At 69.1% G+C, this 55573-nt stretch carries 59 protein-coding genes (2 of these 59 only partly in view); 42 read left to right on the top strand and 17 right to left on the bottom strand.

From position 1 onward, the window contains the following. Window positions 1-253, bottom strand: the beginning of a protein-coding gene (locus tag BJQ94_RS07020) for a hypothetical protein (RefSeq protein WP_265399893.1). Its footprint begins 1037 nt before the window's first position; only the first 253 of its 1290 coding nucleotides appear in the window; its start codon is at window positions 251-253; its stop codon lies beyond the left edge, outside the window. Window positions 254-465: 212 nt separating this feature from the next. Here BJQ94_RS07020 and BJQ94_RS07025 point away from each other — a divergent pair, with 212 nt between their 5' ends. From BJQ94_RS07025 to BJQ94_RS07035, 3 genes are all read left to right on the top strand, one after another. Then, the gene (locus BJQ94_RS07025; RefSeq protein ID WP_265399894.1) at window positions 466-1008 is read left to right on the top strand and encodes a PadR family transcriptional regulator; all 543 of its coding nucleotides are present in this window, start codon (window positions 466-468) and stop codon (window positions 1006-1008) included. A 3-nt stretch (window positions 1009-1011) separates the two neighbouring features. After that, window positions 1012-2718 carry an AarF/UbiB family protein gene (locus BJQ94_RS07030; RefSeq protein ID WP_265399895.1) on the top strand — a complete coding sequence of 569 codons (1707 nt, stop codon included), beginning with the start codon at window positions 1012-1014 and terminating at the stop codon, window positions 2716-2718. Between the two features lie 213 nt (window positions 2719-2931). Continuing rightward, window positions 2932-4179 carry an amidohydrolase gene (locus BJQ94_RS07035; protein ID WP_265399896.1) on the top strand — a complete coding sequence of 416 codons (1248 nt, stop codon included), beginning with the start codon at window positions 2932-2934 and terminating at the stop codon, window positions 4177-4179. Between the two features lie 24 nt (window positions 4180-4203). On the opposite strand, the gene BJQ94_RS07040 is transcribed toward BJQ94_RS07035, so the two are convergent. Continuing rightward, entirely contained in the window at window positions 4204-4929 is a 726-nt protein-coding gene (locus tag BJQ94_RS07040; RefSeq protein ID WP_265399897.1) for a DNA alkylation repair protein, read from the bottom strand. Between the two features lie 26 nt (window positions 4930-4955). Continuing rightward, window positions 4956-5882 (bottom strand): RNA polymerase sigma-70 factor, encoded by a 927-nt coding sequence (locus tag BJQ94_RS07045; protein WP_265399898.1) that lies wholly within the window; start codon window positions 5880-5882, stop codon window positions 4956-4958. 161 nt (window positions 5883-6043) lie between these two features. Between BJQ94_RS07045 and BJQ94_RS07050 the strand changes: the two genes are divergently transcribed. Beyond that, window positions 6044-7312: an FAD-dependent oxidoreductase gene (locus BJQ94_RS07050; RefSeq protein ID WP_265399899.1), complete on the top strand. Its 1269-nt coding sequence runs from the start codon at window positions 6044-6046 to the stop codon at window positions 7310-7312. Window positions 7313-7458: 146 nt separating this feature from the next. Here the strand turns inward: BJQ94_RS07050 and BJQ94_RS07055 are convergent, their stop codons facing one another. Then, window positions 7459-8328, bottom strand: a complete 870-nt coding sequence (locus tag BJQ94_RS07055; protein ID WP_265399900.1) for a helix-turn-helix domain-containing protein — start codon at window positions 8326-8328, stop codon at window positions 7459-7461. Between the two features lie 101 nt (window positions 8329-8429). On the opposite strand from BJQ94_RS07055, the gene BJQ94_RS07060 reads away from it, so the two are divergent. Beyond that, complete coding sequence (locus BJQ94_RS07060; protein WP_265399901.1) at window positions 8430-9176, top strand: SDR family NAD(P)-dependent oxidoreductase; 747 nt, start codon at window positions 8430-8432, stop codon at window positions 9174-9176. 13 nt (window positions 9177-9189) lie between these two features. On the opposite strand, the gene BJQ94_RS07065 is transcribed toward BJQ94_RS07060, so the two are convergent. Beyond that, complete coding sequence (locus BJQ94_RS07065) at window positions 9190-9567, bottom strand: hypothetical protein (RefSeq protein ID WP_265399902.1); 378 nt, start codon at window positions 9565-9567, stop codon at window positions 9190-9192. A 134-nt stretch (window positions 9568-9701) separates the two neighbouring features. Between BJQ94_RS07065 and BJQ94_RS07070 the strand changes: the two genes are divergently transcribed. From BJQ94_RS07070 to arfB, 5 genes are all read left to right on the top strand, one after another. Next, window positions 9702-10481: a DNA helicase gene (locus tag BJQ94_RS07070; protein WP_265399903.1), complete on the top strand. Its 780-nt coding sequence runs from the start codon at window positions 9702-9704 to the stop codon at window positions 10479-10481. A gap of 9 nt (window positions 10482-10490) precedes the next feature. After that, a complete protein-coding gene (locus BJQ94_RS07075) occupies window positions 10491-11198 on the top strand; it encodes a histidine phosphatase family protein (RefSeq protein ID WP_265399904.1) in 708 nt (235 codons plus the stop codon). Window positions 11199-11207: 9 nt separating this feature from the next. Further along, window positions 11208-11750, top strand: coding sequence for a DUF3090 domain-containing protein (locus tag BJQ94_RS07080; protein ID WP_265399905.1), 543 nt, complete (start codon window positions 11208-11210; stop codon window positions 11748-11750). A 2-nt stretch (window positions 11751-11752) separates the two neighbouring features. Beyond that, on the top strand, window positions 11753-12520 hold the full coding sequence (locus BJQ94_RS07085; protein WP_265399928.1) for an SCO1664 family protein: 768 nt from the start codon (window positions 11753-11755) through the stop codon (window positions 12518-12520). 68 nt (window positions 12521-12588) lie between these two features. After that, window positions 12589-13011, top strand: a complete 423-nt coding sequence (gene arfB, locus BJQ94_RS07090; RefSeq protein ID WP_265399906.1) for an alternative ribosome rescue aminoacyl-tRNA hydrolase ArfB — start codon at window positions 12589-12591, stop codon at window positions 13009-13011. Window positions 13012-13060: 49 nt separating this feature from the next. Here arfB and BJQ94_RS07095 read toward each other — a convergent pair whose 3' ends face one another. Continuing rightward, a complete protein-coding gene (locus tag BJQ94_RS07095) occupies window positions 13061-13750 on the bottom strand; it encodes an alpha/beta family hydrolase (RefSeq protein WP_265399907.1) in 690 nt (229 codons plus the stop codon). 35 nt (window positions 13751-13785) lie between these two features. On the opposite strand from BJQ94_RS07095, the gene BJQ94_RS07100 reads away from it, so the two are divergent. Both BJQ94_RS07100 and BJQ94_RS07105 read left to right on the top strand, forming a co-directional pair. Continuing rightward, window positions 13786-14391, top strand: coding sequence for a DUF1992 domain-containing protein (locus tag BJQ94_RS07100; RefSeq protein ID WP_265399908.1), 606 nt, complete (start codon window positions 13786-13788; stop codon window positions 14389-14391). 150 nt (window positions 14392-14541) lie between these two features. Beyond that, complete coding sequence (locus tag BJQ94_RS07105; protein ID WP_265399909.1) at window positions 14542-15048, top strand: hypothetical protein; 507 nt, start codon at window positions 14542-14544, stop codon at window positions 15046-15048. A 93-nt stretch (window positions 15049-15141) separates the two neighbouring features. On the opposite strand, the gene ppk2 is transcribed toward BJQ94_RS07105, so the two are convergent. Continuing rightward, window positions 15142-15951 (bottom strand): polyphosphate kinase 2, encoded by an 810-nt coding sequence (ppk2, locus tag BJQ94_RS07110; RefSeq protein ID WP_265399910.1) that lies wholly within the window; start codon window positions 15949-15951, stop codon window positions 15142-15144. A gap of 31 nt (window positions 15952-15982) precedes the next feature. Further along, entirely contained in the window at window positions 15983-16873 is an 891-nt protein-coding gene (locus BJQ94_RS07115; RefSeq protein WP_265399911.1) for a neutral zinc metallopeptidase, read from the bottom strand. 98 nt (window positions 16874-16971) lie between these two features. On the opposite strand from BJQ94_RS07115, the gene BJQ94_RS07120 reads away from it, so the two are divergent. After that, window positions 16972-17247, top strand: coding sequence for an FAD-linked oxidase C-terminal domain-containing protein (locus BJQ94_RS07120; protein WP_265399912.1), 276 nt, complete (start codon window positions 16972-16974; stop codon window positions 17245-17247). On the opposite strand, the gene BJQ94_RS07125 is transcribed toward BJQ94_RS07120, so the two are convergent. Next, window positions 17244-17729 carry a flavodoxin domain-containing protein gene (locus BJQ94_RS07125; RefSeq protein ID WP_265399913.1) on the bottom strand — a complete coding sequence of 162 codons (486 nt, stop codon included), beginning with the start codon at window positions 17727-17729 and terminating at the stop codon, window positions 17244-17246. The genes BJQ94_RS07120 and BJQ94_RS07125 overlap by 4 nt on opposite strands. Before the next feature lie 161 nt (window positions 17730-17890). Between BJQ94_RS07125 and BJQ94_RS07130 the strand changes: the two genes are divergently transcribed. Further along, the gene (locus BJQ94_RS07130; RefSeq protein ID WP_265399914.1) at window positions 17891-19153 is read left to right on the top strand and encodes an MFS transporter; all 1263 of its coding nucleotides are present in this window, start codon (window positions 17891-17893) and stop codon (window positions 19151-19153) included. A gap of 37 nt (window positions 19154-19190) precedes the next feature. On the opposite strand, the gene BJQ94_RS07135 is transcribed toward BJQ94_RS07130, so the two are convergent. Further along, window positions 19191-19895, bottom strand: a complete 705-nt coding sequence (locus BJQ94_RS07135; RefSeq protein WP_265399915.1) for a phosphatase PAP2 family protein — start codon at window positions 19893-19895, stop codon at window positions 19191-19193. A gap of 226 nt (window positions 19896-20121) precedes the next feature. Between BJQ94_RS07135 and BJQ94_RS07140 the strand changes: the two genes are divergently transcribed. The 3 genes from BJQ94_RS07140 (at window position 20122) to BJQ94_RS07150 (ending at window position 24044) form a co-directional block, all read left to right on the top strand. Further along, window positions 20122-20700 carry a GNAT family N-acetyltransferase gene (locus BJQ94_RS07140; protein ID WP_265399916.1) on the top strand — a complete coding sequence of 193 codons (579 nt, stop codon included), beginning with the start codon at window positions 20122-20124 and terminating at the stop codon, window positions 20698-20700. Window positions 20701-20784: 84 nt separating this feature from the next. Further along, on the top strand, window positions 20785-22920 hold the full coding sequence (locus BJQ94_RS07145; RefSeq protein ID WP_265399917.1) for an MMPL family transporter: 2136 nt from the start codon (window positions 20785-20787) through the stop codon (window positions 22918-22920). 92 nt (window positions 22921-23012) lie between these two features. Next, window positions 23013-24044, top strand: a complete 1032-nt coding sequence (locus BJQ94_RS07150; protein WP_265399918.1) for a Gfo/Idh/MocA family oxidoreductase — start codon at window positions 23013-23015, stop codon at window positions 24042-24044. A 31-nt stretch (window positions 24045-24075) separates the two neighbouring features. Here BJQ94_RS07150 and BJQ94_RS07155 read toward each other — a convergent pair whose 3' ends face one another. Next, window positions 24076-24669, bottom strand: coding sequence for a TetR/AcrR family transcriptional regulator (locus BJQ94_RS07155; RefSeq protein WP_265399919.1), 594 nt, complete (start codon window positions 24667-24669; stop codon window positions 24076-24078). 144 nt (window positions 24670-24813) lie between these two features. On the opposite strand from BJQ94_RS07155, the gene BJQ94_RS07160 reads away from it, so the two are divergent. The 6 genes from BJQ94_RS07160 (at window position 24814) to BJQ94_RS07185 (ending at window position 29911) form a co-directional block, all read left to right on the top strand. Then, window positions 24814-25296, top strand: a complete 483-nt coding sequence (locus tag BJQ94_RS07160) for a heme-degrading domain-containing protein (RefSeq protein ID WP_265399920.1) — start codon at window positions 24814-24816, stop codon at window positions 25294-25296. A 1-nt stretch (window position 25297) separates the two neighbouring features. Continuing rightward, a complete protein-coding gene (locus BJQ94_RS07165; RefSeq protein ID WP_265399921.1) occupies window positions 25298-26206 on the top strand; it encodes a biopolymer transporter Tol in 909 nt (302 codons plus the stop codon). 27 nt (window positions 26207-26233) lie between these two features. Beyond that, window positions 26234-27661 carry a glycoside hydrolase family 30 protein gene (locus BJQ94_RS07170; protein ID WP_265399922.1) on the top strand — a complete coding sequence of 476 codons (1428 nt, stop codon included), beginning with the start codon at window positions 26234-26236 and terminating at the stop codon, window positions 27659-27661. 105 nt (window positions 27662-27766) lie between these two features. Further along, window positions 27767-28342, top strand: coding sequence for a TIGR00645 family protein (locus BJQ94_RS07175; RefSeq protein ID WP_275875574.1), 576 nt, complete (start codon window positions 27767-27769; stop codon window positions 28340-28342). A gap of 140 nt (window positions 28343-28482) precedes the next feature. Continuing rightward, a complete protein-coding gene (locus tag BJQ94_RS07180) occupies window positions 28483-28893 on the top strand; it encodes a Rid family hydrolase (RefSeq protein ID WP_265398902.1) in 411 nt (136 codons plus the stop codon). Between the two features lie 25 nt (window positions 28894-28918). Beyond that, window positions 28919-29911 (top strand): pseudouridine synthase, encoded by a 993-nt coding sequence (locus tag BJQ94_RS07185; RefSeq protein WP_265398901.1) that lies wholly within the window; start codon window positions 28919-28921, stop codon window positions 29909-29911. Here the strand turns inward: BJQ94_RS07185 and BJQ94_RS07190 are convergent. Beyond that, window positions 29858-30361 carry a histidine phosphatase family protein gene (locus BJQ94_RS07190; protein ID WP_265398900.1) on the bottom strand — a complete coding sequence of 168 codons (504 nt, stop codon included), beginning with the start codon at window positions 30359-30361 and terminating at the stop codon, window positions 29858-29860. The two genes, BJQ94_RS07185 and BJQ94_RS07190, sit on opposite strands and share 54 nt — an antisense overlap. 44 nt (window positions 30362-30405) lie before the next feature. Beyond that, window positions 30406-32268 carry a glycoside hydrolase family 15 protein gene (locus tag BJQ94_RS07195; RefSeq protein ID WP_265398899.1) on the bottom strand — a complete coding sequence of 621 codons (1863 nt, stop codon included), beginning with the start codon at window positions 32266-32268 and terminating at the stop codon, window positions 30406-30408. Between the two features lie 154 nt (window positions 32269-32422). On the opposite strand from BJQ94_RS07195, the gene BJQ94_RS07200 reads away from it, so the two are divergent. The 6 genes from BJQ94_RS07200 to BJQ94_RS07225 all read left to right on the top strand — a co-directional run bounded on the left by BJQ94_RS07200 (window position 32423) and on the right by BJQ94_RS07225 (window position 36630). Continuing rightward, window positions 32423-32938, top strand: a complete 516-nt coding sequence (locus BJQ94_RS07200; RefSeq protein WP_265398898.1) for a DUF1269 domain-containing protein — start codon at window positions 32423-32425, stop codon at window positions 32936-32938. Between the two features lie 42 nt (window positions 32939-32980). Further along, window positions 32981-33670, top strand: coding sequence for a CoA pyrophosphatase (locus BJQ94_RS07205; RefSeq protein WP_265398897.1), 690 nt, complete (start codon window positions 32981-32983; stop codon window positions 33668-33670). 119 nt (window positions 33671-33789) lie between these two features. Then, window positions 33790-34611 (top strand): hypothetical protein, encoded by an 822-nt coding sequence (locus BJQ94_RS07210; protein WP_265398896.1) that lies wholly within the window; start codon window positions 33790-33792, stop codon window positions 34609-34611. A gap of 68 nt (window positions 34612-34679) precedes the next feature. Next, complete coding sequence (locus tag BJQ94_RS07215; RefSeq protein ID WP_265398895.1) at window positions 34680-35270, top strand: sigma-70 family RNA polymerase sigma factor; 591 nt, start codon at window positions 34680-34682, stop codon at window positions 35268-35270. After that, window positions 35270-35833 carry a hypothetical protein gene (locus BJQ94_RS07220; protein ID WP_265398894.1) on the top strand — a complete coding sequence of 188 codons (564 nt, stop codon included), beginning with the start codon at window positions 35270-35272 and terminating at the stop codon, window positions 35831-35833. The genes BJQ94_RS07215 and BJQ94_RS07220 overlap by 1 nt, the downstream gene beginning before the upstream one ends. Further along, window positions 35830-36630 carry a hypothetical protein gene (locus BJQ94_RS07225; RefSeq protein ID WP_265398893.1) on the top strand — a complete coding sequence of 267 codons (801 nt, stop codon included), beginning with the start codon at window positions 35830-35832 and terminating at the stop codon, window positions 36628-36630. The genes BJQ94_RS07220 and BJQ94_RS07225 overlap by 4 nt, the downstream gene beginning before the upstream one ends. A gap of 235 nt (window positions 36631-36865) precedes the next feature. On the opposite strand, the gene BJQ94_RS07230 is transcribed toward BJQ94_RS07225, so the two are convergent. From BJQ94_RS07230 to BJQ94_RS07240, 3 genes are all read right to left on the bottom strand, one after another. Next, window positions 36866-37888, bottom strand: a complete 1023-nt coding sequence (locus tag BJQ94_RS07230; RefSeq protein WP_265398495.1) for a TerC family protein — start codon at window positions 37886-37888, stop codon at window positions 36866-36868. A gap of 308 nt (window positions 37889-38196) precedes the next feature. Continuing rightward, window positions 38197-40050: a DEAD/DEAH box helicase gene (locus tag BJQ94_RS07235; RefSeq protein ID WP_265398494.1), complete on the bottom strand. Its 1854-nt coding sequence runs from the start codon at window positions 40048-40050 to the stop codon at window positions 38197-38199. Between the two features lie 64 nt (window positions 40051-40114). Next, window positions 40115-41254 carry a PLP-dependent transferase gene (locus tag BJQ94_RS07240; protein WP_265398493.1) on the bottom strand — a complete coding sequence of 380 codons (1140 nt, stop codon included), beginning with the start codon at window positions 41252-41254 and terminating at the stop codon, window positions 40115-40117. Between BJQ94_RS07240 and BJQ94_RS07245 the strand changes: the two genes are divergently transcribed. The 9 genes from BJQ94_RS07245 to BJQ94_RS07285 all read left to right on the top strand — a co-directional run bounded on the left by BJQ94_RS07245 (window position 41237) and on the right by BJQ94_RS07285 (window position 48358). Further along, on the top strand, window positions 41237-41455 hold the full coding sequence (locus tag BJQ94_RS07245; RefSeq protein WP_265398492.1) for a hypothetical protein: 219 nt from the start codon (window positions 41237-41239) through the stop codon (window positions 41453-41455). The two genes, BJQ94_RS07240 and BJQ94_RS07245, sit on opposite strands and share 18 nt — an antisense overlap. A 66-nt stretch (window positions 41456-41521) precedes the next feature. Beyond that, window positions 41522-41779: a DUF1272 domain-containing protein gene (locus tag BJQ94_RS07250; RefSeq protein ID WP_265398491.1), complete on the top strand. Its 258-nt coding sequence runs from the start codon at window positions 41522-41524 to the stop codon at window positions 41777-41779. Between the two features lie 79 nt (window positions 41780-41858). Next, complete coding sequence (locus BJQ94_RS07255; RefSeq protein WP_265398490.1) at window positions 41859-42659, top strand: slipin family protein; 801 nt, start codon at window positions 41859-41861, stop codon at window positions 42657-42659. An 85-nt stretch (window positions 42660-42744) separates the two neighbouring features. Continuing rightward, the gene (locus BJQ94_RS07260; protein WP_265398489.1) at window positions 42745-44433 is read left to right on the top strand and encodes a long-chain-fatty-acid--CoA ligase; all 1689 of its coding nucleotides are present in this window, start codon (window positions 42745-42747) and stop codon (window positions 44431-44433) included. A 183-nt stretch (window positions 44434-44616) separates the two neighbouring features. Further along, window positions 44617-45183 carry a PadR family transcriptional regulator gene (locus BJQ94_RS07265; RefSeq protein WP_265398488.1) on the top strand — a complete coding sequence of 189 codons (567 nt, stop codon included), beginning with the start codon at window positions 44617-44619 and terminating at the stop codon, window positions 45181-45183. Between the two features lie 52 nt (window positions 45184-45235). Further along, window positions 45236-45499, top strand: coding sequence for a hypothetical protein (locus BJQ94_RS07270; RefSeq protein WP_265398487.1), 264 nt, complete (start codon window positions 45236-45238; stop codon window positions 45497-45499). 337 nt (window positions 45500-45836) lie between these two features. Then, window positions 45837-46787, top strand: coding sequence for a hypothetical protein (locus BJQ94_RS07275; RefSeq protein WP_275875575.1), 951 nt, complete (start codon window positions 45837-45839; stop codon window positions 46785-46787). Window positions 46788-46857: 70 nt separating this feature from the next. Continuing rightward, a complete protein-coding gene (locus BJQ94_RS07280) occupies window positions 46858-47319 on the top strand; it encodes an isoprenylcysteine carboxylmethyltransferase family protein (RefSeq protein WP_265398485.1) in 462 nt (153 codons plus the stop codon). Between the two features lie 40 nt (window positions 47320-47359). Further along, entirely contained in the window at window positions 47360-48358 is a 999-nt protein-coding gene (locus BJQ94_RS07285; RefSeq protein ID WP_265398484.1) for an LLM class flavin-dependent oxidoreductase, read from the top strand. 91 nt (window positions 48359-48449) lie between these two features. On the opposite strand, the gene BJQ94_RS07290 is transcribed toward BJQ94_RS07285, so the two are convergent. After that, window positions 48450-49112: a histidine phosphatase family protein gene (locus BJQ94_RS07290; protein ID WP_265398483.1), complete on the bottom strand. Its 663-nt coding sequence runs from the start codon at window positions 49110-49112 to the stop codon at window positions 48450-48452. A gap of 293 nt (window positions 49113-49405) precedes the next feature. On the opposite strand from BJQ94_RS07290, the gene BJQ94_RS07295 reads away from it, so the two are divergent. The 4 genes from BJQ94_RS07295 to BJQ94_RS07310 form a co-directional block, all read left to right on the top strand. After that, a complete protein-coding gene (locus BJQ94_RS07295) occupies window positions 49406-52906 on the top strand; it encodes a lamin tail domain-containing protein (protein ID WP_275875576.1) in 3501 nt (1166 codons plus the stop codon). Between the two features lie 123 nt (window positions 52907-53029). After that, entirely contained in the window at window positions 53030-54673 is a 1644-nt protein-coding gene (locus BJQ94_RS07300; RefSeq protein WP_265398481.1) for an FAD-dependent oxidoreductase, read from the top strand. A 66-nt stretch (window positions 54674-54739) separates the two neighbouring features. Continuing rightward, window positions 54740-55321: a hypothetical protein gene (locus tag BJQ94_RS07305; RefSeq protein ID WP_265398480.1), complete on the top strand. Its 582-nt coding sequence runs from the start codon at window positions 54740-54742 to the stop codon at window positions 55319-55321. 73 nt (window positions 55322-55394) lie between these two features. Continuing rightward, a protein-coding gene (locus BJQ94_RS07310) for a DUF3375 domain-containing protein (protein WP_265398479.1) crosses the window boundary here: on the top strand, window positions 55395-55573 show its beginning. 1357 nt of this gene lie beyond the right edge of the window; the window shows 179 of its 1536 coding nt (coding positions 1-179); its start codon is at window positions 55395-55397; its stop codon lies off the right edge, out of view.

Genomic DNA, 55573 nt, shown 5'->3' on the forward strand with positions numbered 1-55573 from the left:
CGCTCATGCTGCCCAGCGCGCGAAGTTTGTCGGTCTTGGCGAAGGCCACCGACAGCGGGTTCTCGGCGATGTAAAAGTCGCCGTCCTTCTCCACCAGCTTGCTGGTCAGGTAGGGGTAGCGCAGCAGGGCCTTCTCCAGCGCCCTGCGCAGGAGGTCGCCGCGCACCTTCTGGGTCATACGCACGTCCAGGACGGTGCTGTTGAGGCCGCCGTCCCGATACAGATACGCCTGGCCTGACCGGATCTTCTTCATGGTGTTCCTCTCGTCGAGCGGCGAACCTGGGGGAGGGGCGACGGCTCGGGGTTGATCCCAGACTGCCCGCCCGACCCGGGCGGCGAATCGTGCAATCGGACGGCGGTTGACTACTGCGTTCGGACGACACAAGCAACCGGACAGCACCCTGTGATTTACCAGCCACCGCGTATATCGTTGAGTATCGTTAGCGAGTCATGGAGGAGATCATCATGGGCAATTCATTCCCATCCAGCGGGTTCGGCGGCGGCCACGCCGACGGCATGTGGCAGGCCATGGAGCAGTTGCGCTCGAAGTTCGAAAAGCGGGTGGGCACCCGCATGGGCCGCGGCGACGTGCGCCAGGCTGTCCTGGCGCTGCTCGCGGAGCAGCCGATGCACGGCTACCAGATCATCCACGAGATCGAGGAGCGCAGCGGCGGCACCTGGAAGCCCAGCGCCGGGTCGGTCTACCCGACCCTGCAGCTGCTGGCCGACGAGGGCCTGATCAGCGCCGAGGAGTCTAACGGACGCAAAACCTACTCGCTCACCGACGCGGGCCGCGAGGAGGTCGCCGGTTCCACCGGATCGGCGCCGTGGGCGCCCGACGGCGACGGCGAGGACACCAAGTTCACGGCGCTGCCGAAGGCCGGCATCGCGCTCGCGCAGGCCGCCGCGCAGGTGGGCCGCACCGGTTCGCCGGAGCAGATCCAGCAGGCAGTGGCAGCGATCGACGAGGCCCGTCGACGGATCTACACCATCCTCGCCCAGGACTGACGGGTGCCATCGGTTCGCCGGGACTCACCGAGCGTGAATCCCGGCGCTGGGGACGCCCGCGCGCGCTATCGCCGCATCCTGCGCTTTGCCGGCTGGAATCTGGCCGTCACGTGGTTCTACGAGCTGCTGCTGCCGCGCATCGGGCTCGCGAAGCTCGCGGAGCGCTCTCGGGCGAAACGCATGACCCGTTTTGCGCGGCGCTTCCATGTGCTCGCGGTAGACCTGGGCGGGCTGATGATCAAGGTCGGCCAGTTTCTGTCGTCCAGGCTCGACGTACTTCCGCCGGAGATCACCTCCGAGCTCGAGGGGTTGCAAGACGAGGTGCCGCCGGTTCCGTTCGAAGCGATCCGGGCGCTCGCGGAGGCCGAGCTGGGCATGCCACTGGAACGGGCGTACTCGTGGGTCGGTGAGTCGCCGGTGGCGGCGGCATCCCTCGGTCAGGCACATCGCGCCAGGCTCGCCCCGCTCGATGCCGCCGACACCGGGCTGACAGCTGTGGTGATCAAGGTGCAGCGGCCCGGCATCGACAAGATCGTCGATGTCGACCTGGCGGCCCTGCGCAAGGTGGGCGGCTGGCTCAGCCATGTGCGGCTGGTCTCCGATCGGGTGGATGCGCCGGCGTTGGTGGAGGAATTCGCGCAGACCAGTCTCGAGGAGATCGACTACCTGCACGAGGCCGCCAGTTCGGTGCGGTTCGCGGAGGAATTCGAGGGTGACGACCGGGTGAGCGTGCCCGCCGTGGTGTGGGAGCGTTCCACCCGGCGCGTGCTCACTCTCGAGGACGTGACGGCGATCAAGATCACCGACACGGATGCGCTGGCCGCGGCCGGGATCGACCCGGCGGAGGTGGCCCCGGTCTTCGCCGCGGTGATGTTCGATCAGCTGTTCAGCAGCGGTTTCTTCCACGCCGACCCGCACCCGGGCAACATCTTCGTGACCCCGGTGCCGAACGACCCGAGCAATCGTGGCTGGAAACTCACCTTCATCGACTTCGGGATGATGGGGGAGGTGCCCCCGACCACCCGGGCTGGTCTGCGCAAGATGCTCATCGCGGCCGCGTCGCGTGACGGCACCGGGATGGTCAACGCGGCCCGGGACCTGGGGGTGTTGCTGCCCTCGGCGGAAACCTCCGAGCTGGAGAAGGCGATGAAGCAGCTCTTCGCCCGGTTCGGCGGCATGGGCTTCGCCGAGCTGCGCGAGGTGGACCCGCGGGAGTTCCGCGACTTCGCCATTCAGTTCGGCGATGTGGTGCGAGCCCTGCCGTTCCAGCTGCCGGAGAACTTCCTGCTCATCATCCGGGCGATGTCCCTCACCTCCGGCGTGTGCAGTTCGCTGAATCCCGCGTTCAACCTCTGGGACTCCGTCGAGCCCTACGCGTCGCAACTGATCCGCGAGGAGGGCGGCAACGTGGTGCGGGACTTCGGCACCCAGGCACTCGAGAACGCCGGGATCGCCTGGGGCCTGCCCAAGCGGCTGGATGGGCTCGTCACCCGTTTCGAAGACGGCACCGTGGCCGTTGCGAGTCCCGGTCTCGAACGTCGGGTCGCCCGAGTGGAGCAGACGGTCGGACGCGTGGTGTCGGCCATCCTGTTCGGCGCCCTGCTCATCGCCGGTGCGGTGCTCCGTGCGGACGATGCGGTGCTCAGTGCGGTGCTCATGCTCGGCTCCATCCTCCCGCTGCTGCACGCGCTGTTTGCGGGGCGTAGATAGGGCGGAGTGGCGGCCCCGGGGAGGCCGTTGCCCACGGAGGCACGAACCCTGAACCTGATTGATGTCGGTGTCGAGCGGCGCTACGTTGAAGGCGAAATCCGCGACGAAACAAGCCGATGTCAGGCACCGCCACTCAGAACCCTGACGCCTGGGCCTGGGGCGCCGCTACAGGTCTCCTGAAGCTTTCGGGAGCGATATCAAGGAGGGATGCTCGTGAATACCCTGAAGGAAAATCTGACCGCCGATTCGGCCCTCGCAGCCTTCTACAAAGATCTGCACTCCCACCCCGAACTCGGATTCCAGGAACATCGCACTGCCGAGATCGTCGCGGAACGTCTGACCAGGCTCGGGTTCGATGTCACCACCGGCATCGGCGGCACCGGAGTGGCCGGGGTCCTGAAGAACGGCGCAGGTCCCACCGCACTGCTTCGTGCCGACATGGACGCGTTGCCGGTGCGGGAGGACACCGGGCTCGACTACGCCAGTACCGTGACGGCACCCAACGCGAGTGGCACGGTAGTCCCCGTGGCCCACGCCTGTGGGCACGACCTCCACACGACATGCCTGGTCGGTGCAGCCGAGGTCCTCTCATCCGACAGGTCGAACTGGTCGGGCACGCTGGTCGTGGTCTTCCAACCCGCCGAGGAACTCGGCGCGGGCGCTCAAGCCATGGTCGACGACGGACTCTACGAGAAGGTTCCCAAGCCCGACATCGTGCTGGGACAGCATGTGGCCCCGTTGCCGGCCGGCAAGATCGCAGCGCACGCCGGTGCCTCGTATGCGGGCTCGGACTCCTTGCGTGTTCGTCTCGTCGGTGCGGGCGCACACGGTTCGATGCCGCAGAACTCGATCGACCCTGTGGTGATGGCGGCGGCAACCGTGCTTCGCCTGCAGACCATCGTCTCGCGGGAGATTCCGAGCACCGACACTGCGGTGCTCACCGTCGGTTCGATCCACGCCGGCGATGCGGCCAATGTGATTCCCGGCGAGGCCGAGCTGCAGTTGAACATTCGAAGCTATACCAGCGCGGTGCGTCAACACATCCTCGACAGCGTCGACCGCATCGCCAAGGGCGAAGCGCAGACGGCAGGAGCCGCGGAAGAACCGACGATTACCGAGATCGAGCGGTTCCCCATCGTGGTGAACGATGCGGATGCGCTGGGGAAGACACTTCACGCCTTCGCCGAATGGCTCGGACCTGACCAGATTCTTGACCCCGGTGCCGGCGCCGGCAGCGAGGATGTCGGAATCCTCGCCACCAGCGCGGATGCCCCGTTGTCGTACTGGCTCCTCGGCGGCACCGACCCGAAGCTGTTCACCACCGGGGACATGACTGACCCGGCCTTGCGCACGATTCCATCGAATCATTCCCCGCGCTACGCTCCGGTCATCGACCCGACCCTCGCGATCGGGGTGACGGCGCTGGTCACCGCAGCGCGAACCTGGCTGCCGGCGGGGTGACACGAGGCTCGACGGCGACTGTCGTCAGGCCCTCTGCCGGCTCACCATCTCGGTGATCCAGATGGGCGCGAACGGCGAGGTGCAGCCCGGCGGAGTCGGGTAGTCCTTGAGCACCTCCAGCCGCTCGCCGATGGCCAGGGCACGCTCGCGAAACTCGGGGTGCTCAATCCCGATCTGGGCGAGGCAGTGGTTCATGGCCCATTGCAACCGCTCCGGGGCATCCTTCATCTCGGCCTCGATGAGGTCGAGCAGCCCGGCACGATCAAGGCCCTCGGGGGACTTGGCCACGCGTTCGGTGGTCAGAGCCCAGCCGGCGCTGGCGACCACGGGGTCGGTGTCGGCGAACCAAACCGCCCGGAGCTCCTCGACATGCGGGTTCTTCTTCACTACGTAGTTCACGAGCCAGTCCTGCACCTTGGGGGTGCGCGCCTCGCGCAGCATGGCATCCAGCTCGTCACTGTCGAACAACTTGGGGCGGCAGATCAGGATGGCCAGCAGCCGCGCCGCCGTATCACCGGTGCCCCACAGGTCCCGAGCCAGCTCCTGCTGGGTCTTGAGGCGCTTGGCGAGCGCGCGCAGCTGGGTGAGGTTCACACCGTGGTCATCACCGTGGTTGGCGTTGATCGCACGGAACTTCGGGTCTTCGAGCGCGGCCAGCTCGGCCATCACCTCGGCCATCACCTCGGCGAGCGTCTGGCCGGTCGCCTTCTGCCCGAGCACCGTCTGGCCGGTCACCGTTGTCTGGGCCATCGCAGTCTCCTGTTCCTCGCAGGACTTCAGCCTACGGCCGGTGCCCATGATTCGTTTGGGACCGAGCGCACGGCGCCGAGCTTCTCGGGGTTGAGGACGAAGAAGATCCGGTGGATACCTTCGGCGGAGACACCGAGGGAGCCCACAAGATAGGGCTCGCCGTGCTGGCGAATCACAAAGGCATCGGCGCCGTTGACGGCGGTGATGTCGAGCTGGGCACCCGGCTGCAGCTTCTGAACGGTGCCGAGCAGGAACCGTCCGACCCGATCGCGCCCTTCGACCGGCCGGCGGGCGGCGGACACGATGCCACCGCCATCCGAGTAGATGATGATGTCGTCGGCCAAGAGGGTCTGCAGGCCCGCCAAGTCGCCGGCCTGGGCAGCGGCGAGGAAGGAGCGGAGCAGACGGTTCTTCTGCGCGACGCTCACCCGGGTGTCGCTGTGGTCCTGGAGGTGCAGGCGGGCGCGCCGGGCGAGCTGGCGGGCGTTGGCCTCGGTCGTCTCGATCACCGCGGCGATGTCGCTGAAGCTGTAGTCGAAGGCCTCGTGCAACAGATAAACCGCGCGCTCCTTCGGCGTCAAACGTTCCATCAAGAGCAGAAGACCGATCTCGAGGGCTTCCGTGTTCTCCGCACCCAGTTCCGGGTCGGTGCCGGTGAGAACCGGCTCCGGAAGCCACGGGCCGATGTAGGTCTCGCGGCGAACCCGCGCCGATGTCGCCACGTTGATCGCCAGGCGGGTTGTCATGGTCGTCAAGAACGCGGCATGGCTGCGGATGGCAGACCGGTCGGTGGTCTGCCATTTGATCCAGGCATCCTGCAGCACGTCTTCGGCCTCAACGGCACTGCCGAGCATGCGGTAGGCGATGCCGAACAGCCGTGGCCGCATTGACTCGAACCCGGTAGCCAGCTCAGCCAGTTCCGCTGTGGTGGCGTCGCGACTGGGCGTTCCCATCGGCATCCTCTGCTCGGTGTAGCGTTTTCGGTCGTCAATTTAGCACCCGCTCGGCACTCGGCGTTGGCACCGTGTCACGATCTGGCGGTGCAGCCGGTCAGTACTGAAGAAGCCCTCTGATGTACCCCGCTGACGAAATCCCGTTCCGAGAAGGAGACCGAATGAGCACCTGTGTCGAACACCGGGTTGTCGTGATCGGAGCCGGCTATGCAGGCATCCTGGCGGCCAACCGGGTGCAAGCGTCCCTGACGGCTGCCGAGGCCCGACGTGTGCGCGTCACGCTGGTGAACCCCCGCGCCGATTTCATCGAACGCGTGCGCCTGCACGAGGTGGCCGCCGGCGTACGCAGCAGCGCCGCGATTCCGCTGGGCGAGATGCTGCACGAGCGTATCGAGATCGTCTTGGGAACGGTGCTGCAGATCGACGCTCCCGGCCGGCTGCTCTCCGTGCTGACGAGCAACGCGGCGGCGGGCAGCGGGATCACGAGCGAGCCCTATGACACCCTGGTCTATGCCGTGGGGAGCGTCGCCGCGCTCGGAGCACCCGGAGTGGGCGACTTCGCGCACCTGCTCGGCAACCCGGACGGCGCGGAGACCGCGCGCCGTGCGCTCGCCACCGGCCCGCACGATCAACGCGTCGTCGTGGTCGGCGGCGGGGCGACGGGGGTCGAGGCCGCCGCCGAGTTCGCCGAACAGTACCCGTCCGCGTCGGTCACCCTGGTGTCCCGGGGCACCGTGCTCGCGCATCTCCCCGTGGCATCCCGCCGGTACGTTGCACGGTCGCTGGCGAGGCTCGGGGTCACTGTTCTGGAGGGAAACGGTGCCGTACGGGTTCTGTCCGACGCCGTGGAGCTCGCCGACGGCACGCGGGTTCCCAGCGAGGTCACCGTCTGGACCGCCTCATTCGCCGTGCCCGACCTCGCCCGGCGCAGCGGGCTCGCCGTGGACCCGATCGGCCGGCTGCTGGTCGACGACGAACTCCGGGCGGTCGAGCACCCGGAGATCTTCGGGGCCGGCGACGCCGTGCGTCCGCCGCCGTCCGTGGCTGCGCACCTGCGAATGGGCTGCGCCGTCGCGATGCCCCTCGGCGGCCACGCCGCCGATAACGTTCTGGCGGGACTGCGCGGAAAACCCCTGACGAAGCTCGATATCGGTTTCGCTGCCCAGTGCATCAGCATCGGCCGCAGAAGGGGGATCATCCAACTGCTCACCAAGGCCGACCAACCCCGGCCGATCCGCCTCACCGGTCGGGCCGGGGCGGTGGTGAAGGAATTCGTCTGTGCCGTCATCGCGACCGGTTCGCCCCGACGGGAGCGCACCCACCCCGGGTCATTGCTGTTGCCGTCAGGTCCGAAGCGGATGCCCGGCGACCTCAGCGGCCGGGATGCTCCGGGCCGAACAGATCCGCACACTGCTGATTCCCGGTCCTGAACGCTGCGACGACCGGGCACTACGCCGTGATGCGGGGACGACGGCCGTCATCAGGATCACGACTCGGCCATCCGTCTCGCCGTCCTTTTTCCTTGGCGTGAATGCCGCCCGACCAGGGCGCCGGGTGTGACGGACGCTCGGCGGCGCTAGTCGGCAGCCGGCCCGTCGGCGAGGGTCGCCGAGGCGAACCGCTGGTGGCCGAGCACGGCCAGGAGCGCCAGCTTCTCGGCGCCCTTGCTCCGCGGCGCCGCGGTGAGGATGAGCAGCGCCTGGCCCTGGTCCTCGGTGTACAGGGTCTGGCAGTCGAGTTCGATGGCACCCAGTTCGGGATGGATCAGGGTCTTGTGGTCTTGGAAGCGGGTGGCGACATCGTGCCGTTCCCAGATCTCGGTGAACTCGGGGCTCACCTTGGTCAGTTCCCGCACCAGAGTGCCCGCGCGGGAGCGTTGGCCGGCGGCTCCGAAGGCCGCTCGCAGGCCGGCCACCTGGGCCCGGCCCTGCCGGAGCCGGTCGGCAAGAGGGTAGATCTCCTGCTCGGCGGGGTCGGTGAACCAGCGGTAGACGCTGCTGCGCGCCAGCCCGGTGTGCCGGGAATGGTCGCCGAGGAGCGCGGCGCCCAGCCAGTTCTGCGCCAGGGTCTCGCCGAGGCTGGAGAGAATGAGCGCCGGGGTCTCGTCGAGCCGGTCGAAGACCCGCAGGAGGGTGGGGGCGACGTGCGTGTCCATAGGGGTGCGCGCGGGCACGTTGTGGCCGGCGAGACGGTACAGGTAGTCACGCTCGTCGTTGCTCAGCCGCAGTGCCCGGGCCAGCGCCGCCAGCATCTGTTCGGATGGTTGTGGGCTGCGGGCCTGCTCCATCCGCACGTAGTAGTCCGCGGACATCCCGGCCAGCGCGGCGACCTCCTCGCGGCGGAGGCCCGGCACCAGGCGTCGCGGTCCCTCTGGCAGGCCGACGTCTTCGGGGCGGAGCCCGTTCCGGCGGGAGCGGAGAAAAGCGGCGAGGGCTGCGTGGTCCATGCCTCCATCATCCGTCACGAACGCGCTCCTCTCCAGGGACCGGCAGTCCTACGACAACGGCTCCTCTCCCGCATCCGGTGGTCGCCGCGCACACTCGAGACATGAACATCACCGGAAACACCATTTTCATCCCCGGCGCCACGTCGGGCATCGGCCTCGCCCTGGCCCTGCGACTGCAGGCCGCCGGCAACACTGTCGTGATCGGCGGACGCCGCACCGACGTGCTCGAAGGCCTCGCCGCCGAGCACGGCCTCTCGACCGTCACCATCGACACCACCGACCCGGCCTCCGTGCTGGCCGCCCGCGATCGGGTGCTCGCCGAGCACAGCGACCTGAACGTGCTCGTAGCCATGGCCGGGGTGATGAACGCCGAAGACGTACGCGGCGCCACCTTCCTGGTGGAGGCCGAGCGCATCGTCGACACCAACATCAACGGACCGCTGCGTCTGATCTCGGCATTCATCGATCACCTGCAGACCCGCCCCGCCGCCACCCTCATGACGGTCTCGTCCGGCTTGGCCTTCACGCCGCTGGCCTTCACCCCGACCTACAACGGCACCAAGGCCTTCATCCACCAGTACAGCGAGACGATTCGGATGCAGCTGGCGGGCACCTCTGTTCAGGTCATCGAACTCGTGCCGCCGGCTGTGCAAACCGAACTCATGGTCGGCAACTCGGTGAACGAGCACTTCATGCCCCTCGACGCCTTCGCCGACGAGGTCATGGCGTTGCTGGAAACCCAGCCCGACGCCCAGGAGATCCTGGTCGAGACCGTGAAGTTCCTGCGCTTCGCCGAGGTGGAGGGTCGCTACGCGGCGACCATCGCGGCGCTCAACCCGGCCGCCTAGCCAGCCCGCCCGATCAGGTGGGTGCGCCGCCCCGGAATGCGCGAATGATCTGCGCGAGCGCCATTCCGGCGGCGGTCACCACGGGCACGGCCACCACCATCAGGGCGATGCGGTTGGGACGGAAGCGCAGGCCGTCGGGGCCTCCCACGTAGGCGCCGATCGGAACCGCGTAGCCGCCGCCTCCGCCACCGCTGCCCTCACCGCCGCCCATGCCCGTCGGGCCCAGGCCGCCGTCGGGCAGCTCGCTGGACCCTTCGCCCCCGCCGAAGCCGAAGCCGACGAGGGCGACGGGGACAAGCTCATGGCCGTCCACCGTTGTGCGTTCGCCGTACGCCAATTTCGCGCCCCAGGAGGGCACCGATTGCACCAGATTCTCGATGATGTTCGCCATGGAGCGACCGTACGCGGGTTGGCAATTCTCGGCTAGGCGCCTCGCGAGTTCTGCACAGGGGCGCGAGCCGGGCACGTATCCACAGCCGGCAACGTTCTCGCCGAGGGGGCGTGGGCCGGCACGACACTGGGCGAATGGAACTCAGCATCTGGCTGTCCCAGCACGGGGGTATTGCTCATTCGGAACAGGCCCTGCGGGCGGGCTTCACCCGCTATGCCATTCGGCAGGGCATTGCCGGCGGTGTCTGCACCCGGATCCGGCGCGACTGGCTGGCCATGCCGACGGCGCCAGCGGATCTGCGCGCCGCGGCGGTGCTCGGCGGCCGGGTTGCCTGCCTCAGCCTCGCCCGGCGACTCGAGTTGTGGCACCTCTCTGACGGGATGAACCACGTGAGCATCCCCAGAAACAGGGCGGTGCCGGCATCCGACACCCTGCGGGTGCATTGGAGTGCCGGACCGATGCCGGGTGCCCGGTTCGCGCTGGTGGAACCGGTGGAGAACGCGCTCGTGCACATTGCCGAGTGCCAACCCTTCGAAAACGCACTCGTCGTGTGGGACTCCGCCCTGAATAAGAAGCTCGTGACCCAGCACTCGCTCGCGAGGCTGCACCTGCGCAGTGCCGCGGCCCGCGCCGTGCGAGACGTCGCATCGGGGCTGGCCGATTCGGGTCTGGAGACGCTGCCCGTGTCTCGGCTGGCCTTCATCGGCATCCGGGTGAGCCAGCGGGTGATGCTCGACGGGCACCGAGTAGACGGGCTCATCGGCGAGCGACTGGTATTGCAGATCGATGGATTCAGTTTCCACTCCACCGCTGAGCAGCGACGGGCGGACATCGCTCACGATCGCCTCCTAACCGTGCGACCGTCTTGGGGGGTGCGTGCGGGGCGGATGCGTGCGGCGCGGTCGGCTGTCTAGGCTGTAGCCATGGCCACAGTCATCCTCGTGCGGCACGGCCGCACCACCGCCAACGCCTCTGGCCTACTCGCCGGCCGTACCGCCGGAGTGCTGCTCGATGAGATCGGCCGTGATCAGGCCGCGTCCGCAGGCTCCCGGCTGGCCGCGGTGCCGCTGGTGGGCGTGGTGTCCAGCCCGCTCGAGCGCTGCCGGCAGACCGCGCAGCTGATCCTCGACCTGCAGACGGGCTCCCCGGTGACGCCGGTGGAGGACGACCTCACCGAATGCGACTACGGCGACTGGCAGGGCCGCACCCTCAGCGACCTCGCCACCGAAGCGCTCTGGCCCGTCGTGCAGACCCAGCCGTCCGCCGTCACCTTCCCCAACGGTGAGGCGATGGCCACCATGCAGTCTCGCTCGGTCGCCGCGATCCGCCGGCACGACGCGGCCTTCGAGGCGCAGCACGGGCCGGGAGCGGTGTGGGTGGCGGTGAGCCACGGGGACATCATCAAGTCGATCCTGGCGGATGCGCTCGGCATGCACCTGGACCTGTTCCAGCGCATCAACGTGGGCCCGGCATCCGTCTCGATCGTGCGTTACGGCAATAGCCGGCCCACAGTGCACGCCACGAACACCGACGCCGGCGACCTCTCCTGGCTCGCCGCCGCGGGCCCGGCGGCCGACGCGCCGGTCGGCGGTGGTGCCGGACATCAGCCGCAGCACGCCGCGCGCGCCTAAAATACCTCCATGCCTACAATCGTCCATGAGTTCGCCTGGCCGGATCGGGTCGTCATCGGCACGGTCGGTCTGCCCGGTTCCCGCACTTTCTACCTGCAGGTGCGCACCGGTGCCCGGATCGTCAGCATCGCGCTGGAGAAGCAACAATCGGCGCTGCTCGCGGAGAAGATCGACGAGATCCTCGACCAGCTGATCGCCTACGAGGGCAACCCGTTCAGCATCCCCAAGGGCACGCCCATCGAACTCGTCGACAACGACCCGCTTGAGCAACCCGTCGACGAGGAGTTCCGCACCGCGGCCATGAGCCTGGGCTGGGACCCGTCGACGGTGCAGGTCGTTCTCGAGGCGCACTGGTACGACGAGGAGAGCCCGGAGTTCGACCCGGAGACGCTCGAACCGGGGGAGACCCTGGTGGTGCGGATGCCCGTGGGCACCGCGCGGGCGTTCGCCAGGCGCACCCGCGAGGTGGTGGGCGCCGGCCGGCCGCTCTGCCCGCTCTGCGGCGAGCCCATCGACCCGGACGGGCACACCTGCATCCTCCCCGGCGTGTGAGCATGCCGGACGCCGACCTCCTCGACGGTGAGCTCGAACTCACGGGCCGGATCACGACGGCCTCCAACGCCACCTTCCTCGGCGAGATCGCGGGGGTCACGGTGGTCTACAAACCGATCGCCGGCGAGAACCCGCTCTGGGACTTTCCCGATGGCGACCTCGCCAGCCGCGAGGCCGCGGCCTACCTGGTGTCGGAGGCGTTCGGCTGGAACGTGGTGCCGCGCACGTGGCTGCGCGACGGCCCGATGGGCCCGGGGATGACCCAGCTGTGGCAGGACGCCGACCCCGAGCAGGACGCCGTGGACCTGGTCCCGGCCGAGGAGGTGCCCGCGGACGGCTGGCGGCAGGTGCTCGAGGGGGAGGACGGGAACAACCGCCGGGTCGCGCTCATCCACGAGGATTCCGCTGCGCTTCGCCGGATGGCCGTGTTCGACATCGTCGTGAACAACGCCGACCGCAAGGGCGACCACATCCTCGCGATGCCCGACGGGCACAGGCACGGGGTGGACCACGGCCTCACCTTCCACGCCGAGCACAAACTGCGCACGGTGCTCTGGGGCTGGATCGGCGACGACCTCAGCGACGATGAACTGGCCGGCGTCGACCGGGTGCGCGCCCAGTTGGCCGGTGACCTCGGCGACACCCTCGCCGCGTTGCTCACCCCCGCCGAGCTGGCGGCGCTGGCCGCCCGCTGCGACCGGTTGCGCAGCGAAGGCCGGTTCCCCGGCCCGGAGGGCGAGATGCCCGCGGTGCCCTGGCCGCTGTTCTGACGACCCAGTTCTGACGACGGCGGCCGGCGCTGGCTCCAGCCGCACCCGGATCGTGGGACCCTTGGGGTATGGATCTGGAGGTGTCGCCCGCGCTCACGATTCCGGCGTCGGAACTCGCCTGGCGGTTCTCCCGGTCGTCCGGGCCCGGCGGACAGCACGTCAACACCTCGGACAGCCGTGTCGAGGTGTCCTGGAACGTCGCGGAGTCCGCGGTGCTCACGGAGGACCAGCGGGCTTTGCTGCTCAGCCGCCTGGATCGGCGCCTGATCGCCGGGGTCGTCACGATCGCCGCGTCCGAGCAGCGCTCCCAGCTGCGCAACCGGGAGATCGCGCTCGTGAAGCTCGCCGATCTCGTGACCGCGGGCCTGGCCCCAGATGCGGCCCGCCGTCGGGTCACCAAACCCACCAAGGGCTCCGGCCGGCGCCACCTCGCGGCCAAGCAGCAGCGCTCCGCCACGAAGCAGCAGCGCCGGCGGCCCTCCGCCGAGTAGCCCCCCTCCCCACGGAGCAGGCCCCGGCGGTCGCCCCGGGACGAGGAGTTCAGCCCGTCGGCCCGGGCCGAGCCGTCAGGTCGCTGCCGCGCACGAACTCGGCCACGAGCGGTGCTAGCGAGGCGCCCACCTCGGTGGGCGGGCGCTTGGCGCCCCGCACTTCGAAGGAATGGTTCGCATCGTCGATCCACCGCAATGTTGCGCGGGCGCCGATTTTGGCCACCACCGGGCCGAGTTCGGCCGGGCTGCCGAACGGGTCGCGGGTGCCCTGCACGAACAGCATCGGCAGGTCGATCCCGTAGAGGTGTTCGTCGCGCAGCTTCTCGGGCTTGCCGGGCGGATGCAACGGGTAGCCGAGAAAGACCAGCCCCGCTGCCGGCATGCCGGCAGCGACAGCCATCGACGCCATCCGCCCGCCGAAGGACTTGCCGGACGCCCAGACCGGAAGTCCGGGGGAGCGGAGCTCCGCAACCGCCAGGGCCGCCCGCCACGCGGCAATCGCCGTCGGGGCCCGGTCGGGGAGCTTTCGGCCGGCCTCCCGGTAGGGGAAGTTGAACCGAAGGGTCGCCATCCCCGCCTCATTCAGCGCCCGGGTGAACCCGACGAGGAATGGATGGTCGAAGCTCGACCCGGCGCCCGGAGCCACCACGAGCGTGGCACCCGGGTCGGCAGGCCCGGCGAACACGGCCGACACCTCGCCGTCGCCGACCGTGATGCGGATGTTCTCCGACGAATCCATCTGTGCTCCCTTCTCGAACAACCTAGGCTGGTTTCATGACTGGCTCACGCGAACCCAGCGATACCCCGCTGAACGTGGCGCGGTACAAGATCAACCGCGAGATTCCCGCCGCCGACCGTCCGGAGACGACCGAGCCGGACACCAACGAGGCCGGTCAGTCGATGATGGATGCCCGCGCCCAGTACGTGGAGATCTCGATCCAGCAGGCGATGCGCCGCGGCGACTTCGACAACCTCCCGGGCACCGGCAAACCGATCCCGGGGCTCGCCGCCCCGTACGACCCGGACTGGTGGATCCGCCAGAAGATCGAGCGCGAGCAGATCACTGGGCTCGGCCCGCCCGCGCTCACGCTGCGCTCCGAGGATGCCGGCCTCGACGCCCGCCTGGATGGCGTGTTCTCGGCATCGCAGGTGCGTGACCTCCTGGAGGACTTCAACCGGCGCGTGATCGAGGCCCGCCGGCAGCTTCGCGGCGGCCCGCCCGTCGTCACCGCGCTGCGGGACGTGGATGCGGAACTGGCGCGCTGGCAGGACCGGCGGGAGGCAAAGAGGCTCGAACAGGAGGTGGCCCGCGACCGCGAGGCCGCGGCACTGGCGGCGATGACCTGGCGGGAGCGCCGACGGGCCAAGCGCCAACGTTGACCCGCGAGCCGTGAGCAGAACCCCAAAAACCTCGGGTTTTCGGGGCTCATCTCACGGCTCGCGGGCGTTGGGTGCGCGTTCGCCGCAGAAGGGATACTGTCGCTGCCACCGCCTCGATCACGGTCGGTGGGCAACGACAGGAGGCCTCGGATGAGTCGGCCCGCACCGGTCAGCCGCCGGTTCCTCGGCGGCTTCGTGACCGAGGCATCGGTCTACGGCACGATTCTGGTGAGCGGCATGATCGTGGTCGCCGGCGGCTACGGGGCCACCTCCTGGCAGACGTTCCTCGGGGTGATCGGCACTGTCATCGTGTTCTGGGCCGCGCACGTGTACGCCGGCGCACTGGTCGAATACGGCGTGAAGAAGGCGGAGGATCCGAGCATGGGCACCGCCCTGCGGCTTTCCCTCCGGCACTCCCTGGGGTTTCTCACCTCGGCGGTTCCACCGTCGATCGTGCTGCTGCTCGGGGCGTTGCGCGTCGTGCCCGATGATGTGGCGGTGTGGACCGCACTGTGGCTGGGCGTGCTCATCCTCGGCGCTCTGGGCTACAGCGCCTTCGCGCTGCGGGGGAGCCCGTGGCCGGTGCGCATCCTCGGCAGTGTGGGCACGGCCGGCTTGGGGATCGCGATGATCCTGCTGAAGGTGGGCGTGCACTGACCGTGCGGGTCAGCCGTGTACATGCTCACGCCGGCGGATGCGGCGGATGCGGCGAAGCTGCTGGTCCTGACGTTCTCCTCGGCACGGGGCGACCTAGAACGGGGTGGGAATATGCCGAAGCGTCAGCTTCGGTTCTTGGTAGTCGCCGGGCTTCTGGCGCTCGGGCAGTTTCACGTCGGGGGTAGGTTCCGGCTCGTAGGGCACCTGGCTGAGCAGATGGCTGATGATGTTGAGGCGACCGCGCTTCTTGTCGTCGGTGTTGGCGATGTACCAGGGCGCCCCGCCGACATCCGTGGCCTGGAACATGGCGTCCCTGGCCCGGGAGTAGTCGTACCAGCGCCCGTAGGATTCCACGTCCATCGCCGAAAGCTTCCAGGTCTTGCGGGGATCGTTGATCCGGCTCTCCAACCGCCGGGTCTGCTCCTCTTCGCTCACCTCGAGCCAGTACTTGACCAGGATGATGCCGGAGTCCACCATTGCCCGCTCCACCAGAGGCGCCATCCGCAGAAAGTCCTCGGTCTGCTTGGGCGTGCAGAAGCCCATCACCCGTTCCACTCCGGCCCGGTTGTACCAACTGCGGTCGAAGATCACGACCTCCCCGGCGGCGGGGAAGTGCGCGAGGTAACGCTGGATGTACATCTGGCTTTTCTCCCGTTCGGTGGGAGAGGGCAGCGCAACCACCCGGAACACCCGGGGACTGACGCGTTCGACGATGCCCTTGATCGTGCCGCCCTTGCCCGCGGTGTCGCGGCCCTCGAACACTATGCAGAGCTTGGCGCCGGTGCGCTTGACCCACTCCTGCAGGGAGACCAGTTCTCCCTGCAGCGTGGCGAGCTCGGCCTCGTACTGCTTGCGGCCGAGCTTGCCGCCGTGGGTGGCACCGTTCTTCTTCTTGTCGCTCACCGTTGCACTCCGTTCACGTCGAGGCCGAACCTCAGTTGAGGATCGGAATCTCGGGGTAGAAACCGACACATTCCTCCATCGGTATGTCCGAGTCGGTCGTGAATGACGAATTGAACGCGTCCATCCGCTCCGGCATCGTGCCATGATCGCGTCCGTCCCCTTCCACGGATGCGATCACGGCGAGGACCGCGGTGAGATCGTTGGTGTCGTCCTCGGTCAGGACACCGAGCCCCGCCAGATAGGCCATGAACGCTCCGGCACCGCAGTCGGCCTGGTTCTCGAGCCGCACCGATTCCTCGGGAGGGATGGCGTTGCCGTTCGCCTCGGCGATGCTCTGCCAGATCCCCGCGGCGTTCTGGATGTGATGCGTCACCTCGTGGGCGATCGCCATCGGCAGGGACGCATCGCCGAGCACCTTGTAGTAGTCCCAGACCCTGTCCTCACCGAGATAGATGTTCTCGGAGCCGACGCAGTACTGAGCGGCCGTGTCGCTGACCTCGCAGCCGGCGGAGTCCTCGCCGACGTACCCCCGGGGAATGAACCAGTACGCATTCGGGTGCGGGATGTCTTCGTAGACGGTGTCCAGCCAGGCGTCGACCGACGGCACCACGCAGTTGAGGTACTCGACCATCTCGGTTTCGGTGAAGGCGCCTTCCAGGTCGCCGTCGACCTGGCAGGTCGCCGAGGTGCTGAGTTCAACCGGCTCGGCGGCGGGCTCGGGGGCCGGGGTCTCCGTGGTCTCAGGGGTCTCCGTGGTCTCCGCGGACTCGGTGGTGTCGTCGGCCGGCGCCGGCGTCGCGGCCGGCTGGGACGGTTGCGGTTGCGGTTGAGGCTGCTGGGGCCCCGGCAGCGGGGTGACGAACGTGCAGCCGGCCAGCAGCAGCAGCGTGGTGGCGGTGAGGGCGAACAGGGCCTTGCGCATCGCGTTCCCTCCAGGCTGGGCGACAGCGACCGGCATCCAGGTTGCCCGGCTGCTCGCAGAGCACTGTAGACCCGCTCCCGGAGGGTTGGGAAGACCGGGTGGCGGCTCGCTGCGTGCCGCGCGGCGCTGTGCCGGCGATGCTCGCCAGTATCCAGGAGACCGCGGCGCGGCACGACGTGGTGATCGCGAACATCGCCCACGCCGGCGACGGCAACCTGCACCCGCTGATCATCGCCCCTGAGGGGGACCTTGAGACTAAGGCGCTGCCCGGCGCAGAGATCGAGCTCGGCCCGCGGGTGCGGCAGATGCACCGGGTGGTGAAGGATGCCCTGGACCCCGAGCACATCCTCAACCCGGGCAAGGCGTTCAGCTAGGAGGCCAGGGCGGCGCCCCACAGCTCGGCGCGGGCCAGCTCGCCGTCGGCCAGGGGACCGGCGGTACCGCCGACGAGGAAACTCTCCCGGCCGGCGACGGTGGCCGAGTGGCGGCGCAGCCGCTTCTCGATGGCCTTCGCGGCCGACCCTGAGAAGAACCCGCGGCCGGCGACGGTGTCGAATGTCGCGACCCGGCGACCGGCCTGACCGGGGAGCAGCTCCAGCCACTCGGCGATCCCGGAGCTCACGGGATGGCCGCCCTTGGCCGCCGCCTGTGCCCGGGACGCGGGCCCGGGCAGTCCCATGTTGTGGGTGGGCGCGCCCAGCAGCAGCAGGTCCACGCCCTCGGCGGCAGGGGCATCGGCAGAGGCGGCGTCGACAACGGTGACGTCGGCCCCGCGCGACCGGAGCCCGGTGGCGACGGCACCGGCGACCTGGGCGGTATTGCCGAAACACGATTCGATGACGATCAGCACGTTCACTACGGCTCCTCGGGTGGGACAGGCCAGATGCGGTGAGCGCGCTGCTCGCCGCGGCGACATCGCCGGGCCCGTTCCCTACAGGCCCGAGCCTAGCCATCCGCACTGCACGGGTCGATGATTGCTGGTGTGACGGGATTCGGTGAGCCGATCGGACCCGGGTCGTGAACCCGGCGTCCCGGCGCGTCCAGCGCATCTACCTGATCCTCTTGCTCGGCAATACCCTGGCGGCGTCGTTCATCTGGGGCATCAACACGCTGTTCCTGCTCGACGCCGGGCTGAGCAACTTCGAGGCGTTCGCCGCGAACGGATTCTTCACCGCGGGCATGGTGATCTTCGAGATCCCCACCGGCGTCGTCGCCGACACCGTGGGGCGCAAGGCCTCTTACTTGCTGGGCACGATCACGTTGTCGGTCACCACGGCGCTGTACTGGATGCTCTGGGTGTGGCAGTCGCCGTTCGTCTGGTGGGCCATCGTCTCGGTGCTGCTCGGGCTGGGTTTCACCTTTTTCTCCGGCGCGGTGGAGGCCTGGCTGGTCGACGCTCTCACCTCCACCGGGTACACCGGCAGCCTCGAGGCCGTGTTCGGCCGTGGGCTCGTGGTGACCGGGATCGCCATGTTCGCCGGCTCGGTGCTCGGCGGCGTCATCGCGCAGGCCACCAATCTCGGGGTGCCGTTCCTCCTGCGGGCCGGGGTGCTCGTGGTGATGTTCCTGTATGCGTTCATCGTGATGAAAGACCTCGGCTTCACCCCTGACCACTCGCGGGGCCCGCTCCAGGCGACCCGCCTCGTGCTGTCGGAGTCGGTGGAACACGGGCTGAAGCGGCGGTCGGTGCGTTACATGATCCTCTCCGCACCGTTCGCCTCCGGGGTGGGGATCTACGCCTTCTACGCTCTGCAGCCCTATCTGCTCGAGCTCTACGGCGATCCGTCGGCCTACTCCATCGCCGGGCTGGCCGCGGCGATTCTCTCGCTGGCGCAGGTGGTCGGCGGCGTCCTGGCACCGCGCATCCGCACGCTCTTCGCCAAGCGCACCAGCACCGTGATCGGAGCGTCGCTGCTCAGCGTGGCGTCGCTCATCGTGCTCGGCCTGACCAACCTGTTCTGGCTCGCCGTGGTCTTCCTGCTGATCTGGGGATTCGTCTTCGCGGTTGCCGAACCGGTGCGGCAGGCCTACCTCAACGACATGATCCCCTCGAAGCAACGCGCCACGGTGCTCTCCTTCGATTCGCTCTTCGGCAGCCTCGGCGGGGTCTTCATCCAACCGGCCCTCGGCCGCGCCGCCGACATCGGCGGTTACGGCACCTCCCTGCTGATCGGCGGTCTGGTGGAGCTCATCGGGGTGCCGATCATGCTCGCCAGCCGCCGGCAGAACGATCCCGCCGACACCACAACCGTGCGAGCGGATGCCGCCGCCCCGGAGTAGCCGTGAGCGACCCCGTCTGGTTCGGGAACGTTGAGGCTCAGGGGCGCTGAGGCCGCGCTCGTGACCGCCGCTGAACGGCGAGTTCCCGCTCACCGTTCAGTTTCGCGGCCACGGGCGCCCACAGCACCGCCGCGACGCCGATGCTGAGCAGGAGGGCGCCGAGGGTGTCGGTGAGCCAGTGCGCTCCCAGGTAGGTGCGGCTGAGCATCATGATCACCGTGTACAGCGTCGCGGCCAGCCACACCCAGACCCGCGGAAACAGGATCGCCAGAACCGCCGCCGTGGCCGCTGCGTTGGCGACATGCCCGGACGGGAACGACCCGAAGTCGAGGTTGGTCAGGATGTTCTCTGGACGTGCCCGACCGAACAGGTGCTTGAGCAGCTGGGTGAGCGCACCGGTGACCACGCTCACCGCCAGGAAGTACCCGGCTGCCCACGGGCGCCGCAGCCACAGCAGCCCGGCGATGATCGCGGCCGGCAGCACGATGGTCGCGACCAGGCCGCCGCCGAGGGTGTCCATCACGAGGGCCAGGACATCCCAAATCGGCGCCCGATTCGCGCGCAGATCGTTGAACCACTGGGTGTCGACGGGCAGGGGCAGCCCCTGGTCGCGCACCACGATGAGCATCCCCAGGCCCACGGCGAGGCCCAGCGCGATGAGCCCGCTCAGCAGCGGCCACCACTGCGAGACGCGTTTCGCCCGCGGCTGTGCCGCTCCTTCCGGGTGTTTCGGCGACTCCATCCGGCCAATGTTACGGGCTGGGGTTGGGGGCTCTGCGGGAGCTCGTCACGCCGTGGTGTTCTCGTTGACCACTCGGAGCCCGGTGAGTCGCGGCGTCCGGCGGAGACAGGCCCTGTAGGGACCTCGTCTGCCGGTGCTCCGGGCGCCCGGCCGGGGCCGGCGAGCCGGAATCGTGACGTCACCGACCGTTCACCCGGGCGCCATCGGTGGCCGGGACACTGTGCGCATGAACCCCCGCACGTCGCCCGACCTCGTCGCCCTTGAGCTTCGACTTCTCTCCGCGCTGGATGCGGTGGCCCGCGACGCTGTGGGCTGCACCCTGGGGGAGCTGGACTACCCCGTGGCGGCCGCACCCACCGGATCTGCCCTGGTCCAGTCCTACCTGCTGCGTGCTCCCGAGAGCTCCTGGGCGCTCTGGCACAACGGCGCACCCGCCGGGGTGTTCGCAGTGGTGCCGTACCTCGAGCTGGCCGGTGCCCACCAGACCTCCACCTATCTGGCGCCCGGCGCGCGGGGCTCCGGCCTCAACGCGGCCGTGAAAAGAGCCGCGATCGTGGCGGCGCGCGCCAGCTCGCTGTCGCTCTACTCGTCGGTGCATCACGCCAACGCACGGTCGGTGGCGGCGACCCGCCGGCTGTTCACGGCGATCGACCCGACGAAGGTGTTCGAGCACACCGCCGGGCGGCTGGCCTGGCGCTTTGATCTGAGCGACCCGTGGGCCCGGCTGGCGGATGGGCCGGTGCACGCCGACCTGGTGGACACGCTTGTCGGCGCATTCCGGCACCCGGCCCGCCAGGCCGCCTGAGCGCCTCCGCGGGTTGCCGGGCAGGCCGGACGCGCGTACCGTCACCAGCGGCATCCATCAGGCCGGTCGGGAGAGACCGTCGACATGCACACGTTGCTCGAACGCTACGGAGTCTTCGCGGCCACACATGCCTGGCGGGTCGTGGTGCTGTTTCTCGCGGCCGTCGCCCTCGTCGCCGGGTTCGGCCTGGGCATCGGCCAGACCACCGATGACACCGTCACACTGCCGAACAGTGAGAGCACCTCGGCCCAGAACCTGCTCAACTCGGCGTTTCCGAAGAGCGCCAAGGGCTCGGGCACGATCGTGCTCTCCGGCGACGCCGGAGCGTTCTCCTCGGCAGACGGCACTGCGGCCCTGCAGACCCTGGCCGCCAGCATCGCCGACGACAAACACGTGACCCAGGCGGTGCTGCTGCCCACCGCCATCAGCTCCGACGGCAGCGTGGCCTACATCAGCGTGTCGTTCGACGTGGCGACCCGGGAGGTCACCCCCGCCATCGCGCAGCCGGTGCTGGACACCGCCACCCAGGGCGCCCCGTCGGGCTCGACGGTGCTGCCCGGCGGGCAGATCGCCACGACCCTCGCCGCCGAACCCACTCACGGCGCCGAACTGGTGGGCCTCATCGCCGCGGCGATCATTCTGCTGGTCTCGCTCGGCACGGCCGTGGCCATGGCCCTGCCGATCCTCTCCGCCCTGCTCGGCCTGGTGTTCGGGCTCGGCGCGATCGCCCTGCTCAGCCTGCTGGATGCGATCCCCTCGGTGTCCGGCACCATCGCCGCGATGCTCAGCCTCGGTGTGGGCATCGACTACTCCCTCTTCCTGATCACCAAGTACCGGTCGGTGCGCAGCACGGGTGCTCCCGTTTCCGTCGCGGCCGGCCGGGCCATGGCCAGCTCAGGATCCGCCATCGTATTCGCCGGGGTGACCGTGATGGTCGCCCTGGCCGGCCTCGTGCTGGCGGGAGTGCCGTACCTCAACTCGCTGGCCTGGGTGGCCGCGACCGGGGTGGCCTGCGCCATGCTCACCTGCCTGATCCTGCTGCCCGCCGTGCTCGGGCTGCTCGGCGACGGCATCGAACGCCTGGCACTGCCCCGCCGCACCGCGCCGGGGGAGAAACCCGGCCTGTGGCAGCGGATCGGCGCGGCCACCTCCACACGGCCCTGGCTCTCCCTGGCGGGCAGTGTCGTGGTGCTCGCGGCGCTGGCCTTTCCCGTCACCGCCCTGCAACTGGGCCAGACCGATGACGGCAACGATCCCACCAGCCAGGTCACCCGGCAGAGCTACGACGTGCTCAGCGATGCGTTCGGTGCCGGGGTGAACGGTCCGCTGCTCGTGATCGCCGCCCTGCCCACACCGGAGCCGGCCGGCCAATCGGTGCCGGCCGACCCCGCCCTTGCCGCCCTGACCACGGCGCTGGGTTCCACGAAGGGTGTCGCCAGCGTGGTCGGGCCCACGGTGAGCGACGACGGCACCGCCGCACAGTGGTCGGTGATCCCCAGCACGGGCCCGAGCGACCCGAAAACCGCCACGCTCGTGCAAACCCTGCGCAACACCGTCATTCCCGGTGCGCAGGGCGACCTGGATCCGCTCGTCGGCGGGCAGACGGCGGCGAAGGCCGACTTCGCCGGCATCATCGACTCGAGCCTGCTCACGGTGATCGTCGCCGTGATCGCAGCGAGCGCCGTGTTGTTGTTCTTCGCGTTCCGCTCTGTAGCCATCCCGCTCACCGCCGCGGCCATGAACGTGGTCTCGATCCTCGTGGCCTACGGGGTGCTCGTGTTCGTGTTCCAGGAGGGCAACGGCATCGGGCTCACCGGCCTCGACGCCCCCGTGCCGATTGAGGCGTATGTGCCGCTGCTGCTCTTCGCCGTGCTCTTCGGGCTGTCGATGGACTACGAGGTGTTCCTGCTCAGCGCCATCCAGGAGTCCTGGCACATCTTCGCCGACAACCGCCGCGCCGTGGTGCACGGCATCGGAAGCACCGGCCGGGTGATCACCTCCGCGGCGCTGATCATGGTGAGCGTGTTCATCTCGTTCGTACCCAACCCCGACCCTGTCGTCAAGATGTTCGGCGTGGGCCTGGCCGTGGCCGTGCTCGTCGACGCGACCCTCGTGCGCGGTCTGCTCGTTCCCGCCGTGATGTCGCTGCTGGGCCGGGCCAATTGGTGGCTGCCGCGCTGGCTAGATAAACGGATGCCGCACCTCACCATCGAAGGCTGAGCACCGAACGGGCACCACAGGAACTTTATCAATGATAAATTTCAGGGATCACGAACGCTCTGCTGTAGCCGTGCCCTGAAAGGTAGAAATCGATGTTGCCGTCTTCTTTCCCCGAACCCGACCTGTTCTCGCCCGGTACCGGCGAGCCTGCGCTGCGCTGGGGCGTGCTCGCTCCCGGCCGGATTGCGGGTGCCTTCGTGGGGGCGATGCATCGGAACACCACCCAGCGGGTCACCGCCGTGGCCTCCAGGTCGCTCGAACGGGCGGAGCTCTTCGCCCGCGAGCACGGCGCGGACACCGCCTACGGCTCCTACGAGGAACTCGTCGCCGACCCGTCGATCGACGTGGTCTACGTGGCCTCGCCCCAGAGCGAGCACCTCAAGTTGGGCCTGCTGGCGATCAACGCCGGCAAGCACGTGCTGATCGAGAAGCCGATGGCCACCACCGCAGCCGACGCCCAGTTGCTCGTCGACGCCGCGGCATCCGCCGGCACCCTGCTGATGGAAGCGATGTGGTCGCGCTACCTGCCCCAGGCGTCGGTCATCACCACGCTCATCGCCGACGGGGTCCTGGGCGATCTTCGCGCGGTGCACGCCGACTTCGGTCAGGCGAAGGCCGGCAACCCCGAACACCGCTTGTTTCGCAAGGAACTGGGCGGGGGAGCCCTGCTCGACCTCGGCATCTACCCGGTGCAGCTGGCGTCCATGGTGCTCGGCGCCCCTCGCACGATCACCGCGGTCGGAGCGATCGGCGAGACCGGGGTCGATCTCTACTCCACTCTGGTGCTCGGCTACGACGGGCCCGCGCAGTCGACGCTGTCCACCTCGCTGCTGGCGCGCACACCGTCGGTGGCGGCGATCATGGGAACCGAGGCGCGCATCGAGCTGGGATCACCGTTCCACGTGCCCACCACCCTCGTCCTCGCCGACAACGAGTTCCTCGGCCCGACCCTCACCTGGGCGGACCCCACCGGGCTGGCGCTGCTCGAGGGGCTCTCCTGGGAAGCCACCGCCCTCGCGACCTTCGTGGGGGAGGGGCGCACCGAATCACCCCTGCACAACCTGGACGAGACGGTGTCCGTCCTGGCGACCCTCGACGAGGCACTCCGGCAGATCGCGGCGTGATCCGGTCTGCTCCAGGTCAGAAGGCTGCCGGCTAGACGGCGGGCGGTTGGCTGCGCAGGTGGTCGATCACGGATTCCAGGTCGGCCGGGGCGTCGATGGCCGGGTTCATCAGGGCCTGCAGCTGCACACCGTCGGCCACGGCGATGAGCATCCGGGCGGCCCGGTCGGGGTCTACCTCGGCCGGGATCCGCCCGGCCGCCTGCTCGAACCGCACGGCGGCGCTCAGGATGCCGCGCACCCTGTCGAAGCGGTCCCGGAAGAAGCCATGGGCGGGATGGGTCGCATCCACCGCCTCGGCGGCGAAGATCAGGTATAGGTGCACCAGTCCGGGGATCTCGAGGTTGCGGCGGATGATCGCCGTGTAGTTGTCGAGGGTCTCACCGGGCAGGAAGTCCCCGCCGATCGACTCCAGCGCGTTGTCGTCCCAGCGGGCGATGACGTTCTGGATCAGGTCTTCGCGGCTGTCGAAGTAATACAGGATGTGGGCGGGCTCCACCTCGAGTTCCCGCCCGATCGCGCGCAGCGAGGTGCCCTGGAAGCCATCGCGCGAGAGCACCTCGGTGGCTGTCTGCAGGATCGCCTCGCGGCGGGCGGCGCCCTTGGGAAAACGACCTGTGCGTGCCATGCGGCCAGCCTAGCGGCCGGCCGCGTTGCCGGCCGGTCGAACTTATCAATGTAAAAAACTCACTTGCACCGCCCAGCCGGCACCGATAACGTGCTCGGTAGTGCGGCGCCGCTGCCGACACGACAACGAAGACGGATGTACCCCATGTCGATCACCCCAGACCCCGCCGCCCAGGCCCTCCTGCCCCTGCTGGAGGAGCAGAATTCGCGCATCAGTTTCCCCTCCTTCGACTACGACGACGCCTACAAGCTCGGCAGCGCGATCATGGCGCGGGCGGCCGCCGACGATCTCAAGATCACGGTAGCGATGTCGTTCGGCCAGCAGCGGGTGTTCCACGCCGCACGGCCGGGCACCACCGCCGACAACGACGAGTGGCTGGCCAAGAAGTTCCGCGTGGTCGCCCGGTACAACGCGCCGTCGTTCCTGATCAGCACCAAATACCGGGCGCGAGGGCTCGACTTCAACCAGGCCACCGGACTGCCCATCTCGGAGTACGTGGCCGCCGGAGGTGCCTTCCCGCTGCGCGTGAACGGGTCCATCATCGGGGCCGTCGGGGTGTCCGGCCTGGTCGAGAACCTCGACCACGATCTGGTCGTCTGGGCGCTCGAGGCCGCACGGGGACTCTGAGATGGACTCCCGTCGGCTCCGGCCCGGCCAGACCAGCCGGGTGCACATCGGCTACCGCGACGGCCGTGACCCCGAGGTCGTCTTCGAGACCGACAGCATCCTGATCGAGGCTCCCAACTGGACCCTGGACGGCGCCGACCTCATCGTCAACGGCGACGGACTGCTCTGGTCCCTCCCCGCCGACGGCAGCGGGGGACTGGCACCGATCGCGCTCGAGGGCGTTCCGGCGCTCAACAACGACCACGTGCTCGCGCCGGACGGCGAGCACATCTTCGTCTCGGCCAACGACTGGCACATCTACCGGGCGTCCCTGGCGGGCGGCCCCACCCGGCGCATCACCAACCCCGGCGACCGCATGCACTTCCTGCACGGCGTGAGCCCCGACGGACACACTCTCGCCTACATCGGCCTGGAGCCGGGTGGGGCGGATGTCTGGGCCAGCGGCAATGTGTTCAGCATCCCGGCCGACGGCGGCGCCGACCGGCAGCTGACCCACGACAGCCGCCCCGCCGACGGCTGCGAGTACTCGCCGGACGGCGCCTGGATCTACTTCAACACCGAGGCCTTCGAGGCAGCGGCAGGTCATGCCCAGATCGCCCGGATGCGCCCGGACGGCACGGGTGTGGAGCAGCTGACCGTTGACGACCGGGTGAACTGGTTCCCGCACCTGTCGCCGGATGGCGCGAGCGCGGTCTACCTCTCGTTCCCCGCCGGCACCGAGGGGCACCCGGCCGACCTCTGGGTCGATCTGATGCTGGTCGACGGCACGGACTGGACGCATCCGCGTACCGTGCAGCGGCTCTTCGGCGGGCAGGGAACCCTCAACGTCAACAGCTGGGCTCCCGACAGCGAACGCTTCGCCTACATCAGCTACCCGGTCGCCGACGAGCACGGCACCCCCACCCCCTGACCACCACCCTGACATCGAAGGAACACGATGAGCACCACCACGCCCCGCAATGACGCGCAGCACCCCACCGACACCGCGCAGTTGGATAGCGCCGTGAAGTGGGTGGTGACCACCGAGACCGCCCCCTGGCACGAGCGGGAGGGGCTGGAGCTCGCTTCTCCCACGGGCATGCCCGACGTGTTCGTTCGGTCGGAGAACCCGCTGCACACCATCGAGGGGTTCGGCGCGGCGTTCAACGAACTCGGCTGGACGGCACTTTCCGCCCTGAGCGCCGGGCAGCGCGAGGAGATCCTCCGCGAACTGTTCGCGCCGGGCGTTGGCGCCAACTTCACTCTCGGGCGCATGCCCATCGGCGCCAACGACTTCTCGCGGGACTGGTACTCCTACGACGAAGTGGACGGGGACTTCGCCCTCGAGCACTTCTCGATCGCCAACGACCTGGACACCCTGGTGCCTTTCATCCGGGCGGCGCAGCAGTATCAGCCCGACCTTGCCGTGTGGGCATCGCCGTGGAGCCCGCCGACCTGGATGAAGACCAACGGGCACTACGCCGGCGCGCTGCCCATCCCCGGTTTCCAGAACGTCGAGAACGGCCTGCGGCCCGATCAGGTGGGCCGCGAGGGCACCGACATGTTCGTCCAGGACGAACCCTACTTCCAGGCCTATGCGTCGTATTTCGGCCGGTTCATCGACGAGTACCGCGCCCTCGGCATCAGCATCACCATGGTGATGCCGCAGAACGAGTTCAATTCGGCGCAGGTCTTCCCCAGCTGCACCTGGACGCCGGAGGGCCTGGCCCGATTCATCCGGCACCTCGGTCCGGCCATGGCCGAACGGAGCGTGGCCGTATTCTTGGGCACCCTCGAACGCGGCGACAACCGCTTGGTCGACGGCGTCCTCGCCGACGCGGAGGCGGCCCGCTACATCGACGGGGTCGGCGTGCAGTGGCACGGCAAGAAGGCCGCCGCGTTCCTGCACCGCGACTACCCCCAGCTTCGGATCTACCAAACCGAGCAGGAATGCGGCGACGGGAAGAACGACTGGCGGTACGCCCGGTACGCCTGGACGCTGATGAAGAACTTCATTGCCGACGGCGCATCCGCCTACCTGTACTGGAACCTGGCGCTCGAGCGCGGCGGGGTGAGCCGGTGGGGGTGGTCGCAGAACTCGCTGGTGACCGTCGATGCCGCGAGCGGCCGGTTCGAGTACACCTACGAGTACTACCTGCTCAAGCACGTCAGCCACTTCGTGGCGCCGGGTGCCCGGGTGCTGAACACCCTCAGCTACACCGGGTTCGAGAACCAGCTGGCCTTCCTCAACCCCGACGGCAGCATCGTCATCGTTCTGCAGAACGACCTGCACGAGGAGCAGGTCGTGAACGTGCTGATCGGCGACCGGGTGCTCTCGCCCACCCTGCCGGCGGACTCGTTCAGCACCTTCGGGATCCCGGCCTGAACCGGGCACATTCCCTGAGAGGATTCACAGGAACGCTGTCCTAAACTCTGAGGTTTGCAACCGGATGGTTAGCAGCCCCCCCCCCCCCCAGAAGAAGGATCGTCAGTGTCAACGCCCCAGCCCCGCCCCCGCAGCGCGAGGGCCCTCGCCCTCGAACACGCGAGCGAAGTGTTCCTGTTCTCCAGCCGGTGGTTGCTCGCGCCGCTCTACATCGGCATGGTGGTTGCCCTTGTCGCCATCGCGATCAAGTTCTTCCAGGAACTCTGGCACCTGATCAGCCACGTGGTGTCCGCCTCGGCTGATGACCTCGTGTTGAGCGTGCTTGCCCTGCTGGACCTCGCTCTGCTCGGCAACCTGGTGATCATCGTGATCTTCGCCGGCTACGAGAACTTCGTGTCGAAGATCGCGGTCGCCCGCAACGCCGAAGACCGGCCCACCTGGATGGGCCACATCGATTTCTCCGGGCTGAAGATGAAGCTCATCGGCTCGATCGTGGCGATCTCGGCCATCGGCCTGCTGCAGGACTTCACCGAGGTGGGCAAGTTCACTCCTGAGGAGCAGTTCTGGCGCCTCATGCTGCACCTGACCTTCCTGCTGTCCGGTGTCGGCTTCGCGTTCATGGACTGGCTGGGCGAAAAACGCCTCATCCTCGCCAAGATCTCGCACTCCGAAGACAACTGAGCCTCGCCGGGTCGGGCTCGGTCAGCCCGGGGTGAGGCCACGGGCGGCAGGACTGCCACGACCCGGTAATGTCGGTGATTCGCCACGGTGGTTCCTCGCCGTGAGCTCGAGACAACGAACCTAACCCCAGTGAGGACCCCATGACCGAGTACACCCGTCAGAACATCACGTCCGGCTCGGTCTGGGAGCCCGTCGTGGGCTACTCCCGCGCCGTGCGTGCGGGCGCGTTCGTCTTCGTGGCCGGCACCACCGCCAGCTCGCCCGACGGCGCAGTGGGCGGGGCGGATGCCGCGGCGCAGGCCCGCGAGATCTTCGTGCGCATCGGCGCTGCCCTCGAGCAGGCCGGCGCGAGCTTCGGCGAGGTCGTGCGCACCCGCGTCTACCTGAAGGACATCGCCGACTTCGACACCGTCGGGGCCGTGCACGGCGAGGTCTTCGGCGCCATCCGCCCGGCGCTCGTCGCCGTCGAGGTCGGCGCGCTCGCGGCCCCCGACCTCCTGGTGGAGATCGAGCTCGACGCCATCATCGGCGCGTCCCTGCCCGCCGCGTAGCCAACCGAGCGCCTACGATCGGGGGATGCCCCCACGCTCGCCGCTCCCGCAACGACACGGGCTCGAGGCAGCGTGGCTGTGCACCCCGGAGCGCGACCGGCCCGGCCATACGCAGCCGACCTGGCCGACCATGGGCGCCTGGCTCCAGGAACGGCTGGCCGAGTCCGTGAGCGTGGCCGAGTTCCTCGCCGGCGGTCGGTTCGTCTACGAGAACGGCACGCCGGTCGCCGGGGCGGACCGGTACCGGCCGACGACATTCGTCTGGTTTCACCGCGACCTGGCCGACGAACCGGTGGTGCCTGGCCTCCTTCACCTGATCTATCGGGACGACCGGATCGTGGTGATCGACAAACCGCCCTTCCTCTCCAGTATCCCGAGGGGCCGGCATGTCGTGCAGAGCGTCGTTGTGCGCCTGCGCGCTCAACTGGGGCTCCCCGAACTCTCGCCGTTGCATCGCCTGGACCGGGTGACCAGCGGTCTGCTGGTTCTGGCCACCGAACGCCGCTGGCGAGGCACCTACCAGACGCTCTTCCAGCGCGGTGTGGTGAACAAGGTGTACCGGGCGTTGGCGCCGCTGAGTCCGCACCTCGACCTGCCCGTCACCGTGCGCAACCACCTCGCTACCCGGCCCGGTGAATGGCAGGGCGAGGTGGTGCCCGGCGCCCCGGTCAACGCCGAGTCGGTGATCGAACTCGAGGGCGAGCACGGCGAGGCGGGCCAGTACCGGCTCACGCCCCGCACCGGGCGTACCCACCAGTTGCGCCTGCACATGCTGGGCCTCGGCATCCCCATCGTCGACGACCCGCTCTACCCCGTGGTGCAGGATGTTTCGGTGCACGATTTTCGGCGGCCGCTCCAGCTCCTGGCCAGCGAACTGGCCTTCACCGATCCGATCGACGGCGGGGCCCGGCGGTTCGAGAGCGTGCGCAGGCTCCCGCTGCCGGCGGAGACCGCCGGGGCGTGCTCAGTCGAGGCCAGCCGGGGTGGGCCGCCCGGAGGCGACGAGCACAGCGCTTGAGTCCACGAGCTCCGACCAGGTGCCCGGCACGCCCAGCACGGCCAGGGACGAGGTCGACAGTGTGACGCTCTCGCCGGTGAGGGTCCAGACGAGGTCCTCGAGTCCCGGATTGTGGGCCACGAGAATCACATTCTGGTGCTCGTCGGGCAGCTCCCGCACGATCTGGAGCAGATCGTTCACGGATGCGGCGTACGCCCGGTCATCGATACGCGCCTCGGGGCTCTGGCCGAGTTCCGCCGAGGCGAGCGCCCAGGTGGCGCGGGCCCGGGTGGCGGGGGAGACGATGGCCAGGTCGATGGTGGGAAAATGCTCGGCCAGCCAGCTGCCGGCATCCGGTGCCTGGCTCTGCCCGCGGGGGTTGAGGGTGCGGTCGATGTCGGCTTCGCCGCCGGACCAGTCGGATTTGGCGTGCCGGAGCACGATGAGGGTCCGCTCACTGGGTGGGGTCATTCCCATAGTCTGCACCCGCACCGTGGTTGTGACCGTGAGACGGCTCAGCCGAGCCCGAGTTGGGCCTCGGCCTCACGGCGTTCCGCCGCGATCAGCCGGGTGGCCGCGTCGATCAGGGCCAGGTGGGTGAAGGCCTGCGGAAAGTTGCCGAGGTGCTGCCCGGTGGTCACGTCGATCTCTTCGGCGTAGAGCAGCATCGGCCCGGCGAACGAGAGGAGTCTTTCGAACAGGGCCTCGGCGGCGTCGTGGTCGCCGATCATCACCAGCGCAGACACCAGCCAGAAGGAGCAGATGCTGAAGGTGCCCTCCTCGCCGCTGAGACCGTCGTCGGTGCGGTCGACCCGGTAGCGCAGCACGAGGCCGTGTTGGGTGAGTTCGTCGGCGATCGCGAGCACCGTGGCCCGCACCCGTTGGTCATCCGGCGGGAGGAAGCCCATGATCGGCAGCAGGAGCAGGGAGGCGTCCAGGTCGGTGGTGTCGTAGTGCTGGGTGAACACGCCGCGCTCGCTCACGCCCCGTTCGCAGACCTCCGCCTTGATCCTGTCGGCGGCAGCCCGCCAGGACTCGGCGCGGTGCGGATCCCCACGACTGTCAGCGATGCGGGCGCCGCGGTCGGCGGCGACCCAGCACATCACCTTCGAGGCGACGAAGTGCCGGGGTTGCCCGCGCATCTCCCAGATGCCCTGATCCGGTTCCTCACACCGTTCGATGGCGGTGTCCACGAGTCCGGCCAGGCGTTCCCACGCGGCCGGCGCGATCTGCCCACCGCCGCGCAGATACTCCTCGACCGAGTCGAGCGACATGCCCCAGACGTCGTGCTGGTGCTGGTCGAAGGCGCCGTTTCCGATGCGCACCGGGCGGGAGCCCCGGTAGCCGGCCAGATGGTCGAGAGTCTGCTCGGTGAGATCTCGCTCACCACCGATCCCGTACATGATCTGCAGGTCCCACGGCATATTGGGTGTGCCGGTCGACATGGCATCCAGGATGAAGGCGAAGTAGTCGAACGCCTCACCGTTGAAGCCGAGCCCGTGCAGCGCCCGCAACATGAACGCGGTGTCCCTGATCCAGGTGTACCTGTAGTCCCAGTTGCGTTCGCCGCCCGGAGTCTCGGGCAGCGACGTCGTCGCGGCCGCCATGATCGCCCCGGTCGGCGCGTAGCTGAGGCCCTTGAGGGCCAGGGCGCTGCGCTCGATGTGCGGGCGGAACCGATGGTCTGGGAAGGTGGCCATGCTCATCCAGTTGCGCCAGTACTTCTCGGTCTGCTCGAGTTGACGGGTCGCCTCCTCGAGGTCCTCCGGAACGATCCCGTCCCAGCTCAGAGCCACGTAGGCGGACTCCCCGGTCTCGAGAGTGGTGCGCCCGGTGCACCGGGCTCCGACGACCCCGAGCGGCACGCTGCCGCCCAGGGTGAGGGTGACGTCTCCGTTGCCGACCGTGGCCCTGGTGTAGCCGGGGCCGTCGAAGCTCCAGGGGGCCTGGGCCCTGGCGTAGTCGAAGAGCGGGAAGCAGTTGACCTGGAGCTCCACCCGGCCGTCGAAACACGAGGCGATGCGCAGGAGGGTGCGTTGGGAGATGGCGTTGCCCGGCGAGCGCCGGTAGCCCTCCCGGCGGTGGTCGGCCAGCGGGCCCATCACGAGCACGTCCTTGACGGTCAGCCAGCCGGTGGGGGTATGCCAGGTGGTCTCGAGCACCATGGTGCCCGGCAGGTAACGGCGTTGCTCCGGCACGGCGGTGTTCGTGGGCGCGAACCTGAACAGGCCGGCCGTGCGGTCGAGCAGGGCCGCGAAGACGCTCGGGCTGTCGGGCCGCGGCAGGCACAACCACTCCACGGCGCCGTCCGGCGCGATCAGGGTGCTCACCTCGCAGTCGGAGAGGAAGGCGTAGTCGGCGATCGGTGGGAATCTCATGCGGGAACCTCCGGTGGGGCGATCGTGGCCGGTGCGGGGTAGCTGCCACCAGAGTCGACCCCGGCAGTTCCGGTGTCAACGACGCCGCGGCGCGTGGAGCTGTGACGCGGGCTATGGTGCTGCTGAATCGCGTCGAGCACACGGAGGGCCTGAGATGAGCGATGACAGGATGGCGCTGGTGGTGGCCGGATACCCGAGCCCACGCGCGGCGCGGCAGGACTTCGACTCCGCTGCGGCCCTGGTGCGAGCGCGGCGGCTGTCGACCAGGGGGATGATCCTGGTGGCCAGGAGTGTCGGGGAAGACGTGCGGCTGGAGGAGACCAGCGACGACCACGGCCATACCGGCCGGGGCTGGGGTGCCGGTGTCGGGGTGCTGGTGGGATTGTTCGACCCGGTGATGTTGGGCACCATCGTGGTCGGTTCGGTCGGCGGCAGCGTGGTGGATGCCTTCAGCGGCCACCGGCTGCGACGGGCGTTGCAGGAGGAGGTGGGCTCGGCGCTCGCGGCCGGGACCGCGGCCGTGGTGGCAATGGTCCCCACCGGGGACCAGCAGGTGCTGGAGGCCGCACTGGTCGGCGCCCGGGCTGTCGCTGCCGTGGAAGCGGACCTGACGACCCTGACCGAACTGGAGGCCGCGCTCGAGGACGCGGTGGCCAGGCTCAAGCCGTGACCGGCCGGCGTCACCGGGCGAGTCCCGCCGTAGTCTGGTGGCATGCCCGCCACCACCGCTGACGCTCGCGCCGACCTGGCGGCGCTGTGCGCGCGCGGCCTGGACTGGGGCTTCGGGCGCGGCCGGGATCTGCCGGATCCGGCCCAGGTGCGCCACGCGGCGGTGCTCGTGCTCTTCGGCGTGCTCGATGCGGTGCCGGCCCGGGTGGCCGGTTCGGGCACCGCGCCCGTGCCGCATGACCTGGATGTTCTGCTGTTGCGCCGCGCCGCCACCCTCGGCAGCCACCCGGGGCAGATCGCCTTCCCCGGCGGCCGCCTCGAGGCAGCCGACGACGGCCCGGTCGCGGCGGCGCTGCGGGAAGCCGTGGAGGAGACCGGCCTGGACGCTGCCGGGCTCGAGCCCCTGGGCACGCTCCCCGACGTGCCGTTGCCGGTGAGCAACCACCTGGTGACGCCCGTTCCGGCCTGGTGGACCCGGCCTTCTCAGGTGGCTGCCATGGACCACGCCGAGACCGTCGACGTGTTCAGGCTGCCCGTGGCGGATCTGCTCGACCCGGCCAACCGAGCCAGCACCGTTCATGCTGTCGCCGGTGCCGAGTACCGGTCCCCGGCCTTCACCGTCGACGGCCGGCTGGTCTGGGGGTTCACCGCGATCGTGCTCTCGCGCATGTTCGAGGAACTCGGCTGGGCCGAGCCCTGGGATGCCGGGCGGGTCGTGTGGCCGGACCTCTGAGGCTCAACTGTTGCCCGTGCGGACAATTGCGCCCGGCACACCGGGACCACTTGTCCGGACGGGCAACAGTTGCGGTGTGCCCCGGGGAACCGGGCAGGCTTCTGCGGACATTCCCGGGTATGAGGATCTGTCGCAGGACTTACGGTCGCAGCACGGCCGTCGCCGCACTGCTGATCGGCGCAGCCGCGCTCCCCGGCTGCGCGGGGGTGGTCGGCGGGTCCCCGGCCGCCGTCGGCGAGTCGTCGACGGTGGACCCCCTGGCCTGCGGAATGACGGTGGAGCCCGGCTCGGCGGTGCTCGGCGAGGAGGTCCTGATCTCCCGGCCCGCGACCGAACCGGGGGAGTGCGCCACCCTGGCTCCCGGCTCCACCCAGACCCTGGAGCTACGCTCCTCGACACGGGGAATCACGGTCGAGCAGTCCGTGCCGGTCCTGATCGGCAACGACGGCGCCTTCGAGGCGCGGATGCGGATCCCCACCGGCATCCGACTCGGTGATGCCGTCATCACGGCGATCCCGCCGGCGGAGCTGGACTGCACCGCCACCGCAGCGGCCGAGGAGTGCATCCTGCCGCGCACCTACCTCGCCGTGGGCTTCGATCCTGATGATCTCCGGCCGGTGCGTCTGACCGACACCGCCGCGGACACCCCGACGCTTCCCGCTGATGACCTCGTCGACACGCCCTATGCCCTCGCCGGCCCAGGTGCCAACGAATTGACACTCGTTCTGATCGGCTCCAGTTGCCCCACCCGGCCCGCCGACTTCGTCGCCGGTACGTCGGCCGGCACGCTCCAGATCGTCAGTGCCGATGAGGTCCCGCCTGGCGAAGACTGCGACGCGCTGGCGATGCACTGGACCACGGTGATCGAGATCCCGGACGGGTACGCCGGGTTCCGCAGCGTGACCGTGGACAACGTCCCGGCGATCCTGCTCGACCCGTGATGGGAGCCCGCGGAGTGCTGCAGAGGACGGTGGATGGAACCGATGGCCGGGTGCGGACATTATTAGGTATGACGGCTGCCCGGGGGACCAACGAGTACGAGGTGTGGGCGCGCGCCGTCGAGGGGGATGCGGGGGCGTTCGGGGAGCTCTTCGACGAGCATCGTGACCGGGTTTTCGGTCATGCCCTGCGCGCCCTCGCCTCACGGCACGACGCCGAAGACGCCACGGCGATAGTGTTCCTGGAACTCTGGCGCCACCGGCGTCGGGTGCGGGTGGTGAACGGCTCGGTGATCGGCTGGCTGCTCGTGACCACCAACAATGTCTGCCGCAATCAGGCGCGTTCGAACAGGCGCTACCGCCTGGCGCTGTCGAAGCTCTCGCCCGAGCGCTCGCATCCTGACCCGTCCGACGAGCTGGGGGCGGAGCTGGACCGTGACCGCAGCGCACCGAGCGTGCGCGAGGTCTTCGCCCAGCTGAACGCGCGCGACCAGGACATCCTCACGCTCTGCGTGCTGGAGGAACTGACCACCGCCGAGGCGGCCCTGGCCCTGCGCATCCCCATCGGCACCGTGAAATCGCGGCTGTACCGGGCGAAGAACCGGATGGCCGAGCTGATGCTGCAGAGCACGCCTGACGTGAGAGAGGGATGGAGCCTGTGATGACCCCCGACCGCCACCCGGATCGCACCGACGTTCCTGAGATGGACCCGGCCCGTGCCGCCGAGATCCGTGCCCTGCTCATCCGCACCGTCGCGGGCACCCCGCGGCCCCGCGTGGCCAAACTCTCCCGCCCGGCGTTCGCGCTGGCCGCGACGGCGGCGCTGGTCTTCGCCGGCGGGGTCGGCGCCGGCACTGTGGTGGCCTATGACCGGCTCACGAACGTCGTCGTCGCCGAGGACTCCAGCGGGCCCGAGTCCGCGGAGGCGGCGAGCGGCCTGAGCGGTGAGGCAGCGAGCGCTGTCGGCCAGGACGAGGCCGCGTCCGAGAGCTCCTCAGACTCAGATCTCTTTCTGTCGAGATCGGACGAGCTGACGCCGGTCCTCACGATCAACGGCCAGACCGGTTACGCGTACCTGAGCGACCTTTATCAGGTGCGCATCGTGTCCCTGGGCGCGGTCGCCGATACTGCCGAATCCGAGTCCTCGATCGGGCAGATTCCGATCTACCTGGCCGACGGCGTCACCCTGATGGGCTACTTCGATCCGGCCACCCTGATCCCATGAGGCTCCGGCGGGCGGGTGCGTGCGCGCTGCTGGCCGGTGCCCTCCTGCTCACCGGATGCGCCGGGTCCGCGCCCACGGACTCGTTCGGCTGCGGCATCGTGGTGGCGCCGGCCACCGCCGTGGTCGGCGAGGACGTGGTGGTCTCCCGGGCCCCCGCCGCGCCGGCGGAAATCTGCACCACCTTGGTACCGGGAACCAGCCAGACCATCGAGCTGCGCTCGGTCTTCGCCAACGACTCGGCCCGGCAGACCACCACGGTGACCGTGGCCGACGATGGTTCCTTCGAGGCGACGCTGCCGGTGCCCGGGGACATCCGTCTCGGCCGCGCACGGGTCACCGTGATCCCACCGGCCGAGTCCGACTGCACCGCGGCCGCGCTGGCGGCGGGTACTCCCGACGACTGCTACTTTCCGGGTGCCCTGTTCACAGTGGAATTCGCTCCGGACACCCTCACGCCGCTGCGGATCGTCAGCACCGACGTACCGATGCCGGCGCTTCCCGCGAGCGATGAACCGGCCGACTCGTACGCGCTCGCCGGCCCGGGGGCGCACGAGCTGACTGTCGTGATCTTCGGTTCGGGATGCGCCTCCCGCCCGGCGACCTACCGGGACACCGCTGCGGCGGACAGCCTGGAGATCGTGAGCGAGGTGATCGTGCCGGCGGGCGCGGATGGCTGCACCGAACAGCTGATGCCCTGGGCCACGGTGATCGAGGTTCCCGACGGACACCGCGACTACCGCAGCGTCACCGTCGACAACCTCGACACCGTCCCGCTCAACACCGTCCTGCTCGACTGACCCGGGCGAGAGCCCTCGACGTGAGTCATGGGTGGCCCATTTTCGCTAGTCGAACCGGCTCCCGCACTAGCGAAACCGGGCCAGTCACAAACTTGTGCGCGGCAGGTGCGTCGCGCTTCCGTATGGGTGGCCCATTTTCGCTAGTCGAACCGGCTTGCGCACTAGCGAAACCGGGCCAGTCACAAACTCGTGCGCGGCACATGCGGAGCTGCGCGGGGGCGGGGCGGGGTGGGGGTTAGTGCGAGTCCTTGGCCTTGGTGATGGGCTGGCCTTCGACCTGGCCACGGTCGGCCTTGGCCGCGTCACCGCGGGTCTTGGCCAGGCTCGCGATGGTGGCCACGGCGACGGTGGCGCCGATGAAGACCAGGGAGAACCAGATCGGGATCTCGGGTACCCACAGGATGGGCTCGCCGCCGTTGATGAACGGCACCTCGTTGACGTGCAGAGCGTGGAAGACCAGCTTGAGGCCGATGAAGCCGAGGATGACGGCCAGGCCCTGCGACAGGTAGACCAGGCGCTCGAGCAGGCCGCCGATGAGGAAGAACAGCTGGCGCAGGCCCATCAGGGCGAACGCGTTCGCGGTGAAGACGATGTACGCCTCCGAGGTGAGCCCGTAGATCGCCGGGATCGAGTCGATGGCGAAGACCAGGTCGATGAAGCCGATCGCGATGATCGTGAGCAGCATCGGGGTGACGAAGCGCTTGCCGTTGATCTTGGTGGTGAGCTTGTCGCGGTCGTACTCGTCGGTGACCGGCAATACTCGGCGGGCCAGGCGCACGAACATGTTGTCGGCCGGGTTGCCCTCGTGGCCGCGAACCTGCATGTAGGCCAGCACGAAGAGCAGGGCGCCGAAGAGGTAGAACACCCAGGAGAAGTTCTCGATCAGGGCCGCGCCCACGGCGATGAACCCGCCGCGCATGATGAGGGCGATGATGACGCCGAACATCAGCACCTTCTGCTGATAGGCCTTGGGCACCGAGAACGCGGCCATCACGATGAGGAACACGAAGAGGTTGTCGATCGACAGGGCCTTCTCGGTGAGATAGCCGGCGAAGTACTCGCCGCCGTAGCGCCAGCCGGAGACGATGCCGATTCCGACACCGAACAGCAGGGCCAGGCCGATGTAGAAGGCCGACCAACGGGCCGACTCACCGACCGTGGGCTCGTGCGGCTTGCGCACGTGCGCGAAGAATTCGTAGGCGAAGAAGGCGATCGTCACGGCGATGGTGATGATCCAGATCAGGGGAGTGATGTTCAAGGAGAGCTCCAGGGCATGGGGTATGGACGGAGATCAAGGTCTCTTCCACCCGGCAGCCGATGAGGCTGTCAAGCCGGCGTCCCGGGACTCTTCGTTAAGTCCGTATTGACGGGTGCGCCGCGTGGGAGTACTCCCCTTGCAGACCCAACAGTAGGGGAGCGTAGCTGGGAAGTTGCCGTGCACGAGGAACCTCGTGCAGGAACTCACCCGGCTCGAAACGCCGGGATCCTAGGTGCGCGGGCGAGGCGCCGTTACGCGGGTGGCGTGCCACCCGCGTAACGGCGCCTGACCCGCGTAACGGAGACGGCCTAGTAGCGGCGCGGCGGACGCTCGGAGCGGTCGCCCTGCTGCGGGCGGTCGTTGCGGCCGGCCGAGGCGCCGTTGTCGGCGTGGATCTCGATCAGCTTGCCGCTGATGCGGGTCGCCGACAGGCGGTCCAGCACCTCGCCGGACAGGTCGGCGGGCAGGTCCACCAGGGAGTACTCGGGCAGGATCTGGATCGCGCCGAAGTCCTCGCGGCTCAGGCCACCCTCGTTGGCAAGCGCGCCGACGATCTGGCGCGGCTCCACCTTGTGGCGCTTGCCCACCTCGATGCGGAACGAGGCCATGGCCCGGTTGCTGTCGCGGGAGCGGCGCTCGGGGCGTTCGCTGCGCAGCGGACGGTCGTCCCGGCTGCCCCGGTCATCGCGGCTGCCGCGATCGTCGCGGCTGTTGCGATCGTTCCGCACGGGGCGGTCGCCCCGGTCGCGGTCGCGGTGCTCGGTGCGCTCGCGGTCGAACCGTGCCGCGGCGCGCACGTCTTCGGGGTTGAGCAGCAGCGGCGTCTCGCCCTGGGCGACCACGGCGAGAGCGGCGGCCACGTCGGCCTCCGGCACGTCGTGGTGCTCGACGTAGTGGCCCACGATGTCGCGGAACGCGGCGATGCGGGCGGTCTGGTCGAGCGCCGCGGTGATGGCGTCGTCGAAGCGGGTGAGACGGGTGGAGTTGACGTCTTCCACGCTCGGCAGCTGCATCTGGGTGAGCGGCTGGCGGGTGGCCCGCTCGATGGCGGTGAGCAGGTGACGCTCACGCGGGGTGACGAAGCTGATCGCTGCGCCGCTGCGACCCGCACGGCCGGTGCGGCCGATGCGGTGCACGTACGACTCGGTGTCGATCGGGATGTCGTAGTTGATGACGTGGCTGATGCGTTCAACGTCGAGACCGCGCGCGGCGACATCCGTGGCGACCAGGATGTCGAGCTTGCCGCTCTTGAGCTGTTCAACCGTGCGCTCGCGCTGCACCTGGGGAACGTCGCCGTTGATAGCCGTGGCGGAGTAGCCGCGCGCGCGCAGCTTCTCGGCGAGCGTCTCGGTCTCGTTCTTGGTGCGGGTGAAGACGATCATGCCTTCGAAGTTCTCCACCTCGAGGATGCGGGTGAGCGCGTCGACCTTCTGCGGGTAGGAGACCAGCAGGTAGCGCTGGGTGGTGTTGACCGAGGTCGTGGTCTTGTTCTTGACCGTGATCTCTTCGGGGTCGTTCAGGTATTGCTTGGAGATGCGGCGGATCGACGCGGGCATCGTGGCCGAGAACAGGGCCACCTGCTTGTCGTCCGGGGTGTCGGCGAGGATCGTCTCGACGTCTTCGGCGAAGCCCATCTTGAGCATCTCGTCGGCCTCGTCGAGCACCAGGTACTTGAGCTGGGTGAGGTCGAGGGTGCCCTTTTCGAGGTGGTCCATGATGCGGCCGGGAGTACCGACCACAACGTGCACACCACGGCGCAGCGCGGAGAGCTGCACGCCGTAGCCCTGTCCGCCGTAGACGGGCAGCACGTGCACACCCTTCATGTGGGCGGCGTACTTCTCGAAGGCCTCGCAAACCTGCAGGGCGAGTTCGCGGGTGGGGGCCAGAACGAGCGCCTGGGGGCTCTTCTGGGACAGGTCAAGGCGGGAGAGGATGGGCAGCGCGAACGCCGCGGTCTTTCCGGTACCGGTCTGGGCGAGGCCCACGACATCGCGGCCGTCGAGCAGCGGGGGGATCGTGGCGGCCTGGATGGCCGACGGGGTCTCGTAGCCGACGTCTTTGAGGGCCTTGAGAACGGAGTCGCTGAGCCCAAGCTCGGAGAAGGTGATCGTCGCGCGGGCAGTGGCTGCCTCGGTCGGTGCAGTTGAATCAGGAGGCGTCATACTACTACGGTAGTCGGTCGGAGTGTCTACCCCGTTCGGGAGGGCCAAATCCGTGCCCGCAAGGTCACGCCGAGAGGGGCAACTCCGCCTCGTCGAGTGCGGCCACATGCGCCTGTGCCGTGCCCGCGTTGGTCGCCCGCACGGCCGCGAACGCCTGCTCCAGGTCGGCCACCAGATCGTTTTCGTCTTCGATGCCCACCGACAGGCGCACCAGGCCGGGGAAGATGCCGAGCCGGTCACGTTCCTCAGCGGACAGGTGCGCGTGCGAGGTGGTGCCGGGGTGCAGCATCAGCGACCGCACATCGCCGAGATGCGACATCCGGCTGAACAGCTCGAGGGAGTCGATCAGGGTGCGGGCATCCCGGATGCCGCCGCGCAGGGTGAAGCCGAACACCGAGCCGGCGCCCCGGGGATAGTACGTGCGGGCGATTGCGTAGGAGGGGTTCGAGGGCAGTCCCGGGTAGTCCACAGACTCCACCTCCGGCTGGGCGTCGAGCCATCTGGCCACTGTGAGGGCGTTCCGGGAGTGCTGGCCGACTCGCAGCGACAGGGTCTCGAGGCCCTGCTGCAGCAGGAACGCGTTCAGCGGCGACAGCACGGGCCCCAACCGCCCGGCGATGATCGTGCGGGTGTATTCGAGGTAGGCGGTGTTGCCGAACTTCTCCACCAGCGTTGGCGTGCCCGGGCCGCCGATGGGGGTGGAGAACTGTGGGAACTTGTCGGGGTAGGCGGCCCAGTCGAAGCTGCCGCCGTCGATGACGACGCCGGCCAGGGAGGCGCCGTGGCCGCTGAGGAACTTGCTGGCCGAGTGCACCACGATGGACGCGCCGTGGTCGAGCGGCCGGATCAGGTAGGGCGTGGACGCGGTGCTGTCGATCACGAAGGGCAGACCCTCATCGCGGGCGAAGGCAGCGATCTGGCCGATGTCGATCAGGTCGTTCTTGGGGTTCGGGATGGTCTCGCCGTAGACGGCGCGGGTGTTCGGTCGCACCCGGCGGCGCCAGTCCTCGATATCGTGCGGGTCGTCGACGAACTCCACCTCGATGCCGAACCGGGCGAAGTTCTCCCGGAACAGGGTCTTCGATCCCTCGTAGAGGCTGGGCGCCGAGAGGAAATGGTCTCCGGCCTTGAGGATGCCGAGCAGCGCCACCGTGATGGCCGCCTGGCCGCTGGCTACCAGGAGCGAGTGCTTTCCGAGGCGCACGGCCGCGAATTCCGGTACGTGCAGACGACCCCCGACGACCTGATCGCCCGGGGCCACCATCCGGGCTGGGTGGCCAAACAGGTCTGGTACGGCGAGGTCAACCATCGGGCGCGCCCCGCGGACAGCGCCGTCTTCGGGCTGCGGCCACGCACATTCACGGAGTTCCTCGCCGCCCACGCCGATACGATTCGTTCGTCATAGTCACGACGCCGAGACAGAGACACCAGCGACAACACAGACACGACGACAGACAGGTGGGCCACACGAATGCTCGAGCTGCGACCGAATTGCGAATGCTGCGACCGGGACCTGTCCCCGTCGGCCGACGACGTCTACATCTGCTCCTTTGAGTGCACCTGGTGCGCCGACTGCGTGCGGTCGTTCCCCGCCGGCGCCTGTCCCAACTGTGCCGGCACCCTGCAACTGCGCCCGAGCCGGGCACCCCACAAGCTCGTGACGGCGCCGGGCTCGACACTCCGGGTGGTCAGCCCGGACTGCCGGCCCGCTGCGACACTGCCCAGCTGACCGGGCCGCACTGGCGGGCGGCGCCGGACGGGCGCAGAATGACGCCATAGGCGTTCTGGCCGAGGGAAGGTCTTTCCTGATGCTGTGGTTCTGGGTGCTTCTGGTACTCGCCGTGATCCTCCTGATCGTGCTGCTGTCGTTCTCGATCAAGGTGGTCACCCAATACGAACAGGGCGTGCTGTTGCGCTTTGGCCGCCTCGAGGGCGTGCTCAAACCGGGCGTGCACCTGATCATTCCCTTCGTGGACGTGATGACCCGCGTCTCCCTGCGCATCGTCACCCTGCCGATTGAATCGCAGGGCATCATCACCCGCGACAACGTCAGTGTCGGGGTCTCCGCGGTGGCGTACTACCGGGTCATGGACTCGGTGAAGTCCGTCGTGGAGATCGAGAACGTGCAGGCCGCGATCGAGCAGATCGCCCAGACCACCCTGCGCAAGGTGGTGGGCCAGCACGCCCTCGACGAGACGCTCTCGAACACCGAGGTGCTCAACGTGAACGTGCGGGAGATCCTGGATGCCCAGACCCTCGGCTGGGGTGTCGAGGTCACCCTCGTCGAACTCAAGGACATCCTGCTGCCGGAGAGCATGAAGCGGTCGATGGCCAAGCAGGCCGAGGCCGAGCGGGAGAAGCGCGCCAAGATCATCAACGCCGAGGGGGAGCAGCTCGCCGCCGCCAAGCTCGGCGACGCGGCGGACACGATGATGAAGCATCCGATCGCCCTGCAACTGCGCAACCTGCAAACCCTGGTGGAGATCGGCGTCGACAAGAACACCATCGTCGTGTTCCCCGCGCCCCTGATGAGCACCATCAGCGAACTCGGCACCTTCCTCGCCAGGGAGACCAGGAATGCCGCGGTGTCGCCCGCCGACACGGACTGAGCACCCGGCAGAACGGTGAGTGAACTGGCCGAGGTGCGCGCCGTGTCGTGCCCCGGCGCCGAACGGATCGCGGGAGGATGTCCCCATGGCCAATACTGAGCAGCAGCCCTGGGTGAAGCACTACCAACCGGGCGTGCCCGCCGAGATCGACCTGCCCACCGACTCGCTGGTGGCGATGCTCGAGCGCTCGGTCGCCGAGGCCGGCGATCACCCGGCGCTGGAGTTCTTCGGCCGCCGCACCACCTACACCGAGCTCGGCGCCCAGGTCGACCGGGCGGCAGAGGGACTGCGTCTGCTCGGAGTGCGAGCGGGCGACCGGGTGGCACTGATCCTGCCCAATTGCCCGCAGCACGTCGTCGCGTTCTACGCGGTGCTGCGCCTGGGTGGGGTGGTCGTGGAGCACAACCCCCTCTACACCTCGCCGGAGCTGCGCCACCAATTCGAAGACCACCAGGCCCGCATCGTGATCGCCTGGGACAAGGTCGCCCCGACCGTGCGCGCGTTCCCGGCCGACATCGAGATCGACCACGTGATCTCGGTCAACCTGCTCGAGGCCTTCCCCACGGTGAAGCGCCTGGCGCTGTACCTGCCGGTCAAGAGCCTGCGGGAGTCCCGCGAGGCACTGTCCGGCTCCGCTCCCGGCACCACGCCGTTCAAACAGCTGCTCACGCACGGCGCCATCGACCCCGAACATCCGCGCCCCGGGCTGCACGACCTGGCCGCGATCCAGTACACCTCCGGCACCACCGGCCGGCCCAAGGGGGCCATGCTCACCCACTACAACCTGCACTGCAATGCGCTCCAGGGTGAGGCGTGGATGCACGGCGCCGAGTATCGCAAGGAGATCTTCTACGCGATCCTGCCGATGTTCCACTCGTTCGGCCTCACCCTCTACCTCACCTACGGCATCCACAAGCAGGCGCTTCTGGTGCTGTTCCCCAAGTTCGACCCGAAGCTCGTGCTCGACGCCATGAAGAAGTCGCCGGCCACCGTGTACTGCGCGGTGCCGCCGATCTACGAGCGCACCGCGCTCGCCGCGAAGGAACGGGGCGTCTCGCTGCGCTCCTGCCGGTTCTGCATCTCCGGCGCCATGAACCTGCCCGACCACGTCGTGGAGCTGTGGGAGTCGGTGTCCGGCGGATTGCTCGTGGAAGGCTTCGGCATGACCGAGGCCTCTCCGGTGGCGCTGGGCAACCCGTTCTACCCGACCCGCAAGCCCGGCACGGTGGGCATCCCGTTCCCGTCCACCCTGATGAAGGTCACCGACATCGACGACCCCACCGTAGAGGTGCCGCACGGGCAGCCGGGGGAGCTGCTGATCAAGGGACCTCAGGTGTTCCAGGGCTACTGGAACAACCCCGAAGAGACTGCCAAGACCCTCACCCCGGATGGCTGGTTGCGCTCGGGCGACATCGTCACCCAGGACGACGACGGCTTCGCCACGATCGTGGACCGGGCCAAGGACCTCATCATCACCGGCGGGTTCAACGTGTCGCCCACCGAGGTCGAGACCGTGCTGCGCCTGCACGCCTCCGTGGTGGATGCGGCGGTGTTCGGGAAGACCCTCGAGCGCGGCGGCGAGATGGTCGTGGCCGCCGTGGAGCTGGAGCCCGGCGCCACGCTCGACGAGAAGGCCCTGCAGGACCACTGCCGGGAGCACCTGGCGGCATACAAGATTCCCCGTCGCATCGTGCAGATCACCGACACCCCGCGCACCATGCTCGGCAAGGTGCTGCGCCGCAAGGTGCGCGACCAGGTGCTGCCTACCCTCTGAGCCGATCCGCGGATCCACCCTTGACCTTCCGACACTCAGCGATATATCGTTACGTATCGCGGAAGTTCCGCGAGGCGTGCCCGCAATTCCAGCGGATGCGCATTCCGTGAAAGGACGAATGCGGTCATGAAGCGCTTTCATCACACACCTCCAGAATTCGGGAACTCCGAGTTCGGTCCCGGCATGCGCCGGGCCCACCACGACGCACCCCAAGAACACGGTCGTGGCTTCGGTCGCGGTTTCGGCCCAGGCGGCCCCGGTTTCGGCGGCTTCGGGCCGGGCTTCGGTCCGGGCGGCCCGCGCGGCTCCCGTCGTGCCAACAGGGGCGACGTTCGCTCGGCGATCCTGTCGCTGCTGGCCGACGGCCCCTCCAACGGCTACGGACTGATCCGGGCCATCGAGGAGAAGACCGGCGGAGCCTGGCGCCCCAGCCCCGGCTCCATCTATCCGACCCTGCAGCAGCTCGTCGACGAAGAACTCATCTCGCCGACCGGTACCGAGCGCCGCACCGACTATGAGCTGACCGAAGCCGGCCGGGCCTACCTGGCCGAACATGCCGACGACCTCAAGAAGGCCTGGGAGGCCACTCCCGGCCAGTCGGACGCCGACGCGGCCTTCCACGAGAGCGTCGGCAAGCTCTTCGGCGTCGTGCACCAGTTCCGCTCGTCGGCCACGGACGCCCAGCGTGCCGCGGCCACCGAGAAGCTCGACGAGGTGCGGCGCGCGCTGTACCTCATCCTCGCCGACTGACCACTCGCTGAGTGCGGGCGACCGGGGCCAGAATGGCCCCAAGTCAGCCGTCGTGCCCCTGGTTCGCTCGATCGCGGCGCCGTTGACCCGTACTCGCCTATTCCGGGCGGCCGCACCGGTGCTGCTGCCGCACGTCGAGCGGGTGCGGGGCCGTCCCCTGCCGGTCAGGGCGCACCTCATCGCTCCGGGCGACAGGGACGCGGCCTGGGCCCGGATCGAGGCGCAGTGGCCGGGATATCGCGCCTACGAGCGCGACTCGGGGCGCGTGGTGCGGCTGTTCCTGCTGCGCCCGATTACCCGGCCGACGTCACCATAGCGGCCGGCGGCGGAGCGGGTCCCCGCAGGTCGCCCAAAAAACTTCCGACCCAATTTTCGGCGCGCTCAGTGTGGGTTTCCCCGGTGTAACCGCACTTCAATCGGCAGGCGAATGGAACCTGATCGGGGATTTTCCTGAACCTGCAGATCTCACCGGAAAGCGCAAGAGCATTTGGGGGGCTCGGATGACATTCCCGGCACAAAGTGAGGAAGTGTGCAGAAACCTGTTGCAGGGTGGTCACTTCGCCCGGGCGGGCCCCCGCCCGTGGAACGTCGACTAAGAATCGCACCGCGCCAGACGCCTCACGCGATTCGCCCCGTGAAAGACATACTGAACCTTGAATTCGCCGTTTTCCCGTACTTCAGCCCGACCCAGCACCACCGGAGAGGCCGCGCAGGGTGAGACCCGGGCGACCATCACCCACCGCACCCGCGTGACCCGTCGCACCGCAGCCGGCGTAGCCGTTCTCGTCGTCGGCGCGATGGCCGGAACCGGCTTCGTGCTGCAGCCCGCCATGGCGGCCCAGAACGACCGCGTTGCCGAGACTGCCGCCCTCACTGCCAGCACCGGCTTGCACTCCGAGCAGCTCGACAGTTACAGCACTGTGGCCACGGCCCACGCCGAGAAGGCGGCAGAGGGCACCATCGCCGGCGCAACCGCGGTGATCACTGCAGCCCAGAACAAAGCCGACGCCACCGGCCTGGCCACCAGTGTGGCCATGCTGAGCAACTACGAGCAGTTGGCCCCCGAGCGCATCTACGAGCTTGTCGACACCGCGAACACGCAGGTGCCTCCGGTGCAGGCAGCGACGGCCGAGGCCGATCGGGTCGCCGCCGAGCAGGCCGCAGCCGCTGCTGCCGCCGCCCAGGCCGCCGCCGAGCAGGCTGCAGCCGAGGAGGCCGCCGCCGCGGCCGTCGCCGCCGAGGAAGCGCAGGCCGCTCCTGAGGCCAGCAGCGCGCCCGCGCCGTCCGCGCCGTCGAACCCCAGCGCCGCCCAGGCCACCGCCCGCGACATGATGTCGTCCAAGTACGGCTGGGGCGCCGACCAGTTCGGCTGCCTCGTGAGCCTGTGGGACAAGGAGTCCGGCTGGAACGTGAACGCGTACAACGCTTCGAGCGGGGCCGCCGGCATCCCGCAGGCGCTTCCCGGCAGCAAGATGGCCTCGGCCGGCTCGGACTGGGCCACCAACGCCGCCACCCAGATCTCCTGGGGCCTCGGCTACATCTCCGGCAGCTACGGCACCCCGTGCGCAGCCTGGGCCAAGTCTGAATCCGTCGGCTGGTACTAGTCGGCAGGTCCTCACCGAATCCGTCGCCGCCCGGGCTGCAGAGGTGTGAAGGCGGGCGTACTCTCGGGGCATGAAACGTGCGCTCGCGTTCGGTCTGGTCCTCGCTCAGATCCTGCTGCTCGTGGCTCTGCTGATCATTCCCCATGGCTCGGTGTGGCCGGTCAACGGGTTTGTGGTGGCCACGTCGGTGGCGCTCGTCGTGGTGGGGGTGACCCTCGCCGTGCAGGGCTCCACCACGCTCGGCCCCGCCATGACGGCCAGTCCGATCCCGCGGGAGAACGCCCCGCTGGCCACCAACGGCGTGTACGGCATCGTGCGCAACCCGATCTACACCGGGCTGATGACGGGCGGCCTCGGCCTGGTGCTGTTCGGCGCGTCCCTCCTGCACGTCGTGACCTGGCTGGCGCTGGTGGGCCTGCTCTCCGGCAAGGCGCGCTGGGAGGAACGGATGCTCGTCGATGAGCATCCGGCGTACTCGGAGTATGCGGCCAGGGTGGGACGGTTTCTGCCCGGTGTCGGCCGAATCCGGTGAGAACGGGAACGATTCGCCGCCGAAAACCGTTACCCACAGCATGACGACACCGCTCTCCATTCTCGACCTCGCGCCCATCGCCCCCGGGCAGACCATCAGGGAGAGCTTCGCGGCCAGCGTCGCGCTCGCCCAGGCGGCCGAAAAGCATGGGTACGAGCGGGTCTGGTACGCCGAGCACCACAACATGCCCACGATCGCGTCGTCGGCCACGAGCGTGCTGGTGGGCCACGTCGCCTCGCAGACGTCGACCATCCGCCTGGGTTCCGGTGGCGTGATGCTGCCCAACCACTCTCCGCTCACCATCGCGGAGCAGTTCGGCACCCTCGCCGAGCTCTACCCCGACCGGATCGACCTGGGCCTGGGCCGGGCGCCCGGCAGCGACCAGACCACGGCCAGGGCCATGCGCCGCGACCCGCGCGCCTCCGACCAGTTTCCGCAGGACGTGATGGAACTGCAGGCCTACCTGCGTGACGAATCGATCATCCCCGGCGTGCGGGCCGTGCCCGGAGCGGGCACCAACGTTCCCCTCTACATCCTCGGGTCGTCGCTGTTCGGCGCCGGTCTCGCCGCCGCGCTGGGCCTGCCGTACGCCTTCGCGTCGCACTTCGCGCCCGGCTCGCTCTTCGAGGCCGTCGCCACCTACCGCCGGGACTTCCAGCCGTCGGCGCAGCTCGCCGAGCCGTACTTGATGGTGGCGGCCAATGTGATCGCGGCCGACGACGCCGCGGATGCCACCGAGCAGTTCGAGATCATGCGCCGCTCGCGGGTGCGCGGCATGATCTCCCGGGGCCCGGCAACGCCGGACTACTCCGACGCCCAGATCGACGCCTTCCTCACCACCACGGAGGGCAGCCGCCTGGCCGACATGATGCGGTACACGGCCGTGGGCACGCCCACGGATGTTCGCGTCTTCCTCGACGACCTCGCCGCAGCCACCCAGGCCGACGAGCTCATCGTGGCGCATGCGTCGCAGCAGATCGGTGACCGGCTGCGCTCCGTGGAGCTGACCGCCGGCGCCATGCTTGGCGCCCTGGCCTGAGCCGGCCGGGCGGTGAGGCGCTGAGGTCGCGGCTCAGCTCCCGGATGCCCTCGAGCTCCTCGAGCTCCTCGAGCTCCTCGAGCTCCTTGAGCTAAGAGGCATCCAGCGCTTCGCCGGTCGGGTCGACGGCATCCGCGTCGACCAGGGGCATGCCGCCCAGCGGCACACCCGCCCAGGAGAGCAGGGTCCAGCCGTCTTCCGGCGAGCCGGACAGTTCGACCACGCCGGTGTTGTCGAGGTCGTGCAGCCCCGCGAACATCGGCGGCACATTCGTGGCGCGGGCCGCTGCCCACACCCGGATGGCCGCGCCATGGCTGAACACGGCCGCGGTGTGTCCGCTGGCCGCGGCCACCGCGATGTCGGCGTCGAACCTGGCGAAGAACGCGTGCCCGTCCGGGCCGCCCGGCATGCCCACATCGAGGTTGCCGGCTCCCCAGGCGAACACGGTCTCCATGTACCGCCGCACCGAGGCATGGTCGCTGCGCCGCTCGAGCGTGCCGGCCTCGATCTCGTGCAGGCCGTCGGCCACCTGGATGTCGAGCCCGCGATCCAGGGCGAGGGGCCGGGCGGTGAGCTGAGTGCGGTGCAGCGTGGACGCGAAGATCGTGTCGATGGAATCGAACCGGAGCGCCTCGGGAATGACGGCCGCCTGACGCTCACCGAGCTCGGTGAGGCCGGGGCCCGGGTGGGCGGTATCGAGCTGCCCGAGCACGTTCGCGGGCGTCTGGCCGTGGCGGATCAACAGGAGTCGCATGGTCATCCCAGCATAAGCACGGCGCCGCCGAGACGACAGTCGATGGGCAGGTCGATGGGAAACCACCAGCCGGGTACCGGTGAGCCCACATCGAGTTGCCGGAAAACACCCCTTCAGGGCTCCTGAAGGGGATTTTTGCGGCAAGTCGACGCGTTGTAACCCCTCGAGTTGGAGTCCGTCGCGTGCCGACGGCCGAGCGTTCGCCGGGCGTTCACCGCACGTTCTCCCGGCATCGCCACAGTGGACCGGGCCCATCCGAGGCTCGTCACCCACAGCCTCGAAAGGGCCTTTCTGTGCGCACTCACTGGCGTCGGCCAAGCCTGGCCGCCATCCTCACTCTCGCCCTGGCGGTTCCACTCGCCGCCACCCAGAGCCCGGCAATGGCCGCCCCGGCTCCCTCGGTTCGCATCAACGAGGTCGAATCCGATGGCGGTACGCCCGGCGACTGGGTCGAACTGACCAACATCGGCAGCAGTGCAGCGGATGTCTCGGGCTGGGTACTGAAGGACGACAAAGACGAGCGCACCTTCGGGCTGCCGGCCGACACCGTCATCGCGCCCGGTGGATTCCTGGCCGTCGACGTGGACGGCGACGGCGCCACCAACTTCGGCCTCGGCAAGGCCGATACCGCCCGGCTGTTCCTGGCCGACGGCAGCACCCTGGTCGACTCCTACGCCTGGACCGCACACGCGAGCACCACGTGGGGGCGCTGCCCGGACGGCACGGGCGAGTTCCGCGAGACGACGGCATCCACCCGCGGCGCCGCGAACGCCTGCGACGTGTCCGCCGCCGACAACGTGCGCATCAACGAGGTGGAGTCCAACGGCGGCACCCCCGGCGACTGGATCGAGCTCGTCAACGTGGGCACCGCTGCGGTGGACGCCTCCGGCCTGGTACTCAAGGACAATGACGACACCCACGCGGCCGTCGTGCCCGAGGGGTCGACCATCGCTGCCGGCGGTTACCTCGTGGTCGAAGCGCCCACCATGGATTACGGCCTCGGCGGCGCCGACAGCGCCCGCCTGTTCGACACCGACGGGGTCACCCTGATCGACTCCTACGCCTGGACGGCGCACGCAGCATCCACCTACGGTCGCTGCCCCGACGGCACCGGTGACTTCGCCGACACGGCCACCGCCACCAAGGGCACGGCCAATGACTGCGTCGTGCCCGTCACAGCGGATGTGCGCATCAGCGAGACCGAGTCCAGCGGCGGAACGCCCGGCGACTGGGTGGAGCTGTTCAACCCGGGGTCGACCGACGTCGACCTCGCCGGCTGGATCGTGCGCGACAACGACGACACCCACACCGCTGTCCTGCCGACCGGCTCGGTGATCGCCGCCGGCGGGTACTTCGTCGTGGAAGAGAGCATGCTCGGCTTCGGCCTGGGGTCGGCCGATTCCGCGCGCCTGTTCGCCGCTGACGGCGTCACCCTGGTCAGTTCGGTGAGCTGGACCAGCCACGCGGCCACGACCTGGGGCACCTGCCCCGGCACCACCGAGCTCGTGCAGATGACGTCCTCGACCAAGGGCGCCGCGAACGACTGCGGGTCACCCGTGCGCCTCAACGAGATCGAGTCGAGCGGCGGCACGCCCGGCGACTGGGTCGAGCTGGTCAACAACGGCAGCACCGGCGCGGATATCTCCGGCTTCGTCGTCAAGGACAACGACGACACCCACGCCGTTGTTCTCCCCAACGGTACGAGCATCGCGGCCGGGGGATACCTCGCGATCGACGTGGACGTCGACGGCGGATTCGGGCTCGGCGGCGCAGACACCGCCCGCCTCTTCGCCGCCGACGGCAGCACCCTGCTGGACAGCTACTCCTGGACCGCGCACGCCGCGACCAGCTACGGACGCTGCCCGGACGGCACCGGCGATTTCGCCGTGACGACGGCCAGCAGCAAGGGCGCCGTGAACAGCTGCGCCGGCGACCTGGTCACGGCGGCCTGGCCCGGCTCGGCCCAGGTGCGCACCGTCGACCCTGCCGGAGTGCTCGGCGGCAACATGAGCGGGCTCGCCTATGAAGACGACGCCACCGGCACCGGCACCGTGGGCGACGTGCTCTGGGCCGCCAAGAACGGCCCCGGCACGCTCTACAAGCTTGTCTCCGACGGCACCGACTGGGCGCCGGACACCACCGACGGCTGGGGCGCCGGCAAGCTGCTGCACTACACCGACGGCACCGGCGATGTTGATGCCGAAGGTGTCACGCTGACCGCGGCCGGCTCCGCAGGCGGCGTGTTCATCGCCAGCGAGCGCAACAACAATGTGAGCGGGGTGAGCCGGCCCGCTGTGCTGCGTTACGACGCATCCGCAACAGGCAGCGAGCTCACCGCGACCATGGACTGGGACCTCACCGCCGACCTGCCCGTCGTGGGCGCCAACGCCGGCCTCGAGGCGATCGCCTGGGTGCCGGACACGTTCCTGGTGGCCGAGGGGATGCTCGACGAGAGCACGAACGCCGCCTACGACCCGGCCGACTATGCCGGCCACGGCGCCGGCCTGTTCTTCGTGGGCCTCGAGGCCAACGGCACCATCTACGCCTACGCGCTCGACCAGGAGTCCGGCGGGTACACCAGGATCGCCACCATCGCCAGCGGATTCAGCGGGGTGATGGACCTCGAGTTCGAGGCCGCGACCGGCCGGTTCTGGGCCGTCTGCGACGACACCTGCGCGGGTCGCTCCGCGGTTCTCGAGGTTGCGCAGTCCGGCGTCACCGACGGTCGCTTCACCGTCGCGACCGTCTACGAGCGCCCCGCCTCGATGCCGAACATCAACAACGAGGGCTTCGCCATCGCCCCGCAGGGCAGCTGCACCACGGGCAGCACCAGTGCGTTCTGGGCCGACGATTCCAACACGGGCGGCTTCGCGATCCGGGCGGGCAGCCTCGACTGCACCCCGACTCCGGTTCCCACCACCGAGCCGACCCCGGTTCCGACAACGGAGCCGACGGCCGAGCCGACCCCGGTTCCGACAACGGAGCCGACGGCCGAGCCGACCCCGGTTCCGACAACGGAGCCGACGGCCGAGCCGACCCCGGTTCCGACAACGGAGCCGACGGCCGAGCCGACCCCGGTTCCGACAACGGAGCCGACGGCCGAGCCGACCCCGGTTCCGACAACGGAGCCGACGACAGAGCCGACCGCCGAGCCGAGCCCGGAACCGACGACGGAGCCGACCCCGGCGCCGACCACGGCGCCCAGCCCGGAGCCGACGACGGAGCCGAGTCCGGAACCGAGCGCCGAGCCGACCACGGAACCGAGCGCCGAGCCGACCACGGAACCGACGGCTGAGCCGACCGAACCGAGCGCGGAGCCGACAACCGCGCCCATCCCGGTCCCGGGATCCACCCCGCCTGCCCCGGTGCCGAGCGAGTCGCTGACCGACGCCGCGCGCGGACCGGTGTCGACTCCGGCCGGCGCCTCTCCGGGCGGAACCATCACCGTCACCGTCGGCAGCGCCCACGCGGGTGAGCCTGTCAACGTCTGGCTGCACTCCACGCCGACGCTGCTCGCCTCCACCACGGTCAGCGCGGACGGAACCGTGCGGGTGGTCATCCCGGCCGACACGCCGCCGGGTGCGCACCGGATCGTCGTCGTGGCCGAGGACGGCACGCTGATCGGCTGGGACGACGTCCTCGTCTCCGCCGCGGCGACCGGGGCGGCCGGCACCCCCGGCAGTCTGGCGAGCACGGGTGTGAGCCCGGCGGCCCCCGCACTCCTGGCGCTCCTCCTGCTGATCGCGGGCGGGGCCGTGCTGGTGCTTCGCAGAAGGCGTCGGTCCACTCTGTAGCTCCAGGCTTTCGGCGCCACGTCGAAGCGAATCCGTCCGGCGGTCGCACCAATCAGGTGCGGCCGCCGGAGGTCTTTCGAGCCCGATTTGCAGATACCCCCTGGGGTATAGCAAACTGGACTCATGACCGAGAACCGCTACATCATCATCGGCGGCGTCGCGGGCGGTATGTCCGCGGCCACCCGCCTTCGTCGCCTCGACGAGAACGCCCAGATCATCGTCTTCGAGCGCGGCGGACATGTCTCGTTCGCCAACTGCGGCCTGCCCTACTACCTCGGCGGGATCATCGAGGAGCGTTCCAGCCTGCTGGTGCAGACGCCGGCCTCGCTCGGCGCCCGCTTCGCCCTCGACGTGCGCGTGCGCACCGAAGTGATCGGTATCGACAGCTCCGCGAAGACCGTGCGGGTGCGCGAACTCGGCACCGGACACGAGTACACCGAGCTCTACGACTCGCTGGTGCTCTCACCCGGCGCCTCACCAGTGCGCCCGCCGCTACCCGGCGGCGAGCGGATGCTCACCCTGCGCGACATCGACGACGTGGACGCCGCCATGGCCGCGCTGGCGGTGGCCCCACAGAGCGCCCTCGTCATCGGAGCGGGCTTCATCGGCCTCGAAATGGTGGAGAACCTCGTAAACCTTGGCCTCGACGTGACCGTTGTGGAACTGGGCCAGCAGGTGCTGCCGCCTCTGGACCCCGAGATGGCCGGCCCGGTCACGGAGCGCCTGCGGGCCGCGGGCGTGAGCGTGCGCCTGGGCACCCAGGTCACCGAAATCGGCGCGAACACCGCCACCCTCAGCGACGGCAGCGTCGTGGCAGCGGACTTCGTGCTCGCCGCCATCGGCGTGCGGCCGGACACCGCCCTGGCGAAGGCCGCCGGCCTCACGATCGGCACACGCGGCGGCATCCTGGTGGACGACCAGCTGCGCACCACCGACCCCGACATCTACGCCATCGGTGACGCCGTGGAGAAGACCGACGCCATCTCGGGCGAACAGCGCCTGGTGGCCCTGGCCGGCCTGGCCAACCGGCACGGCCGTCTCGTGGCCGACGTCATCAGCGGCAAGACCATCCGGGTGCGTCCGGCCCTCGGCACCGCCGTGGTGGGAATGATGGGACTCACCATCGCGACCACCGGCTGGAACGAGAAGCTGCTCGTGGCCAGAGGCCGCAGCATCCGGGTCATCCACACCCACCCTGCCTCGCACACCGGCTACTACCCGGGAGCGGAGTCGATGGCGCTCAAACTCGTCGTCGACGCCGACACCGACGCCATCCTCGGCGCACAGGGTGTGGGCGCGGGCGGGGTCGACAAACGCATCGACGTGATCGCCACGGCCATCGCCGGCGGTATCACCGCGTCCGAACTCGCCGACCTCGAACTGGCCTACGCGCCGCAGTTCTCCTCGGCCAAGGACCCGGTGAACATGCTCGGCTACGTGGCGCTCAATGCCGCCGAGGGCCTGACCCCGTCGGTGCAGTGGCACGAGCTCGAGGCGGCCCGCGCGGCCGGCGCCACCCTGGTGGATGTGCGCACGGCGGGGGAGCACGGCGAAGCCGCGATCCCCGGCTCGGTCAACATCCCGCTCGACGACATCCGCGCCCGCCAGGCCGAGCTGCCGCACGGCCGTCTGATCGTGCACTGCAAGGTGGGCCAGCGCGGCCACACCGCCGTGCGCCTGCTCGCCCAGCTGGGCCGCGACGCCGTGAACCTCGACGGCGGCTACCTCACCTGGGCCGCCGGCACGGCTGCCACCCGCGAGCCGTGAGGAGGGCCCCCACAACCTCCGGGTTTCGGGGCTTAAGTCACGGCTCGCGGGCCCTAAAATAATCCTGTGACGGATGCGACGAGGCACGGCCGTGCGCCGATCTCGCGCATCGTGGATGAGGGGCTGCTCATCGCGCTGTCGTCGGTGCGCATGGCGGTGAAGAACGACATCATCGTGGCCGGGCTGGCCGAACACGCCGACTACGACCTAGCGCGGTTCGCCGAGACGACCGGCAGGGAACTGCTGGCCCTCGCGCACGAGAACCTGGAGTCCGCGGTGCGGGTGGCCCGCCAGCGCAAGGAGCTCACGTCGGCGACCTGGCGACTCGACCTGTCCCAGGATCAGCTGATGGACATCCGCCAGCTCAAGCTGCGCAAGCGCGTGCACAAGCGCCTCGCCGTGGCCCTGATTGCCGTGGCCGACGACGAGGAGCATGTGACCCGCCTCGTGCGCGACGCCCAGACGGCGGCCAGCGAGGAGCTGCAGGACGCCATGCACACCCGTCTGATGCGGCTGTCGCTCGACCCGCTCGACCCCGAATATCAGCGCAGCCGGGCCGAACGCACCGAGATGTTCGTGCTGGTGGACCTGGCCCTGCTCCAGCTCAAGGCCGACGAGGCCGCCGGGAACGGTCCCAGCGAGTACTAGCGCCAGCCGGGCCCCGTTCCTGCGACTACGGTTGAGGAGGCCCGATCGAGGTCGCGAAGGGAACGTGTGCGTGGTGAGTGACATTGCGGGTGAATTGGCGCGGGTGCGCGACGCCTTCGACCGACCCACCCTGCGGCTGCTCGACCGCAAGTGGGCGCCGTTCGTGCTCGCGGTGTTCAAGTCCTCGTTCAGCCGCGACCGCCGCAGCGTGCAGGCCGACCGGCTGCACACCCAGGTGGACGCCTACCTCGC

It is taken from the genome of Cryobacterium sp. SO2, assembly GCF_026151165.2.
Lineage (GTDB): Bacteria > Actinomycetota > Actinomycetes > Actinomycetales > Microbacteriaceae > Cryobacterium.

Excerpts from the sequence above, each read along its gene's own strand:
- BJQ94_RS07025 (WP_265399894.1), top strand. The coding sequence starts at position 466 with ATGGGCAATTCATTCCCATCCAGCGGGTTCGGCGGCGGCCACGCCGAC.
- BJQ94_RS07040 (WP_265399897.1), bottom strand. The coding sequence starts at position 4,929 with ATGGCCCAGACAACGGTGACCGGCCAGACGGTGCTCGGGCAGAAGGCG.
- BJQ94_RS07045 (WP_265399898.1), bottom strand. The coding sequence starts at position 5,882 with ATGGGAACGCCCAGTCGCGACGCCACCACAGCGGAACTGGCTGAGCTG.
- BJQ94_RS07050 (WP_265399899.1), top strand. The coding sequence starts at position 6,044 with ATGAGCACCTGTGTCGAACACCGGGTTGTCGTGATCGGAGCCGGCTAT.
- BJQ94_RS07055 (WP_265399900.1), bottom strand. The coding sequence starts at position 8,328 with ATGGACCACGCAGCCCTCGCCGCTTTTCTCCGCTCCCGCCGGAACGGG.
- BJQ94_RS07060 (WP_265399901.1), top strand. The coding sequence starts at position 8,430 with ATGAACATCACCGGAAACACCATTTTCATCCCCGGCGCCACGTCGGGC.
- BJQ94_RS07065 (WP_265399902.1), bottom strand. The coding sequence starts at position 9,567 with ATGGCGAACATCATCGAGAATCTGGTGCAATCGGTGCCCTCCTGGGGC.
- BJQ94_RS07070 (WP_265399903.1), top strand. The coding sequence starts at position 9,702 with ATGGAACTCAGCATCTGGCTGTCCCAGCACGGGGGTATTGCTCATTCG.
- BJQ94_RS07075 (WP_265399904.1), top strand. The coding sequence starts at position 10,491 with ATGGCCACAGTCATCCTCGTGCGGCACGGCCGCACCACCGCCAACGCC.
- BJQ94_RS07080 (WP_265399905.1), top strand. The coding sequence starts at position 11,208 with ATGCCTACAATCGTCCATGAGTTCGCCTGGCCGGATCGGGTCGTCATC.
- BJQ94_RS07085 (WP_265399928.1), top strand. The coding sequence starts at position 11,753 with ATGCCGGACGCCGACCTCCTCGACGGTGAGCTCGAACTCACGGGCCGG.
- arfB (WP_265399906.1), top strand. The coding sequence starts at position 12,589 with ATGGATCTGGAGGTGTCGCCCGCGCTCACGATTCCGGCGTCGGAACTC.
- BJQ94_RS07095 (WP_265399907.1), bottom strand. The coding sequence starts at position 13,750 with ATGGATTCGTCGGAGAACATCCGCATCACGGTCGGCGACGGCGAGGTG.
- BJQ94_RS07100 (WP_265399908.1), top strand. The coding sequence starts at position 13,786 with ATGACTGGCTCACGCGAACCCAGCGATACCCCGCTGAACGTGGCGCGG.
- BJQ94_RS07105 (WP_265399909.1), top strand. The coding sequence starts at position 14,542 with ATGAGTCGGCCCGCACCGGTCAGCCGCCGGTTCCTCGGCGGCTTCGTG.
- BJQ94_RS07115 (WP_265399911.1), bottom strand. The coding sequence starts at position 16,873 with ATGCGCAAGGCCCTGTTCGCCCTCACCGCCACCACGCTGCTGCTGCTG.
- BJQ94_RS07135 (WP_265399915.1), bottom strand. The coding sequence starts at position 19,895 with ATGGAGTCGCCGAAACACCCGGAAGGAGCGGCACAGCCGCGGGCGAAA.
- BJQ94_RS07140 (WP_265399916.1), top strand. The coding sequence starts at position 20,122 with ATGAACCCCCGCACGTCGCCCGACCTCGTCGCCCTTGAGCTTCGACTT.
- BJQ94_RS07145 (WP_265399917.1), top strand. The coding sequence starts at position 20,785 with ATGCACACGTTGCTCGAACGCTACGGAGTCTTCGCGGCCACACATGCC.
- BJQ94_RS07150 (WP_265399918.1), top strand. The coding sequence starts at position 23,013 with ATGTTGCCGTCTTCTTTCCCCGAACCCGACCTGTTCTCGCCCGGTACC.
- BJQ94_RS07155 (WP_265399919.1), bottom strand. The coding sequence starts at position 24,669 with ATGGCACGCACAGGTCGTTTTCCCAAGGGCGCCGCCCGCCGCGAGGCG.
- BJQ94_RS07160 (WP_265399920.1), top strand. The coding sequence starts at position 24,814 with ATGTCGATCACCCCAGACCCCGCCGCCCAGGCCCTCCTGCCCCTGCTG.
- BJQ94_RS07165 (WP_265399921.1), top strand. The coding sequence starts at position 25,298 with ATGGACTCCCGTCGGCTCCGGCCCGGCCAGACCAGCCGGGTGCACATC.
- BJQ94_RS07170 (WP_265399922.1), top strand. The coding sequence starts at position 26,234 with ATGAGCACCACCACGCCCCGCAATGACGCGCAGCACCCCACCGACACC.
- BJQ94_RS07180 (WP_265398902.1), top strand. The coding sequence starts at position 28,483 with ATGACCGAGTACACCCGTCAGAACATCACGTCCGGCTCGGTCTGGGAG.
- BJQ94_RS07185 (WP_265398901.1), top strand. The coding sequence starts at position 28,919 with ATGCCCCCACGCTCGCCGCTCCCGCAACGACACGGGCTCGAGGCAGCG.
- BJQ94_RS07190 (WP_265398900.1), bottom strand. The coding sequence starts at position 30,361 with ATGACCCCACCCAGTGAGCGGACCCTCATCGTGCTCCGGCACGCCAAA.
- BJQ94_RS07195 (WP_265398899.1), bottom strand. The coding sequence starts at position 32,268 with ATGAGATTCCCACCGATCGCCGACTACGCCTTCCTCTCCGACTGCGAG.
- BJQ94_RS07200 (WP_265398898.1), top strand. The coding sequence starts at position 32,423 with ATGAGCGATGACAGGATGGCGCTGGTGGTGGCCGGATACCCGAGCCCA.
- BJQ94_RS07205 (WP_265398897.1), top strand. The coding sequence starts at position 32,981 with ATGCCCGCCACCACCGCTGACGCTCGCGCCGACCTGGCGGCGCTGTGC.
- BJQ94_RS07210 (WP_265398896.1), top strand. The coding sequence starts at position 33,790 with ATGAGGATCTGTCGCAGGACTTACGGTCGCAGCACGGCCGTCGCCGCA.
- BJQ94_RS07215 (WP_265398895.1), top strand. The coding sequence starts at position 34,680 with ATGACGGCTGCCCGGGGGACCAACGAGTACGAGGTGTGGGCGCGCGCC.
- BJQ94_RS07220 (WP_265398894.1), top strand. The coding sequence starts at position 35,270 with ATGACCCCCGACCGCCACCCGGATCGCACCGACGTTCCTGAGATGGAC.
- BJQ94_RS07225 (WP_265398893.1), top strand. The coding sequence starts at position 35,830 with ATGAGGCTCCGGCGGGCGGGTGCGTGCGCGCTGCTGGCCGGTGCCCTC.
- BJQ94_RS07235 (WP_265398494.1), bottom strand. The coding sequence starts at position 40,050 with ATGACGCCTCCTGATTCAACTGCACCGACCGAGGCAGCCACTGCCCGC.
- BJQ94_RS07250 (WP_265398491.1), top strand. The coding sequence starts at position 41,522 with ATGCTCGAGCTGCGACCGAATTGCGAATGCTGCGACCGGGACCTGTCC.
- BJQ94_RS07255 (WP_265398490.1), top strand. The coding sequence starts at position 41,859 with ATGCTGTGGTTCTGGGTGCTTCTGGTACTCGCCGTGATCCTCCTGATC.
- BJQ94_RS07260 (WP_265398489.1), top strand. The coding sequence starts at position 42,745 with ATGGCCAATACTGAGCAGCAGCCCTGGGTGAAGCACTACCAACCGGGC.
- BJQ94_RS07265 (WP_265398488.1), top strand. The coding sequence starts at position 44,617 with ATGCGCCGGGCCCACCACGACGCACCCCAAGAACACGGTCGTGGCTTC.
- BJQ94_RS07280 (WP_265398485.1), top strand. The coding sequence starts at position 46,858 with ATGAAACGTGCGCTCGCGTTCGGTCTGGTCCTCGCTCAGATCCTGCTG.
- BJQ94_RS07285 (WP_265398484.1), top strand. The coding sequence starts at position 47,360 with ATGACGACACCGCTCTCCATTCTCGACCTCGCGCCCATCGCCCCCGGG.
- BJQ94_RS07290 (WP_265398483.1), bottom strand. The coding sequence starts at position 49,112 with ATGCGACTCCTGTTGATCCGCCACGGCCAGACGCCCGCGAACGTGCTC.
- BJQ94_RS07300 (WP_265398481.1), top strand. The coding sequence starts at position 53,030 with ATGACCGAGAACCGCTACATCATCATCGGCGGCGTCGCGGGCGGTATG.